The following is a 40,378-nucleotide window of genomic DNA, read 5'->3' as shown; positions in this document are numbered from 1 at the left end:
GTCGTGCAGGACGTCCTCGGCCCCCATCGTCCCGGCCCGGATCCGGTCCCGGGCCATCGCCGCATCCCCCGGCAGGTCCGGCTTCAGGTCATGGACCGAAACGATCATGCCGTAGTGCTCGGCCACCGCGTCCCGCCCGAACGGCAGCGTCGGATTGGTGGAAGAACCGATCACATTCGGCACACCCGCCATCTTCAACACGTTCGGCACGTGACCGCCGCCGCAGCCCTCGATGTGGAAGGCATGGATCGTCCGCCCTGTGCAGGGCCACCTGCACGTCGTACTCCTCCGCCACCCGCAGCGCCGTGTCCAGCGCCCGCGTGTGCGCACCCATGTCCTCGTGCACCTTGAAACCGGAAGCACCACCCTCGGCGAGCGCCTCGACCAGCGGCGCCGCGTCCGAAGACGAACCCCGGGCCAGGAACCCGATGTTCACCGGCCACGCGTCGAAGGCGTTGAACCCGTGCTTCAGCGCCCACGGGGAGTTGACCCCCACACCCCAGCTCGGGCCGATCTCCTGGCCGATGATCGTGGTCACGCCGCTGGCGAGGGAAGCTTCCATGATCCGCGGGGAGAGCAGGTGCACGTGGGTGTCCACGGCGCCCGCGGTGGCGATCAGGCCCTCGCCCGAGATCATGGTCGTACCGGTGCCGACGACCACGTCGACCCCGATACCGATCGACACCTTCCGGATGCCCAGGACCGCATCGATCACCAGCACATTGCTGATCACGACGTCACAGGTCTCCCGGACCGCCGCCGCCTTCAGGTGCAGACCGTCACGCGCCGTCTTACCGAAACCCGCCAGGAACTCGTCGCCCGGCTTCTGCGCGTCGGACTCCACCCGCACGACCAGTCCCGAATCCCCGAGGCGCACCCGGTCCCCGGCCCTCGGACCGTGCACCGCCGCATACTCGTGCGGGTCGATATGCCGGCTGCCGGGGGCACAGTGGTCGCTGTGCCGGGTCGGCCTGCTCATGCCGGGGCTCCTTCCGAGGTGCCCGCGCCGAGGTAGCCGCAGGCTGCGGCCTTGCGGAGGGCTTCCTCCTGCATGCCGGGGGCATCGAGCGGGCCGTCGACCAGCCCGGCGAAGCCGATCGCGATGCGGTCGCCGCCGATCGGGACGAGGCCCACCTCGACGGTGGCACCGGAGTCGAAGCGGGTGGAGGACCCCGCGGGGACGGCCAGGCGCATCCCGTACGCGGCGACGCGGTCGAAGTCCAGGCGCGGGTTGGCCTCGAAGAAGTGGAAGTGCGAGGTCACGCTGATCGGGACCGTCGCGGTGTTGTGCACGGCGAGGACCAGGACGGGCGCGAGGGCCTCGACGGTGTCCGCGGCCGGCAGCACGGCGCCCGGCGCTCCCTCGTCACGGGGGTGCGCCCCGAAGGGCTCGCTGACGGCCGCGAGCCGGGTGCCGTCCTCGAACACCGCCTCGACCATCACCTCGGTCACGATGTCGGCGACGCCCGGCAGGACATCGTGCGGGCCGAGGACGGTACGGCCCCGTTCGAGGGCGTCCGCGAGGCGGAGGCCGTCGCGCGCCGCCTCGCAGACGGTGTCGGCGATCACGGCGGTCGCCTCCGGGACGTTGAGCTGCAGGCCCCGCGCGTGGCGGGTGCGGGCGAGCTGGGCGGCGGTGAACAGCAGGAGCCGGTCCCGTTCGGTGGGAGTCAGGGGCATGGCGCCCACCGGTATCCCACCCGGGCAGCCCGGCCTGTGCCGGGGTCTGCGGATTGGTTCGTGATCATCAGTTCCTCCGGAGGGCGGGCGAGGCGGGCCACGGGGGCCGGAACCCCGCCGCCCAGGTGCGCTGTGCGCAAAGGGGGGACGGGGGTGTCGCAACGAAGGACATGGCCGGATACGGCCGGTGCGGCGGTACAGGGAGGCGGGAGGCCTGCGGGGAGGGCCGGAGCGGGCCCTGAAGGCCGGCGGCGGCTCTGATCCCCACTCTGGCATTGACTGAAAATTCAGTCAATAGATGAGGCGGCGAAAGGTCCCGGCCACCGGGAAGAGTCCGGACGACGTCAGGGGACGGGCGCGCGTGGGCCCCGGCCGCCCCGCATCACGGGGGTCGGACGGGTGAGTCAGCTCTGCCGGAGCCCGGCCAGTTCTGCGTCGATGGCACCGCGCATGAGCTCGCGCGCGTGTCCGATCTTGGTGCCGCCGCTGAGCCAGCGCATGCTGAGGCCCTCCAGGAGGGCGGTGAGCCGTTCGGCGGCGGCGGCGAGCGACGAGGCCGGCGCCATCGGCTGGACCTGGCCCAGCAGGGCCGCGACCTCCTGGACCCACACCAGGGTGGCTCGGGCGAGGTCTTCGCGCAGCACCTCGTCGAACACGGCGCTGGCCCGCAGTTCACCCCAGGCCGAGCTGTTCTCCCGCACCTCCGCCGTGTCCTGGAGCTCCAGCAGGAGCGTTTCCTCCAGCTCCTCCCGAGGGGAGAGCGGCGGATCGTCCGGAGAGCGGTCGGTGGTGTAGCGCTCGGCGCGGTCGTTGATGAACTCGAGGGTCTGACGCAGGACCCCCGTACGGTCCTTGAAGTGGTAGTAGATCAGGGCGGTGGAGACGCCGGCTTCGGCCGCGAGCTCCTCCACGCGCAGCCCGCGGACCCCGCGCCGGGCGATCACCCGTGCGGCCGCTTCGAGGATCTGAGTGCTGCGAGACGCCATGCCCCGCACTTTACCGGCGCGTTCCGCGGCTTCCGGCCGCCGGGGCCCGGTGGACATCAGGCCGTCGGTGGTACGGCCGGGTGCGACTGGGTGGCGCAGTGGATGCCGCCGCCCCCGGCGGCGATGTTGTCGATGCCGATCCGGACCACCTGCCGGTCGGGGTAGGCGGCCTGCAGGACGTCGTGGGCCAGCGCGTCGGCACGGCCGTCGCCGAACTGCGGCACGAGAACCGCGCCGTTCGCCGTGTAGTAGTTGGTGTAGCTGGACAGGAACTCCGCTCCCCCGCCGCGGATGAGGCGGCGGTCGGGGCCCGTGAGTTCCGTGACGGCGAGCCTGCGGCCGCGGGCGTCGGTGGCGCTTTCCAGGATCCGCCTGGTCTCCTCGTAGACGGCGGTCCACTTGCGGTCCGCGCCGGCTCCGGGCTTGTCGAGGATGATCCGTCCCGGGGCGGTGAAGCGGGCCAGGCAGTCGATGTGGCAGTCGGTGATGTCCTGGCCGGCCAGACCCGGCACCCAGATGACCTTGTCGATGCCGAGCCCGGATTTCAGGGTCTGCTCCACCTGCTCCTGGCTCATGCCCGGATTGCGGTTGGCGTTCACCAGCGAGCTGACCGTGGCCAGCAGGGTCCCCTCGCCGTCGGTCTCCAGCGAGCCGCCCTCGCCGACGAACCCCGCCGGGATCCGGCGCACCCCGTACTCGTCGAGGAGGATCCCGGCCGCGGCAGCGTCGTTCGCGAACGGCTGCGCGTACGGCGTGCCGGTCTTGCCCCAGCCGTTGAAGCGGGTGTCCACCCCGGCGACGGCGCCCGGGCCCACGACGAAGGTGGGGCCGAAGTCCCGGATCCACAGGTCGTCGACGGGGATCTCGATGACGTCGACGGCGTGGCGGGCACCGCGCCCGCAGCGGTGGCGGGCATCGGCGGCCTGACCGGGGCGGGCCAGCATCACGACCGGCTCGAAGCGGGATATCTCGTACGCGACGTCGGCGATGTCGCCGCGTACCGCGTCGAGCTTGTCGCCCCACACCGAGGAGAGGGCGGGCCAGGCCATGTAGGTACGGACATGGCGGTCGGTCTCCGCCGGCATCCGCAGGACCGGGGAACCGTCGGCGGGGGCCGGGGCGGGGGCGGGGGCCGCGTTCACCGCGGAGGGGAGGACGGGGCCGAGGGCGACGAGCGGGAGCGCCGCCGCTCCGAGCCGGAGCAGTCGGCGGCGGGTGGCGCGGGGGGTGTCCATGGGATCTCCCTGAGGGGAAGGGGGCCGGATGACTCGGCATCCTTGCGCTAACTGAAAATTCAGTCAAGCCTTCGGATGCGGCCGGGAACACCGACGGCCCCCGCCCCAGGGCGAGGGGCCTCAGCTCCGGTGGTACAGATCCACGACGATCGTGACGGAGCCGTCGGCTGCCGCGCCGACGAGCCGGACGATCGCGATCTCGCTCCGGTCGGGACTGCGGACGCAGAACGGACGGCGCTTTTCGAGCGCCCCGAAGGGCAGGGCGGCGGCCGGACGCGTCTCGATGCCCCGCACGCAGCCCTCCGGGTCCAGCCCGTCGGAGTCGGACACGAAGGCGTCCGACTCCTCGGACGGCAGGAACTCCCGCCCGTCGGCCGCCAGGTACCAGGCGGCCGCCTCCGCGGGCACCACCTTCCCTGCCCTCAGGTCGAACTCGTAGCCGGAGCCGGGCGCGGTGAGCTCGGTCTGCACGTATCCGGGCCGGTACCCGTGGGCGGCCGTGGGCGGGGCCGGCCGGGGAGCGGGACCCTCGTCGCCGCCCGCCGTCCGCCCCGCGGGATCGTCCAGGTAGTACACGCCCGCGGCGCAGGCCAGCAGGGTGACGGCGACCGCCAGGACCGTCCGTGGCAGGCGTCGCCGCCGGCCGCGGTCAAGGGCCCGGCGCCCGGGAGCGGGCCCCGGTGCCGGGGCGGCGGGCTGCGGGGCTGCCGGGTACGAGGTCGTGGGCACCCGGTGCGGGGCGGCGGGAACGGGCGCCGGGAACGGGACCGCGGGCGCCGGGTGCGGAGCCGCGGGGGCCGGGGGCGGGGCCGCGGGGGCTGCTCCGGTCGCCTGGAGGTGTACCGGGGCGGGCGGGCCCTCCTCCCCCGGGACCTGGACCCCGACCTCGTCCCGGACAGGGCGGGGCAGCCAGCCGTCGGTGAACTCCGGCCGCGGACCCACGGCGGGGTGCGCGTGCACGAAGGCGATCAGCTGTGCGGTCGAGGGACGCTCCCCGGGATGTTTGGCCAGGCACCACGAGAGCAGGTCGTGCAGGTCAGGGGGTACGCGGCTGAGGTCGGGGTGCTCGTGCACCACCCGGTACAGGGCGCTGGACTCGGGCCCGTCCCCGAAGGGCGGGACCCCGCCCGCCACGTACCCGGCCAGCGCGCCGAGCGCGAAGACGTCGGTGGCCGGTGTCACCTGGTGGCCCAGCGCCTGCTCCGGTGCCATGAAGGCCGCGGTGCCGATCCGCAGCCCCGTACCGGTGAGGGCGGCGGCGTCCGCCGCGCGCGCGATGCCGAAGTCGATCACGCGAGGACCGTCGCCCGCGACCAGCACGTTGGCGGGCTTGAGGTCACGGTGGACGACGCCCGCCCGGTGGATGGCGTCGAGCGCCTCGGCGATGCCCGCGACGAGCAGCAGGACCGTGCGGGTCGGCAGCGGCCCGTGCCGTCGCACCACCTCGTGCAGCGAGGGACCGGGCACGTAGGCGGTGGCGAGCCACGGCGTGCGGTCGTCGACCCCGGAGTCGACCACCTGCGCGGTGAACAGCCCGTGGATCCGGCGGGCACTGGCCACCTCCTGGGCGAACCGCTCGCGGAACTCGGGATCCGCGGCGAACTCCCTGCGGACGGCCTTCAGCGCGATGGGGCGGCCACCGGGGGTGTGGGCCAGGTAGACCACTCCCATGCCGCCGGAGCCGAGCCGGGCGTGGAGGCGGTAGCCGCCGATCTCGTGGGGGTCGTCGGCGGTCAGCGCCGTGGGGCTGGACGGTACGCCGGGAAGTCGGTCGGACATGCGGTGGCTCTTTCGACGATGCGGCAACGGCCTGAACGCATCGTGCCGCTAACTAAATTTTCAGTCAATGTGTGACAATGCGAGACGCACACGACCGGGAAGGGAGCACACAGTGACCGACCGCAGAAGAGCGATCCTCACGAGCGCCGCGCGGGTCATCGCGCGTCAGGGAGTCCGGGGGCTCCGGGTGGCCGACCTGGCGGCCGAGGCCGGCGTGTCCACCGCCCTGATCTACTACCACTTCAAGGACCGGCCCGGCATCCTGCGGCACGCCCTGGCCTTCATCGGGGACCGGGCGGACCGCTACACCGCCACCGGGGACGGCGCGGCCGCCGCCCGCCCCTCCGACCCGCGGGAACTCCTGGAGCGGACCCTGCTGCTGGAGTTCCAGGACCTGCCCGAGGTCCGCGAGAACAGCACCGCCTGGGGCGAGCTGCGGGCCCACTCGGTCTTCGATCCGGAACTGCGCGACGAGCTCGCCGCGGCGGGCGCGGCCTGGGTGGCGGAGGTCGCGGGCCACCTCGCCGAGGTGTGCCCCGCCGCGCCGCCCGGCGCCGTCACGGCCGCCGCGGAGCGGCTGACGGCCCTGCTGGAGGGGCTCAGCGTCCGCTGGCTCAGCGGCCTGCTCCCCCTCGGACACGCCCACAGGCTGCTGCGCGAGGCGATCGGAGTCGAAATGGAGCGACTGGGTTGCCTCTCCTCTCCGAATTGACTGAATTTCCAGTCAGTGCCACAGTGGCGACACGAGGCCGCATCACTCTCCGTGCAGAGCGGCCGTTCGCGGTGCGGAGCGCGCACCCTTGTTACGTGGGGCCTGGTTTGCCCGCCTACGTCACATCTCGCGCCTGCCCTGGCCGGATGCACCTTCCGCCAGCCCACGATCGGAGTTCCCCGTGTCCTTCCTGCCCCCCACCCGTCGGACCGTCCTTCGTGCCCTCGCCGGTATCGGCGCCGTCTTCGCCGGCTCCTCGGCCTGCGGCCCCTCCGGGTCCGGAGCCCAGGCAGGCGCCACCCCCGGCTCCTCGCCGTCCGCCGCGGCCGACGGCAAGCGCCGCCTCGGCGCCGAGTGGGAGAGCCACACCCGCACCTTCATGGCCTGGCCCGCGCTGACCTCCGTCTGGGCGGAGGACCTGCGCTACGTACGCGAGGACATCGCGCGGATCGCCCGCGCCGTCGGGGAGTACGAGGCGGTCGTCATGATGGCCCGGCCCGATCAGGTGGACGCGGCCCAGCGGGCCTGCGGCAACCAGGTCGAGGTGATCCCGCTGGCCGTCGACGACCTCTGGGCGCGCGACACCGTTCCCGTCTTCGTCGAGGAGGGCGGCAAGGTCGTCGGCGTCGACTTCAACTTCAACGGCTGGGGCAACAAGCAGGAACACAAGAACGACGGTGCGGTCGGCCGCACCGTGCTCCAGAGGTACGGGATCCCCCGGGTCCAGGCGCCCCTCGTCGCCGAGGGCGGCTCCTTCGAGACCGACGGCGAGGGCACCCTGCTGATCACGGAGAGCTCGATCGTCAACGACAACCGCAACCGGGGCAAGAGCCGGGACGCCATCGAGGCGGAGCTCAAGCAGACCCTCGGCGTCGAGAAGGTCGTCTGGCTGGCCGGCGTGCGCGGCGAGGACATCACCGACGCCCACGTGGACAGCCTCGTACGGTTCACCGCCCCCGGCGTCGTCCTCCTGGACCGGGCGCACCCCTCCACCCCGGCCGACTCCTGGTCGCGCTCCGCCGACCAGGCGAAGTCCGTCCTGTCGAAGACGACGGACGCCCGCGGAAGGCGCTTCGAGGTCATCGACCTGCCGCAGCCCGACCTGGACCGGATCACGGGCGAGGGCGACGACTTCGTATCGACGTACGCCAACTTCTACGTGGCCAACGACGCCGTCTTCATGCCCAGGTTCGGGGACGGCAAGGCCGACGACCGGGCACGGGGCATCCTGCGGGAGCACTTCCCCAAGCGGGACGTCGTACCGGTCCAGATCGACACGATCGCCTCCGGCGGCGGCGGCATCCACTGCTCGACCCACGACCAGCCCGGCAAGCCCGCGGCCTGACCGCACACCCCTCGACCACGATGCGGCCCGGACCGGCGCGTACGGACCCGCCCCGCGGCGCACGCCCCGCGCCGCGCACGGACCGCCCCGCCCCACGCCCGTGCCGCGCACGGACCGCGCCTCCTCACCGGCCCGGTCCGGTGGGGAGGCGGGGCGCGCCCGCCTCCCCACCGGAGCCGCTCGCGCTGCTCCCGGCTGCTACCGGCGGCGGCGCCAGAACAGCCAGGAGCGGCGGCTCCGCTGCGGCGCCTCGGCGGCGGCCTGGCCCTGCACCGCCTCCTGCACGGGCCGCGCGACGGCCGCTGCGGGCCGCTCCTGCGCGCGGGGCTTGAAGACGACCGGCAGACCGGTCAGACGGCGCGACATCCACGTGCCGACGACCTGCAACTGCTCGTCCTCGACGGCCAGGGTCAGGTCCGGCACGCGCTCCAGGAGCAGGTCGATGCCGGTCTCCGCAATGGCCCGGCCGAGGTCCTGGCCGGGGCATTCGTGGGACCCGGCACCGAAGGCCAGGTGCGAGCGGTTGCCGTGCACGGCCGTGGTGCTGTCGGGGCGGATCGCCGGGTCGACGTTCCCGGCCGCCAGGCCGAGCATCACCATGTCGCCCGCCGCGATCCGGGTGCCACCGATGTCCGTCTCGTCCTTGGCCCAGCGGGTCGGCACCACGGCGAGCGGGGGGTGGTCCCACAGCACCTGCTCCAGCGCGTCCGGCAGCGTCATCTGGCCGCCCGAGAGGTTCCCGCGGAAGCGCGAGTCGGTCAGGACCAGCCGCAGCGTGTTCGCGATCAGATTCGCCGTCGGCTCCAGCGCGCCGACCAGGAGCAGCCGCAGGTGCTGGCAGACCTCCTCCTCGCTCAGGCCCTGGGGATGGGCCACCAGCCAGCTGGCCACGTCCTCACGGGGGTTCTGCTTGCGGCTCCTCACCAGCTCCTGCACGGTGCGGACCACCAGGTCGTTGCCGGCCAGCGCGGCCGCACCGCCGCTGATCATGTCGGAGACGGCCTGTCCCATGGCCAGGGCGTCGGCCTGGGGTATGCCGAGCTGCTGGCAGATCACGAGGGCCGGCAGCTTCCGCGAGAAGTCGGCGACGAGGTCCGCGCGGCCCTTCCCCGCGAAGTCGTCGATCAGCTGGGTGGCGTAGCGGACGATGTACCGGCGCATCCGGTGCTTGTCGACGCGTCCCAGACTGTCCGTCACCGCCTCGCGAAGCCGGGCGTGCTCCGCGCCGTCCGTCAGCGCCACCAGCGACTGCCAGGCCGTGATGGGCCGCAGGGGCGAGTCCGGGGCGAGGGTGCCGTTCTGGATGGCGTGCCAGTTGCGGGAGTCGGAGGAGAAGTTCCGCGAACGCATCACCTCCAGGTTCTCCCGGTGGCCGAGCACGAGCCAGGCGGGTACGTCCCCGTACAGCCCCACGGGGGCCACTACTCCGTGTTCCGCCCGCAGTTGCTCGTAGAGGGCGTACGGCTGCGACTCCGCCTCGGCTCCGTAGAGCGGGCGCGCGTGCATCGGGCAGCCTCGGGCGGCGGCGTCCGAGGTACGGGTCGGGTCGAGGGATGGGGTGGTCACGTGGCCTCCGGGCAGGAACGGGGGGACTCTTAAGGCTTGGGGCGAGCCCGCACTGAGAGTGACGAAGAGTCAGCACCGCGCAGCTTACAGTCGTCCGGTGTCCCGCCCGCGTCCAGGCCCCGTCAACTGGTGCGGACACCAGCCGTACTTGGCTGATATCGATCTTGCCTGGTGAGACGGGCGGCCGGGTCCCGGGGCCGCCGCTCCCTCCCGGGCGGAGGCGGGGGATCCTGTTCTGCGCAACCCCCGCCGAAAGGACCCCCAGGCATGTCGTCAGCAGCTGAAGTGCGCTCACTCAAGTCCGTTCCCCGGGTGCCAGGAGCCGTACCCCTCCTCGGCCACGCCCTGTCCCTGTGGCGGGACCCGCTCGGGTTCCTCTCCTCCCTGCGCGAGCACGGGGACCTCGTGCGGGTCGACCTGGGCACCATGCCGATGTACGTGGTGACCACGCCCGGCCTCGTGCACGAGGTCACCGTCGAACAGGCCGGCCGGTTCGAGAAGGGGCGCTTCTTCGACCGGCTCCGGCCCCTGGCGGGCAACGGCCTGGCGAACTCCGGCGGGGAGCTCCACCGGCGCCACCGCCGCATGATCCAGCCCATGTTCTCCCGCGAGCGCATCGCCGGGTACTCCGAGATCATGAGCAGCAGCGCCCGGGAGCTCGTCGATTCCTGGAAGCCCGGCGATGTCATCGACCTCGAACCGGCCATGGCCGGGTACGCCGTCGAGACCCTGTCACGGACGCTGTTCTCCACCGAGATCGGCCGCCCGGCCGTCGACGCGGTCCGCCGGCACCTGCCCGTGCTGCTGACCAACCTGCTGGTGCGCGCCGCGTCCCCCAAGCTCCTCGACCGGCTGCCGATACGCGCCAACCGGGACTTCGACCGTGCGGCCGCCAGCCTGCGTACGGTCATCGACGAGGTCGTCAGCGCTTCCCGCGCGGCGGGACACACGGACCGCGACGACCTGCTGTCGCTGCTCCTGGCCGCCCAGGACCCCGACAGCGGCACCACGTTGTCGGACGAGGCCGTCCGGGACGAGCTGTCCACGATCCTCTTCGCCGGTGCGGAGACGACGGCGGCCACCCTCGCGTGGACCTTCCACGAGCTCGCCGGACGCCCGGACGTGGAGGCGGAACTCGTCGCCGAGGTCCGCCGGGTGGTCGGTGACGGTCCCGTCACCGCGCTGCACGTCCCGCAGCTGACGGGCATACGCCGCGTCATCGACGAGGTGATCCGGCTCCACGGCGTCACGCTGCTGATGCGGCGGACCACCGAGCCGGTGGTGCTGGCAGGGGTGACCCTGCCCCGCGGTACGGAGGTGGCGTTCAGCCTGTACGCGCTGCACCGCGATCCCGCGCTGTACGAGGACGCGGACGTGTTCGACCCCGACCGCTGGCTTCCCGAACGGCAGGCCGCCGGGCCGGGCCGCCGCGCCTACGTTCCGTTCGGAGCGGGATCGCGCAAGTGCATCGGGGACGCGTTCGTCTGGACGGAGGCGACCATCGCCATCGCGACCGTCCTGGACCGCTGGAAGCTCGTCCCGGTCGCCGGTCACGCCCCGCGGGAGGTCGCCTCCGCCGTGGCGCACGCGGACTCGATCCCCATGACCGTGGTCGCCCGTACGTGACGCTCCGGCGTCCCCGGCCGGTCAGCCCCTCGTGCCGGTGAGGCCGAGGGGCCGGGCCGGGTTGCTCGGGCGGCGCGGCGGTACGACATTCCACCACCACGCGACCACGTCGATCCCCAGCGGCTCGGCGCTGTCGTCGGTGGCCGTTCCGGCGACGGTGGTGGGGAGCTCCGCCGGGTCGTCCGGGGTCGTGTAACGGACGGACTGCAGGCCCCAGTCCAGCGAGCCGCGCACGAAACTGCGCAGGCCGGCCGTGTACTGCCGCATCTGCGGGCTGCCCACGGCCCGCAGATGGTCGGTGAGGTGCATGAACGCGGTCAGGACGCGGTCGCGTTGGGCGATGGCCAGGGCCATCGCCTCGCGCTGGCTGTGGCCGTCGCTCTCCAGGACCCGGAGCACGTTGAGGTAATAGCCCTCCCCCGCCCGCTCCTTGTGGTCGGAGAGGAGGTCGTTGTCCCAGGTGATGACGAACGAGGCCATCTCCTCGGCGGCCCGGACGGACTTGTCGTCGGCCTCGTCGGCCGGGAGTTCGTATCCGTGGGCCATCTGCAGCAGGGGGAAGATGACCGTGGTCGCGCCGTCGTACAGCCTCATCAGGGTGTAGTCCGACAGGCTCGGGACCGTGCCCGCACGGCGGTGGGAGGCCTCCCACACGACCGAGAGGGCGTACTCGCGCAGGCAGGCGACCCACCGGGCCGCCTGGGTGTCCGTCCCGTAGACGTCGACCCGCGCACGCAGGTCGCGCAGACCACCGGCCAGCGGGTCGTCGAGCAGCAGGGGCGCCTCGGGGTTCTGCGCGACGCGCAGGAGGCGGTGCAACGTTCCTGCAAGGTCCCCGGGGCGCTGCCCGAGAACGCCTTCTTCGCAGTAGCCGTCGTCCACGCCGAACAGCCACATCACGAAGTCGGCGACGATCCGCACGACCTCCTCACGGCCGTGGGGCAGGATCCGGGCAGCGAAGACGCCGATCTGATGCCGCACCAGGCGCTGCCTGAGGTCGGCCGAGCCTATCTCGAAGGCCTCGACCCAGCCGGCGGTCTGGGTGTCGATCTCGGCGTGCCGGGGATGGATGGCGGGCGGTATCGGGGAGAACAGTGGGGGGACTGCAAGCACGAGTAGGGGCTCCTTTGTCGCGGGTGACAAAGGCCTGCACGACTTGGCACCCGTTCCTGCACCTCGACTCGTGATCATCCGGCATGTCCAGGAACCGGTCCAGTGGGAGGATCCGACCATATGCACTATGCCGTCTCATGGTTCCGCCCGATCTCGCCAGGCCGGGGCGTCACGCGGTGCCGGACACCGGCTCCAGGGCCCGCTTGAGGTTGCGCAGAGTGGTACGGATGTTCCTGCGCTGGAAGTCGGCGAAGGAGTGTCCGCCCGTCGCGACCCGGTCGAAGGCGTGGGCCGCGAAGTCCGGCCAACCGCGCCGGTCGTCGGTCCACGTCTCCGTCACGCGGGTGCCCTCGGGAACCGGCTCGAAGCGGTACTCCCAGGTGGCGATGGGGCCGGGCAGCCGGGGGCGCCGGACCCCGATGGCGTGGACCCGGAAGCGGAAGAGCGCGTCGGCCTCGACCGCCGTCACGGTGCAGCGGGTGGTCCAGCGGAAGGCCCCGCGCTTGTTCCGTCCGTCGAACACCGTCCCCACGCGAATGTCCCCGGGCTTCCCGGGCTCTCCGGGCTTCCCGGGCTTCCCGGGCTCTCCGTGGACGGTGGCGCCGAGGTTCTCCGGGCTCCACTCCCCCATCCGCGCCGGATCGGAGACGTGCCGGAAGACGTCGGCGGGACGGGCGTGGACGACGATGCTGTCGGACACCGTGAACGTACGAGGCATGGCGCTCCTCTTCTCGGACGCCGACGCTACCTTCCGGCCCGCCCCGTGACTACCCCCCGGTAACTTCCGGCCCGAGGGGATGCCCGCGGCGGGACGTCAGCGGCCGTTCGCGTCACCGCCCTCGCGACGCCTGCGGTTGCGTCGGCCGAGGGCCCCCGCCAGACCGATCAGGCCGCCTGTGAGCGCTCCGGCCACGAGGACGCGCAGCAGGTCTTCCATCGGGTACTCCCCTCTGAGCCAGGCCACCCCGTACCGGGGGCCTGATCGACTACGGACGGGGAGACTATCGACGCGCGCAGGGCCTGGCTTGGACGAATTTGACCTCGCCCCTCACAGGGCGACGGCCCCCTCCGCCACCCGGGCGGCGGCCAGCCGACCGGGTGTGGTCCCGCCCAGGGCACGGAACTCCCGGTTGAGGTGGGCCTGGTCGTAGAAACCGCAGCGCTCCGTCACCTCGGTGAGGTTCGCGCCCTCGCGGGAGAGCAGCCGCACGGCCCGGTGGAAGCGCAGCACCCGGGCGGACGCCTTCGGGGTCAGGCCGACCTGTTCGGTGAACCGGCGCACCAAATGGCCCTGGCTCCAGCCCACTTCTCCCGCGAGCCGGCCGACCGGGATCGCCCCGCCGGCGCGGGACAGCAGCCGCCAGGCATGGCCGACCTCCGGCGCGGGACGCGGGCCCCGCTCCAGCCGGGCGCCCAACGCGGAGTCCAGCAGGTCGAAGCGGGCGCCCCAGTCGGCGGTGGCCGCCAGCCGCTCCACCAGCCATCCGGCCTCGGGCCCGAGGACGTCGCGGAGCTCGACCACGCTGTTGGTCAGCTCGCTCATCGGCACGGCGAACAGCCGGTAGGCGCCCAGCGGGGTCAGCTCCAGCCGGATCGCCACCTGGCCGCCGGGGTGGTCACACACGCGGGGCCCGTCCTCCAGACCCGCGGCCAGCGAGCCCGTCACCTGGCCACCCCGGCCTGCCGCCCCCAGCCGGCGGACCTGGGCGAACGGCTCCCCCAGGCTGATCACCACGACCGCCCGGCCCGTGGGGACCAGCCTCACCCGGTAGGGCGAGGCCGTCGCCTCCCAGTAGCCGGCGTAGCTGTGCACGAACGGGCGCAGCTGGGGGGACCACGGCCGGGTCACCCGCCACCGGTCACCCACCCGGGTCATCTCGACCCCCCGACCGACCCCGCCTGCACCAACACCCGGGCTCGCACTTGCACTTGCACTCGCACTCGCGACCAACTGCACGCCCCTCCCCTCCCCCTGCGACGGGCGCCCGGCACGGACGCGCTCGGAATGCTAGTGCTGTGCCGGGCGCGGCGCCGCCCACAGAAGACGGTCCTGTCGCGGCCGGCGTCGCGGTGCACGGCGTTGCAGGAATCAGCCATGCTCCTGACTGGGAGGGACGCCGACCAGCAGGTCCTTGCGTGCAATCGTTCCGGCCCCCGCCCCCGCAAGAGTGATCTTGGCCAAGGGGCCGTGGCGCCTGGTCTCCGGGCGGGGCGGATACCGGTGCAGTGCCGTCAGGCGCAGTTCAACATCAGCCATCCCGACCAGCCGAAAGTTCATTCCCACTTCCGCTTCACCGGTGAGTTCTTGCGCGACGCACACCAGCTCGTCAGGTGATGGAATTCGTAGTCCACCGACTCGATCCCACTGGGTCCCGCCTCAGGCGTTCTCAGGGCTCCCGCCCGGACGCCCCGTACGAGGGCTGTTCCTGGAGGGTGCGGACTCGGCGGGGCAACCGGTCGTCCCCGTGCGTGCGGAAGCAGTGCTCCTGATGCTCGTCCTTGCACGGGAAGCCGGGGCGTCACCTCCGCGCCGGGAGCGTCGCTCCTCGCTCGGGGTCATCCCCGCGTGCGCGGGAAGCAGACTCCCCGCACGTGGCCCGCAAGGCCGAATTGACAGACCTGCTGGGATGCAGCCGCAAGGACTGCCGTGCACGCCGGCCGGTCGGGCATCGAAGGTGTCGCCTCCTCCATACGACTAGAGGAGGCGACACCTGCTCGGAAAGTTGCTCCAGGTGATGGACGACGCCCTGCCGCTCCGGGAGCGATGAGCGGCATCCTGGGACAGCCCTTAGTTGAACGGCTCCAGTGTCATGAAGGCCTCCTGCGGGTTGCCGTCGTGCACCAGGGACTCGTGCGCGCCCACGTCGTCGAAGGCGAAGCCGTACGCCTTACCGTCGGCCATCTGTGCGTGGATGATGCGGGAGTAGTGGTTGGTGACGGCGTCGCGGTAGAAGTTCGCGCCGTACGCGTCGGGTTGGCTGGGGTTGGTCAGGAGCGTCGACCGGTTGAAGCCCGCGCACAGGGTGCGGGAGATCGGGCCGCGGACCTGGTCGTTGGGTGCGTCCAGGAGCTTGTAGCAGCCGAAGACGCTGTCGGAGTCGGGCTTCCGGAAGCTGGTGACCACCGCTCCCGAGCCGTTGGTGAAGTGCATGACGTCGCCCGAGACCCGGCCGTAGTACTTGGTGCCCGGCTGGTTCGCGAACGGCGTCACGGTGAGCGTGGAGGAGCTGTACTTGCTCCAGACCCGGTTGATGTAGTCGTTCATGACGCCCGCCGGTATGCCCCCGGCCTCGATGCCGTGACCGGGTGAGAGCGCGCGCAGCGGCGTACCGTCGGGGCGGTTCTGGATCAGTCCGCCCCAGCCGGCCGAACGCAGCTGGGCGAAGACCGCGGCGTAGCCGCCCGGCTTGAGGCGGCCGGTGTTCCTGACGGTGCCGTCGGCCGCCTTGACGCCCACCGCGTAGGGAGCCGAGAACATGTCGACCTGGGTGCTGTTGATCCACAGGCCGGCGTCGTTGAGGGTGTACTCGGACCAGTTGAACTGGATGTTGCGGTTGGGGTCCGAGGGGTTCTGCACGGCGGGCTGCACCAGGCCGCCCGTGCTGAGCTTGAAGACGATCTTCTGGCCGACGGAGAAGTAGACGCGCCCGGAGAACTTGGGCATCCGGATCGTCTTGGTCTGCCCGTCCGCCGGACCCGCGATCGATGCGTCGGGGGCGGGGGTGGGGGGATTGCCTCCGACGGGCCAGGGGTGGAACGTGCCGTTGGCGTCGGCCCAGCCCTGCTGGCCCGTCGCGAGCAGGGTGCCCAGGTTGTAGACGTAGACCGGCTCGCTGCGGCCGGAGGTGTTCTTGATCGTCAGCGGGATCGTCGCCGGTACGGCTTCTGGTACGGCCTCTGCGGATTCGGACGGTCCGAAGACCATCAGGCCGGCGGCGACGGCCAGGGCCGAGACCCCGGATGCAAGTGCTTTGACTAAGCGGATCATGCCGTTCCTTCGTGTGGGGGGATCTGACTATTGACGACTGAGAGCGCTCTCAGCCTCCGGCTGCGTTCATGTTCTGTCAATGGACATGACACGGCCCGCCCCCGGTGCGACGGAGACCGAAACGAATCAAGGAGAGGAAACCCCTGTCTGACTCCGCCTGCGGATGGCAGTCTCTAGTCCTCGGAAACGTCGTCCTGGGGGGGATCACGCGTGATGGAGCCGGGTACGGGCATGGGCCTGCGGGGCCGCAGCGGCATCCTGTCGCTGGTCGACTCATGCCTGAAGGAGGACCCGGCGGCCGAGCGCCCCCTGACCATGCTCCTCGGCCCGGCGGGCAGCGGGGCCAGCGAGGCGCACAGCGCGCTCATGGAACGCTTCGGGCCCGACTACCCCTTCGCCTTCGTCAACTTCGGCGGCGCCCAGTCCCTGCTGCCGCGCTACGCCCTCGGCCTCCTGGCCCGGCAGCTCGAACGCAAACTGCCCCGCTACGGACGCTCCCACTTCCCGCTGCTCAGCCTCGGCCTGCTCGCATCCGACCAGGAGCTGCGCATGCGCAGCCTCGCCGAGGGCCGGCGCGCGGTGCAGCGCCAGCTCGACCGGTTCCAGGAGGAGAACGAGGCCCGGCACGGCGACTACCTGGCCGCCTTCTTCGAAGTGGGCATGGGCGCGGTCGGCATGCCCGAAGGAGCCTCCACCGCCGCGCTGACCCTCTTCCAGGACGCCCTGCGGCGCGGCCGCCGCACCATGCCGGGCCTGCTCGGCGGCAGACTCGGCAACCGGCTCACCGCCGGCGCCCACTGGTACGGGCGCCATCCCATGATCCGCAACGCGGACCCCATGGAAGCCCTCGTGGAACTCAACCTCTGGCGTCACGAGGGCGACGAGAACGAACAGGAGCGGCTCGACCTCGTCCTCTTCTCCGCCTTCCTGGAGGACCTCCGGCGCAACACCGCCCGCAACTTCATGCCCCGTTCCTACCTGCTGCTCCTCGACAACTCCCACACCGAGTACGGCCGCCGCTTCCTCGACCTGCTGCTGCGCTCCCGGCACGACCAGACGGTCGTGGCCGGCCACGCCAGCGACCCGCTGACCGTCGTCGCCAGTTCCAACCGCTGGCTGCCCCGCTGGGGTCCCGCCACCGGGGACTCCTGGCCCTGGCAGCTGCGCGGCCCCGACCGGGCCTCCCTGTCCGACTGGAACGCCAACCGGCCGACCCGCGACAGCGAGGACACCTGGTGGTACCCGTTACGCCTGCGCGACCTCAATCTGGACGAGGTGCGGATCCGGATCGAGCTCCAGCTCGGCGGGAACAGCGACCTGGCGCCGCTGACCCGCCTCACCCCCTTCGTGCACCGGCTCACCGGCGGACTGCCGCGCGCCGTCCACCAGGTCCTCGACGTACTGCGGCAGGCCGGGACGCCCCCGGACTCGGGACCCCAGCAGGACCGCTGGCTGCGCACCCTGCCCGACCGGCCGCTGCGCACCGGGGAGGCCACCGCCACCCTCGCCGACACCGCCCTCGGCCACCTCCTGCGCGACTTCGACCCGACCCAGCGCGCCGCCCTCGCCGAATGCGCCGCCGCCCGGGACTTCTCCGTCGGCACGCGGCTGCTGAGCCCCGACGACTCCCTGTTCGGCGAGATCCGCTCCCGCTGGCTGCTGACCGGACCCGTCACCGTCGTCCCCGTACTGCACCCGTGGCTGCGCAGGCTGCTCCTGTGGCGGCTGGCCGCACGGCCCGAAGGGTGGGACGCCGCGCACGAACTCCTCGCGGAGTACTACCGCGGCGAGGGCAAGCCGGTGCAGGAGATGTACCACCAGCTCGCCCTCGGGCGGACCGAGGAGGTCACCGCCCACCTGACGCGGCGCTTCACCGCCGTGCCCGCCGCGCAGTGGATCTCCGAGTTCGACGCGATCACGGCCGCGCCCAACCGCCTGCCCGCCGACGGCGGACCGCTGGAACTCCTCGCCGGGCTCGTCCCGCGCCGCCCGGGGCGCGTGGTGGACACCGAGTCCGTGATCCACACCCTGGTGACCACCCGCTGGGTGTGGAGCGATCCGCTCGCCGACCCCGCCATGCGGCTGGGCGACATCATCGCCGACGGCTGCACCCAGCTGTCCCAACTGCGGAGGAACGACATCGTGGCCCTGTTCAACGAGGCGGAGCGCTACCGCCATTGGCGCGATCCCCAGACCGCCGGCTGGGAGGGCTGAGCGCGTGCCCAGACTCGAATGGCCCCTGCACGTCGTACGCCGGGTGGCCCTCGCCACCGCGGCCGCCGTCGCCCTGGTCGCGGCCCTCTGGCTGGGCGTCGGGTGGCTGCAGGAACGCCAGGCCAGATGCGCCGACGGGGTCGTCGAACTGGGCGCGGCCGACGAGTGCGTCGGAGTGACCGACGGCTCCTACGCCTTCGCGCCGGACCTCGACGCGGTCAGCAGCAAGATCGAGGAGGAGAACCGCCGGGTCCTCGCCAACGCGGACGAGGAACCGTACGTGAGCGTCGCCTACTTCACCTCCTTCACCAACACCACCGCGGACAGCAACTCCGCCGAGGGCGTCCGGCACGAACTCCAGGGCGCCTACCTGGCCCAGTACCGGCACAACCAGGGCGACCTCGCCGCCACCCCCAAGATCCGGCTGCTGATCGCCAACCCGGGCAGCCGGTCCGGGCAGTGGAAGCACACCGTCGACGAGCTGATCGCCCGCAAGGACTCCCCGGACCGGCTCGTCGCGGTGGCCGGCCTCGGCCCCAGCACCCAGGAGAACCTCGCGGCCATCAAGCGCCTGTCCGCACACGGCATCGCCATGGTCGGTGCCACCATGACCGCCACGAACATCCAGGGCATCAACGGCTTCGTCCGGGTCGCCCCCACCAACGAGGACGAGGCGTACGCGGGCGCCGGATACCTCAAACGGCGCGGCGTCGCCACCGCCGTCGTCATCCAGGACGTGGCGGAGGGCAACCTCTACGCCTCCACCCTCGGCACGGCCTTCACCAAGGCCTTCCAGGAAGGCGACAAGCACCGGCTCGTCGCCGAGCGCATGACCTACGACTCCTCCGTCAGCAGCGCCTGGCAGAACGAACTGCGCTACATGCCCGGCCAGTTGTGCCAGCAGCGTCCGCAGCTCGTGTACTTCGCAGGCCGCGGCCAGCACCTCACCAACTTCCTCGACGCGCTCGCCAACCGCAGCTGCACCGACCAGCAGTTCACCGTGTTCGCCGGGGACGACACCACCAACCTGAGCGCCCAGCAGCTCGCCCACGCCGCCGAGACGGGCATCGAGATGCTCTACACCGGCCTCTCCCACCCCGACATGTACCGCTCGGCGCCGCAGGCGGTGTCCGCCCCGTCCGCGAAGAACTTCCAGCCGGGCGGACTGCTGGACCAGTGGTTCCCTCACGACCCCCGTGAGGACGGCGGCGCCCTGATGGGCCACGACGCGGTCCTCACCGCGGCACACGGCATCCAGATGGCGGCCCGCTGGCAGGGGCAGGTCGTCGGCGACGCGGTGGCCCGGATGTTCCACCAGATGGACGGCACCCAGCAGGTGGCCGGGGCCAGCGGGTTCATCTCCTTCCAGAACAACGGCAATCCGCGCAACAAGGCCGTCCCGATCCTGCGCCTCAACGGCAAGGGCCAGGTCGAGTTCGTCGAGGTGTCCGCGGCGGAGGGCAAGCCGCCGCAGGAACAGTGAGGCCCCGGCCCGGGGCGGCGCAACCGGTGTGTGCCGCCCGCGCTCCGCGGGCAGGGTAGCGGTGGCTCCCGGGCAAGGGAGCCGTCCGTGCACAGCCCCGACGGGAGTGGCCCATGGCAGCGAGGATCCTCATCGTGACCGGAGACGCGGCGGAGTCACTGGAGGTCCTGTACCCCTACCAGCGCCTGCGGGAGGAGGGGTACGAGGTGCACATCGCGGCCCCGGCGGTGAAGAAGCTCCGCTTCGTGGTCCACGACTTCGAGGACGGCTTCGACACCTACACCGAGAAGCCCGGCTACACCTGGCCCGCCGACGTGGCCTTCGCCGATGTGGACCCGCAGGAGTACGTGGCCCTGGTGGTGCCCGGCGGGCGGGCGCCGGAGTACCTGCGCAACGACCCCGAGGTGCGGCGGATCCTGGCCGCCTTCGCCGACTCGGACAAGCCGATCGCGCAGATCTGCCACGGGCCGCTGATCACGGCTGCGGCCGGTGGCCTGACCGGCCGCCGGGTGACCGCGTACCCGGCGCTGGAGCTGGACATGAAGGCGGCCGGGGCTCAGTTCGAGGACTCCGAGACCGTCGTCGACGGCACGCTCGTCTCGGCTCGGGCCTGGCCCGACCACTCGCGGTGGATGCGGGAGTTCCTGACCGTGCTGCGCGGCAAGGCCCCGGTGTCCTGACGGCGCGGCCCCCGGCCGGCAGCCGCGTGCCCGGCCCCGGAAGCCTGGGCGGCCTCCGGGACCGGGCACGTCCGCCGGCGTCGCGTCGGCGGCCCGGTCAGCTCAGGGTGAGCAGCGGGCCGTCGGCGTCCAGCAGGGTGCGCAGGGCGGGGATGTGGTGCCAGTCCAGGCCCAGGGTGCGGGCCGCGAACCGGTAGGTGGCGTGTGCGGCCTCCGGGGCCCGCTCGCGGATCAGGGCCATGGCCTCCTCGGCGGTGTGCCGCGGTCCGGGTGACGCGACGGGGAGCCCGGGCGGGTCCGCGGGTGCGCGGCGCTCGCGTTCCAGCTCGTGGATGCCCGTCAGTCGGGCCGACAGGTCGGCGGCCTCGTCCAAGGTGTCCGGGCGGGCGTCGAGGAGGTGCCGGGCCACCGTGTTGAGGGCCAGTGCCTCGTCCAGCCCCAGTGCGTAGACGCGGGCGGAGGCATCGGTGAGCGGGATGAGCCGGTCCGCCGTGCGGACCGTGCCGCGTGCGCCGTGCACGGCGGCGGCGAAGAGCGCCGACGCCTCGGAGGGGTGCCAGGCCAGGGCCGTGGCGGCGGTGTCCGCGTCCCGGGCGGTCGGGGTGTGGTGACGGGCGTCGGCGAGCCGGTCCAGGAGCACGTGCTGGGGGATCTCCCCGTCGGTGCCCGGGCCGGCGACGTACACCGTGGCGTCGACGTCCGCCAGGGTGCAGGCGGCGACCGCCAGCGCGTCCACCAGGGGGCTGCACAGGGTGTCCTCGTCTCCGTGCGCGAGGATGTCGCCGCCCATGTCGACGATCCGGACGTGGCGCGCGCCGACGGCGTCGGCCAGTCGGCGGATCTGGGCGGCCATGGCCGCGAGGCCCTGGCAGGGGTCCAGGAGCAGCAGCCGGGCGGGGAGGTCTGCGGCCAGCCGAGGCAGGGTGGACCCGGCGGGCGGGACGGGCCGTGATTCCGGGGTCAGCAGGAGCGTGCCCCCGTACGCCCGGTCCTCGGGAGCCGGGCCGGTGAAGTGGGCTGCACCGAGGGGGCCGGGCGTCGGGTCGACCTCCGGGCGCTCCCAGGCGTAGGTCGCGACGAGGGTGCGGGCTCCGGGCGTACCGGGGGTGCGGGGTCCGGGCGTACCGGGGGTGCGGGCCGTGGCCCCGGCGAGGGCCGCGGCGGTGATCGTCGTACCGACCGGGTCCCCGCCGCCGCCTGCCGCGAGGTACAGGTCCACGGCCTCGTGCGGGTCCGTGGTGCGGTCCGTCACGCGCTCTCCCGGTTCGTGATGCCGGTGATGCGGACCGGGGTGCCCATGTTCTTGCGGGCGCGCGCGTTGGCGTGGTGGAGGCCCTCGTAGTACTCGCGGTCGAGGCCCTTGACGTGGTCGGAGTAGAACATCCAGGAGAGGATGTCGCGGTACTTGAAGCCCTTGGGGGTGAGCTGGACGCGGCGCGGCCCGACCCGGTGGATCAGGCCGTTGGCCTCGGCGGCGTCGAGCACCGCGTCCACCTCGCCCGCGATGGCGTCGAGGCCGAAGCGGTCCAGCTCGCGCAGGTCGAGGTCGAAGGTGTCCAGGACCAGCCGCTTGCGGACGATCTCCTCCGGCGTGAGCACGAATCCCGTGGTGGGCGTCAGCCGGTGCTCCCGGGCCTTGGTGATGTAGTCGGAGACCTCGGACAGGGACGGCTTGACGCTGCCGGTCATGTAGTCCAGGACGGAGGTGTAGGAGCGGGCGCCGACGCCGAGGCCGAGCAGGGGCACGCCGTGGAAGGTGAGCACCTTCTGCACGTAGCCGCCGCGGCCGGGCTTCTTGTAGCGGACGGAGCCTTCCTGGACGTAGCCGTGCTCGGTGAAGACCTGCCGGGCGTAGTCGTAGCGCTCGTACAGCTCCGGCTTCCACATGTACTGGTAGGCGCCGGTCCGGGAGAACCACGCGTCGGGGCGGACCGTGAGGAAGTAGGTGGAGATGGTGGTGGGGCCGAGCCGGGCCAGTTCGTCGACGGAGCGGCGCCAGGTCTGCGTCGTCTGCCCGGCGAATCCCATGATCAGGTCGGTGGAGAGGTCGGGCAGTCCGCGTTCCTGGACGATGGCGATGGCCTGCCGGATGACGTCCTCGCCGGCCTGCCCGCGGCCGGCCTCGCGGATCTCCTTGGGTTCGAGCGACTGGATGCCGATGTTGGCGCGGGTCAGGCCCAGGTCGAGGAGTCTGCTGAAGCCCTCGGGGTCGGCGACGATCGAGTCGGGGGTGGCCTCGACGGCCACTTCCTCGACCGTGGAGCGCCAGTTGGGGTAGACCTCGCCGAGGGTGCGGAATATCTGCTCGAAGTGACGCGTCGACAGCAGGGCAGGGGTGCCGCCGCCGATGTAGACGGTGCGCAGCCGGCGGGCCTGGATGATCTCCGCGTGGTCGCGGATCTGGGTGCAGAGGGCGTCGGTGTACGCGTCGTAGAGGTCCTCGTCGGTGGAGATGACGGTGTAGAGGTTGCAGAAGCCGCATTTGTAGCGACAGAAGGGCACGTGGAGGTAGAGGTTGAGTTCGGGGACCTGGTAGGCCTCCAGGTCCTCGGCCCAGATGTCGTGGGTGTTCCAGGCGCCTTCCGCCAGGGGGCGGTAGGTGGAGCGCGGCGGATAGGAGTACTGGTAGGGCGGGATCACGCCCTGGTCTATGCATTCGGCGAGCTCGTGGCGCAGGTCGTGGCGCAGGTCGTTCACGATCGATCTCCCGTTCGGGGGCCGTACCGATGTCGTCACCGTCCCGGGCATTCGAGCACGCAACATTTTGTTGATGCCATGGGCTGTCCACACCAACTGGCCGCCAGATCAGCGCCCTTTGTCTGGATCTTTGACCAAATCACCGGCCCCACCAGGGGGTTGTTTTAGGAGGACAGCCCGATGGACGGTGCGGCGGGCGGCCCGTTCTAGTTGGGCCTCGTGAACATCAGCGAAGTACCGTGTACCGGCGTCCTCGTCGTGGAGCCGATGGGGAACGCCGGACAGTTCCTCGTGGCGGCCGCCGAACGGATGGGGCTGTCCCTGTACGCCGCGACGCACCGGACGGTCCACGCGTCCTACCCGCCCGGCCTGGCACGGGCGTTGGCCGGAGTCTGCTTCACGGACCTGACCGACCCCGCCCGTGCGGTCGACGACATGGAGGCCTTCTGCCGCGAGCACGGCATCGGGGCGGTCGCGGCCTGCTGGGAGCTGCTCACCCCGCTGGCCGCCGAGCTGGCCGCACGGCTGGGCGTACCCGGCAACGACCCGCTGCGGGCCCGGGCGGCACGCAACAAGATCGCGATGGCACAGGCCTTCCGGGCCGCCGGGGTCCCGGCTCCGCGCGGGAGGGTGGCCGCGGACGCAGAGGAGGCGTGGCGGCTGGCCGGGGCGGGGCAGCTCGGATGGCCGCTGGTGGTCAAACCGGCGGAGCAGGGCGGTTCCTGGGGTGTGAGCGTGATCGGGGGCCCCGGGGAGCTCGCCGCCGCGGTCGCGGCCGCCACCCGGTACACGGTGGCCACGCCGCACGGTCTGCCCCTGGACTCCCGGGTCCTGCTGCAGAGTTACGTACCCGGCGAGGAGTACTCGGCGGAGACGGTGGTGTGCGACGGCGTCGCCTACGCCCTGCCGGTGGTCCGCAAGGACACCACGCACGGCCGCTACCGGGTGGAGACCGGGCACAGCTGCCCCGCCGGGCTGTCCCCGGAACTGACCCTGGCGGTGCAGCACACCGCCGCCCGAGCCGCCCTGGCCGTGGGTGTCCGCAACGGGATCGCGCACACCGAGCTGAAGGTCCCGCCCGGTACGGGCCGTCCGGTGGTCATCGAGACCGGGGCACGGCTGCCCGGGGACAACATCTGCGAGGTCGTCGAGGCGGCGACCGGGCTCCGCGAGGCCGAGGCCTACCTGATGGCGGTGACCGGACGGCCGCCGCAGGTCGTACCCACCCGTGACGGGGCGGCGGCGATCCGCTTCCTGCTGCCCGGGCACGCCGGGGTCCTGGAAGGGGTCTTCGTGCCCGAAGTCCCCGGTACGCACAGCGAGATCCACCTCCGGCCCGGGGACACCGTCCCGGAGCCGTCCGACTCGTCGGGCCGCGTCGGCCACGTCGTGGCCCGCGCCGCGTCCCCTGCCGAGGCCCGCCGACTGGCCGACCTGGCCGCCAGTGGCACCCGTCTGAAAGTGAACCGACCTGTGACCGAGCAGATGCAGAAGCTGGCGTTCCTGCGGTCCGTCGCCATCCAGCGCGCCGATCCCTACGTGCAGCAGGCCGTCCGCGCCCTGGCGGAACAGGGCGTGGAGAGCATGCTCTTCCACACCCACGGCGAGGCGGGCGACGAGGACTTCCCGGGCGGCCGGCGGCGCGTGGACCCGGACGTCACCCCGGCCGAACTGGCGGCCCTGGTGACGGACTGGGGTGCGACCGCCGCCGTGTCCATCTCGCTGCCCTGCGAGAACGCGGTACGGGACGCCACCGTGAAGGAACTCCTCGACGCGCAGGGCATCCCCACCGTGGTGTCCCCGCTCGGGACGACGCTGGCGCTGGTCGACAAATGGGAGACCAAGCAACTGCTGCTCCGTGCCGGGCTCGACGTGCCGCGCGGTTTCCGGGCCGATTCGGACCTGCTGGCCGGGCGCGGGCTCGGCGTTCCGGCGTACCCGGCCGCCGTACGCGCCGAGGCCCGGCGGATCGGCTACCCGTTGCTGTCGAAGCCGATCTGGGACTCCACCAGCATGGGCATCCGCGCCCTGCCGGACCCTGCGGCGCTCGACGCCTATCTGGCGGACCCTCCGGCCGTGTCGGCGGTCGTCGAGGCATGCGTCAGCGGGGACCTGTGCTCCGTGGACGTCGTGGGCGGGCCCGGTGGCTACCGGGTGCTGCCGCTGTGCTGGACCGGCCGGGCGGGCACCGAACCCGCCTTCACCTTCGCCGACTTGCGCTGGTGCGGGCCGCGGCCGGAGGCCGACGCCGCCTTCGAGCCGGTCGCCCGCAAGCTGGTCGCCCTGTGCGAGGAGCTCGGCGTGCTCGGTTCGGTCAACGTCGACATGATCTACACGGGTTCCCGTTACGTGGTGCTGGAGGTGAACCCGCGGATCGGTGGCGCCACGACCCTGTCCTGCGCGGCCTCCGGCACCAACACCTTCGCAGCCCTCGCGGACCTGGCCCTGGGGCGTACCGCTCCGGCCGCGGCGGCCGGCCGCACGCGCTGGGCGATCGAGTTCCTCTCGCCCGAGCGGCTGCCCGACGCGGCGCGCACGGAGCTGCGGGAGCGGCTCGACGTGGTCACCGCGCACGAGCTGGTCATCGACGACACCGGTCACGGCGACATCGTGGTCCTCACCCTCGCCGAAGGGGAGGAACAGCCGACCGTGAAGGCCCTGACGGAGCTGCACGCGGCCCACGGCTTCCCCCGGGAGGAGATCCTGGCGAAGATCCGGAACCTGCTGACGCCGTGACCTCCTCCCCCTCCCCCACCGACTCCGCCGCTCCCGCCGCCGCGCCGGGCAGGGTACGGCGCGCCCTCGGCCTGCCGTCCCTGCGCGGCCACGGCCGGTTCGTCACCGGCAACCTGGTCGACTCCCTCGGCAGCGGCATGCTGCTCCCGCTGGGCCTGCTCTACTTCACCACCGCCCGCGACCTGTCCGTCTCGGCGGTGGGGGCGGCCGTCACGATCGGGCAGCTCGCCGCGCTCCCCGTGGTGTTCCTCACCGGCCGGTCCATGGACCGGCAGGGTCCGCGGCGGGTCACGGTGGCCGCCAACCTGGTGAGCGCCGTCGGGTTCCTGTCCTTCCTCGTGGCCCACAGCCCGTGGCAGATCGCCTGCTCCTACCTGCTGGTCCAGTCCGGCGTCAACGCGTACTACACCGCACAGCGGACCCTGATCACGCGGGCCACCGCCACCGAGGAGGCGCGGGCCTGGTTCGCGTTCACCGGCAGCCTGCGCAACATCGGGCTCGGCGCGGGCGCCGGTCTGGCCGCCGGGACGCTCGGGCTGTTCGGAACGGACGCTCTGGGCGGGCTGGTGGCCACGGCGGCGCCGCTCTACCTGCTCGGGGCGCTCTGCTTCGCCAGGGTGCCGCTCGGGCCTGCCGCCCCGAACCCGAAGGAGGGCAACCGCGCCCGCGGCCGCAGGCCGGGCGCCGGGGCCGAAGCCTCCCGCGCCCCTGCCCGCACCCGCACCCGAGCCCGCCGGTCCGGCAGCGACGGCATCGGCCCCTACCTGCTGCTGGTGGCCTGCAACGTGCCCTTCGTGCTGGCCCAGTCCATGCTGTCGGTGCTGATCGCCCTGTACGCCACCGTGGTCCTGGGACTGGCGGCCTGGACGGCGAGCCTGCTGCTCGTCCTGAACACGGTGATGGTGTCCCTGCTCACCAGCCCGCTCACCGCGCACGTCGCACCCGCCCAGCGGCGGCACACGGTCGCCCTGGGGTACGCGCTCCTCGCCCTCTCCATGCCGGTGTTCGCGGCGCCGGCCCTGGACGGACCGGACGTCCCGGCCTGGCCCGCGCTCCTGGTGGCGATGGTCCTGTTCAGCCTCGCGGAGATCTTCTACTCCCCCGCGATGAACGAACTGTCCGTGACCCTCACGCCCAGTGCGGCGCGGGGCAGCCGGCAGAGCCTCTACCAGCTGTCCTGGGCCCTCGGCAGCATCACCGCCCCCGCCCTGTTCACCCTGCTGCTCGACGCGGGGGCGCTGTGGCCGTGGATCGTGCAGTGCGCGGCCTGCCTGCTCGCGCTGGCGGCCGTACCGGCGCTCAGGACGCCCACGCCTCCCGATCCCGGCCGCACCCCGGCCGCGGACCCGCCCGCAGTCCCGCCCGCACCGCCCGCACCGCCCGCAGCCCCGACCGACTCCCCACGGACGGCACAGTGAAGACCGACATCATCACCGGCATCGCCCAGGTCCCCGCCGCCGACTGGGACCGCCTCGCCCGGCCCGCCGGCCTCTACCTCTCCCACCTCTGGCTCGCCGGGGAGGAGGCCGATCCCACCGCCACGGCCGCCTACGCCCTGGTCCGCGACGACGACGGCACCCTGCTCGCCGCCGCGCCGCTCTACCTGGTCCACACGGAACCCAACTCCTTCTACGACCCCCCGGAGCCGGCCCCCGGCGCCGCCCTGCCGCGAGTGGTGGCGGGCGCCCGGCGCGGCTACCACAGCACCCCGCTGACGGACCCGTCCCTGCCCGCCGGCCTCCGCGCCGCGTGCCTGGCCCTGCTGCGGGACGCGGCCCGGTCGTACGCGGCGGAACACGGCACCACCCACTGGTGGCCGTACCTGACGGAACCGGCCGCCGCCCTGCTCGCACCGCTGTACGCCGCCGTGCCCCGGCCGGTGGAGGAGGACGCGCTGATCCCCCTGCCCGGCACGGGATTCGACGACTACCTCGCCTCGCTGCCCAGGAAGCGGCAGCTCGCCGTGCGCCGCGAGCGCCTGGAGTTCCGCTCCGCCGGGCTGCGCGTACGGCAGCTGCCGCTGGGCGACTGCTTCCGCGAGGCGGGACGGCTGCTGGCCGCCCTCCAGCAGTCCCACGGGCACGCGGCGGACAGCGAGCGCGTGATGACCGGCCTGCTGGAACGCCAGGCCGGGGCCATGGGCGACCGGGCCCGGGTGGCGGCCGTCCACGACGGCCGCCGGATGGTCGCGTTCGGGCTGTACTACCACTTCGGCGGCACGACCTGGCTGCGGGCCGTGGGCACCGACCCCTCGTGCCCGGCGCCGTTCGCGTACTTCAACGTCTGCTACTACCTGCCGATCGAGGACGGCTACCGGGAGGGCACCTCGGCCTTGCACGCGGGTATGAGGGCGATCCGCGCGAAGCGCCTGCGCGGCGCCCGCGTGAGCGGCCTGTACGCCCTCCCCGACAGCTGACGGTGCGGGTCAGGTCCCCGTGAGGTGCTCGGGCCGCACCGGCGTCCGGTTCAGCTCCAGGCCGGTCGCGTTCCGGATCGCCGCGACGACGGCCGGGGTGGACGACAGGGTCGGGGCCTCACCGATGCCGCGCACCCCGTACGGCGCGTTCGGGTCGGCAAGTTCGAGGTAGTCGACCGGGATCGTCGGCGTGTCGAGGATGGTCGGGATCAGGTAGTCCGTGAAGGAGGGGTTCTTCACCTTCGCGCTCTTCGGGTCGACGATGATCTCCTCCATCACCGCGACGCCCAGCCCCTGGACGGTGCTGCCCTGGATCTGGCCGACGACGGACAGCGGGTTGAGCGCCTTGCCGACGTCCTGGGCGCAGGCCAGTTCGATGACCTTGACCAGGCCGAGCTCGGTGTCGACCTCCACCACCGCCCGGTGCGCGGCGAAGGAGTACTGCACGTGGCCGTTGCCCTGGCCGGTCACCAGGTCGAAGGGCTCGGTGGGGTGGCGCCACTGGGCCTCGATCTCCACGACCTCGTCCTCCAGGACGTCCACGAGGGTGGCGAGGACCTCGCCGTCGTGGGTGACGACCTTGCCGCTCTCCAGGAGGAGCCGGCCGCCGGTCCACGCCGGGTGGTGCGCGCCGAACTTGCGGCGGCCGATCTCCAGGACCTGCTCGCGGACGAGCGAGCAGGAGTTCTTGACCGAACCGCCGGTCATGTACGTCTGGCGCCCGGCCGAGGTGGAACCGGCCGAACCCACTTGGGTGTCGGCGGGGTGGATGGTGACCTGCTGTACGCCGAGCTCGGTGCGGGCGATCTGCGCGTGGATGGTGATGCCTCCCTGGCCGACCTCCGCCCTGGCCGTGTGGACCAGTGCGACGGGCTCGCCGTTGATGACCTCCATGCGCACCTTGGCGGTGGAGTAGTCGTCGAAGCCCTCGGAGAAGCCGACGTTCTTGATGCCGACCGCGTAGCCGATGCCGCGGACGACGCCTTCGCCGTGCGTGGTGTTGGAGAGCCCGCCCGGCAGTGCGCGTACGTCGGCCTCGCCGTCGGCGGACTCCCACTGGCGCTCCGGCGGCAGCGGGCGTTCCTTGACCAGGCGCAGCAGTTCGGCGACCGGGGCCGGGGAGTCGACCGGCTGGCCGGTGGGCATGACCGTGCCCTGCTCCATGGCGTTCAGCCGGCGGAACTCGACGGGGTCCATGTCCAGCTTCGCCGCGAGCTTGTCCATCTGGGCCTCGTAGGCGAAGCAGGCCTGGACGGCGCCGAAGCCGCGCATCGCGCCGCAGGGCGGGTTGTTGGTGTAGAGGCCGATCGCCTCGATCGTCATCCCGGCCCGGACCCGGCACGCCTTCGCCGCCCGACTCCACCTGAACGTCAACTCGTTGCGCCACCGCATGACCCGGATCGAGCAGCTCACCGGCCGGGACCTGGCCGAACTGGAAACCAGAATGGACTTCCTCGCCGCACTGAGGGCGGGCCGGCGATGACGGCCTCCCCCGGGTTCGGCGCCGCGCTGGGGCGTCTGCTGGCCCACAGGGGGACCGGCGTGCAGGAGCTGGCCGGCCGCGCCGGGGTGAGTGCGGACGAGGTCCGGGCCGTGCTCGCACGACGACCCCCGGGCGAAGCGCTGATCCGGGCGCTCGCGGATGCGCTGGACCTCCACGCCGTCGATCTGTTCGTCCTCGCGGGGGTGGAAGTCCCGGACGACACGGCGCCGCTGGACGCCGAGGCCGCAGCCTGGGTCCCGCACATCGTGCGGGATGCGGTCCACCTCCCGCCGACGGGACGCAGTGAACTCCTGCGGCTCATACGTTCGCTGCCACGGGAGGAGCGCAGCTCACGCTTCACCCCGAAGGACCGCACACCCCTCGCCGAGGGTCCCGGCGGCCGGCTGATCCGCATGTTCCGGTACCGCAACCTGAACAGGACCGGCCTGGCCCACGCCCTGGCGGTGGTGACGCCCACATATCTGTCGGCGTCCACCTACGGCGTGATCGGCGCGGGTGAGCAGGAGTTGACGCCCCGTCCGGTCACGGACTTCGCCGCCCTCCTGGGGATCGGAGCCGGCGACCTGGCCGCGCTGACCGGCGTCCGGCTGCCCGAGCGGCCGGGACCCGCGGCCTCCGAGGCCGTGGACGCCGCGGCGCTGCTGTGGGCGGGCCGGGGCCTGTCCGCGGCCCAGGCGCGCACGGTCGCCGAGGTGGCCCGTTCCCTGCGCGGGGACCCCTCCGTCGAGTACCGCATCAACCTGCCGGGGTGGCCCGCTGAGACAACCGATGGCACCCCTGCGGCGTCTTGAGGTTCTGGCGGGCCGGTTCCCGCCCGGTCCCTCGCGCGGCGCGCTCCCGGAGGGAACGTCCCGTCCCTGGTGTTCCCGCACGTCGAGAGGTACTCCGCCATGCCCACGACCGGCTCCGGCTCCGCCTTCAGCGTCCTCTCGGAGGACTTCGCCGCCTCCCCCTACCGCCACTTCGCACGGCTGCGGGAGCAGGCGCCGGTGCACTACGAACCGGCGGTCGACAGCTACTTCCTCTCCCGCTACGAGGACGTGAAACGGGTGCTCACCGACCACGAAGCCTTCAGCACCGAGACCCTCCAGGTGCGCGCCGAGCCGGTGATGCGCGGTCCGGTCCTCGCCCAGATGACGGGGGCCGAGCACACCGCCAAGCGCAAGCTGTTCGTCCGCGGCTTCACCGGGCAGGCCCTGCGGGACCAGGTGCGGGCCGTCCACGCCAACACCGCCGACCTCGTCGCGCCCTTCCTGCCCCGCGGACGGATGGACCTCGTCGAGGACTTCGGCAGGCCCTTCGCCGTCCAGGTGACCCTCGACGTCCTCGGCCTGGACAGGAAGGACTGGCGGCAAGTGGCCGCCTGGCACAGCGGGGTCGCCGAGTTCGTCACCAGCATCGTCCTCACCCCCGAGCGGCGCCGGCACTGCCTGGACTGCGCCGCGCAGTTGGAGTCCTACCTCCTCCCCGTCATCGGGCAACGGCGCCGCCACCCGGGCGAGGACCTGATCTCGAAGCTGTGCACGGCCGAGTTCGACGGCGTCGCCATGAGCGACCGCGAGGTCACCGCGCTGATCCTCAACGTCCTCATCGCCGCGACCGAGCCCGCGGACAAGACGCTCGCCCTCCTCTTCAAGCACCTGATCGACCACCCCGAGCAGATGGCCCGCGTCCGCCGGGACCCTTCCCTGCTGCCCGCCGCGATCGCCGAGACCCTGCGCTACACCCCGCCCGTCCAGCTCATCCCCCGACTGGCCGAGCGGGAAGCCGAGTTCGCCGGTACCACCGTGCCCGCGGGGGCCACCGTCTTCTGCATGATCGGCGCGGCCAACCGCGATCCCGCCGCCTTCACCGCCCCGGACACCTTCGACATCCATCGCCCCGACCTGGGCACCGCCCGCTCCTTCGGCGCCGCCGCCCAGCACCTCGCCTTCGGCAGCGGACTCCACCAGTGCGTCGGCGCCGCCTTCGCCCGCGCCGAGATCGAGACCGTCGCCGCGATGCTCCTGCCCCTGCTGGACCAGGTCCGCTACAGCCCCGGCTTCCGGTACCGGGAGACCGGCCTCTACACCCGCGGCCCCGCCTCCCTGTCCCTGGACTTCACGCCCGTCCGCGCGGGCGGAACCGGCCACGGCTGACGCCGCCGGCGGTCCTGCGCCCCTCCCCGGGGCATCGGATCCGCCGAAGAAACACGGGCCCGACCGGCACCGCACCCGCCCCGTACCCGTCTCCATGAGGCGGGCACCGGTGGGCTGTGCTTCCGGGGCACGGACTGTCCGACGCAGGATCGAGGAGGAACGGGAGCCGTCATGGTGTCCGTGGGAGAGAGACTCAACAGCGCGCGCGTACGGGCCTTCATCGGCCGGGGCGTGCAACTGACGCGGTTCGAGGAGGCCTTGACTGGTGATCCGCAGGCTCCGTTCGCGTTCTACGTGTACGGGCCGGGCGGCATCGGGAAGTCGACCCTGCTGCGCCGACTGGCGGACGACGCCCGTACGGCGGGCCGGCCGGTCGTCGAACTCGACGGCCGCTTCGTCAGCAGGGATCCGGCCGATTTCGAGCGCGCCGCCGGTCCCTTCCCGGACGTTCCCGGCACGGTCCTGATCGTGGACTCCTTCGAGCACTGCCAGTGGCTGGAGAGCTGGCTGTGGCACCACTTCCTGCCCCGCGCCGCGGACGGCGCCCTGGTCGTCCTGGCCGGCCGGCTCGCACCGCAGCCGCAGTGGACGGCCGACCCCGCCTGGGCCGGGCTCCTGCACGTGAGCGAACTGGAACCGTTCTCCGAGGAGCAGGCGCGCAGTCTGCTGAGCGCGGCGCGGCTGCGGCCCGAACTGCGCAACCGGGTGCTCCGGTTCGCCGGGGGCAACCCCCTGGCCCTGTCGCTCGCGGCAGCCGCGGGATCGGCGGGCTGCGGCGAGGAGGGCGTCTGGGCCCCCTCCGCGGACGTCCTGCGCACCCTGCTGGCGGGATTGATCGGCGAGGTGCCCACGGCCGCCCACCGCCGCGCCCTGGAGGTGGCGGCGCAGGCGTACACGACCTCCGAGGAGCTGCTCTGCGCGGTGCTGCCCGAGGAGGACGCCCACCTCCTGTTCTCCTGGCTGAGGGACCTCCCTTTCATGGAGTCCACGCACCGTGGACTGCACCCCCACGACGCCGCCCGCGAGACCCTGGCCGCCGACCTGCGCTGGCGGGCACCCACCGCCTTCGCCGCAATGCGCCGGCGCCTGGCGGAGGAGTACCTGCGCGTCCTGCGCGAGGCACCCGAGGAGCGGGTGTGGACCGTCACGGACGAGCTCTTCTATCTCTTCCGCGAGGGTGAGAACCTGGCACGGGTGCGCTCCTGGTCCCGCGAGGACGAGGTCCACGACCGCCCCCTGCACCCGGACGACCTCGCCGTCGTCCTGCGCATGGCGGCGCAGACCGAGGGGACGGCCTCCGCGGAACTGGTCCGCTACTGGGCGCAGCGCCAGCCGCAGGCCTTCAGCGTCTACCGCCTCGTGAGTACGGGCCGCGTCGTGGCGTTCACCGCCCGGCTCGCCCTGCCGGCCCCTCCCGACCCCGAGGACCTGGCCGCCGATCCGGTCGTCGCCGCGGCGTGGGAGTACTCCGCCGCCACCGCCGCGGTGAGTCCCGGCGAACACATCGGCATCAGCCGCTTCTCGATCTACCCGGAGCGCTACCAGGTCCCCTCGCGCGTCATCGACCTGAGCAGTTCCCGCGCCCAGGCGGAATCCGCGCGTGCCCGCGGCCGCGCCTACGGCTTCGCCGTCTTCCGGGACGCCGAGACGTGGGCCGAACGCGTCAAGGGCAGCCTCGTCGACACCGGGGCGCGGCCGCGCGTCGGTGAGCACACCTACGGGCTGTTCGGCGTCGACTGGCGCCGGGAACCCGTGGAGAGCTGGCTGCGTCGCTTCATATCGGCCACCGGCGGGCCCGCCCCGTCGGGGCCGTCGCCCGTGTCGCCCGTCTCGCGCGCCTCCTTCGACCAGGCCGTGCGGGAGGCGCTGACGCACTGGCGCGATGCGGGTGCCTTCGCCTCCGGTGCGCTGATGCGCTCCCGCCTGGCGGCAGACCTGCCCGAGCCCGTCGGCGAATTGCGCGCCCTGCTGCGCCAGGCGGTGGACGACCTCGCCGGTGACCCGCGCGGCGTGCGGGCCCGCGAGGCCCTGACGGCGGGCTACTTCTCCGGCGCGCCCACGCAGGAGGCCGCGGCCCGACGTCTCGGCCTTCCGTACGGCACCTACCGGCGCCATCTGCGCCAGGGCCTCGACCTGCTGTGCGCGGCCCTGTGGCAGCAGGAACTGCACGGCCCGCCGGGGACTCCGTAGCCCCAGCCCTGCCGTGCGGCGCGCCGAGTTCCGGGCCCGGGGGTCCGGGGGCCGGCCAGGCAAGGCGGCGGGCCCGGCCGGTGGACGGGGGCGGACAGGACTGGACAGGACTGGACAGTCCCGGCCCGTCTCCGGCCTGGAGAGTGGACACCGTCCCGCACGAGTCTGTGCGCCATGAACCTCCCCCACACACGGACGGGCCCGGCACCGCCCGCACCCGAGCCGCCTCTTGCGGCCCCTGCCGGGCGGCGGACCAGGCCGGGAGCCGCGCTCGCGGCGCTCGCCGCAGCGCAGTTCACGGTCATGCTCGCCACGTCGATCGTGAACGTGGCGCTCCCGCAGATCGGCGCCGGGGTGGGCCTGTCCGACGGAGGCACCACCTGGGTGGTCAACGCCTACGGCCTGGCGTTCGGGGCGCTGCTCCTGGCCGGCGGCCGGGCGGCCGATCTCCTCGGGCGCCGCCGGGTCCTGCTCCTCGGTCTCGGGGTGTTCGCCGCGGCCTCGCTGACAGCGGGCCTGGCGGCTTCCGCGAGCGTGCTGATCGCGGCGCGGGCCGCTCAGGGCCTCGGCGCCGCGGCCATCGCCCCGGCCGCGCTCGCCCTGGCGATGGACCTGTACCCGCCCGGGCCCGGGCGGGGCAGGGTGCTGGGGGTGTGGGGTGCGGTCTCCGGAGCGGGAGGGGCGGGCGGCGTCCTGCTGGGCGGCGTCCTGACGCAGGCGTGGGGCTGGCCCTGGATCTTCCATTCCGTGGCGTCCGGGACGGCACTGGTCCTGACCGCCGTGGTGGTGCTCGTGCCACGGACGGCCGTCCGGATCACCGGGCGGTTCGACCTGCTGGGCACCTCCGTCGTCACCGTCGCCCTGACCTGCCTGGTCTGGGGCCTGACCACCGCACGCGGCGCCGGCTGGACGGACGGACGGGTCCTGGGCTCGCTCGTCGGAGCCGCCGCGCTGCTCGCGGCCTTCGCCGCCATCGAGCTCCGGCGGCCGGACCCGCTGCTGCCGCCGCGCCTGTTCACCACCGGCCGGGTCGCCGCGGGCAACCTGCTGATGGCGCTGCTGGGGTCCGTGTGGATCGCCCTGTTCTTCTTCCTGCCCCTCTACCAGCAACAGGTCCTCGGCGCCGATCCCCTGGTCACCGGAGCCGGTCAACTCCCGCTCGCCGCGGCCAACATGCTCGGGGCGGCCGTGGCGTCCCGCATCTCCCGGCGCATCGGCGCCACCACGACCTTGACCACGGCCCTGTTCACCGAGGCCGTGGGCCTGCTGTGGCTGTCGCGCGTCAGTGCCCACGGCAGCTACGCCACGGACGTCCTCGGCCCCAGCGTCCTGGTCGGCCTGGGGCTGAGCATCGCCTTCGTCCAGCTCACCGCGCTCGCCGTGGACGAGGTCCCGCCGCAGGACGCGGGGCTGGCCGGCGGCCTGGTGAACACCACCCGTCAGGTCGGAGGTGCGATCGGCCTCGCCGCGCTCGCGACCCTGGCCGGTTCCGTCACCTCGCACGCCGCCGTCCACCAGCCGCACCTGGAGGCGCTCACGGCCGGCTACCGCGCCGCCTTCACCGTCTCGGCCGCGGTCCTGGCCGCCACCGCCCTCCTGGCACTCTCCCTCGCCCGCCGCACCGACCCGCGCACCGCGCCCCCCTTGACCCGCCTGACGCATCCGCACATCCACCGGAAGAGGTTCCTGCCGTGACTGCCGACAAGCCTTACCTGAACGGTCACTTCACGCCCGTCGCCGACGAGATCACCGCCACCGGCCTCACCGTCGAGGGCACGCTGCCCCCGGAGCTGACCGGGCGCCTGCTCCGCAACGGCCACAACCCCAAGCCCGGGGTCACCCCGACGCACTGGTTCAAGGGCAGCGGCATGGTCCACGGGATCCGGCTGCGCGAAGGCCGGGCGGAGTGGTACCGCAACCGCTGGGTGCACACACCCGCGCTGGACGGCGCCCCGTACATGACGGAGGAGGGCCCCGACCTGACGGCCAGCACCGCGGGCACCCACGTCATCGAGCACGCCGGACGCCTGTTCGCCCTGTGCGAGGCGAACCTCCCCTTCGAGCTCACCCCGGAACTGGAGACGGTCGGAGCCCACGACTTCCGCGGCAAGCTGCGCACGGCGATGACCGCGCACCCCAAGGAGGACCCGCAGACGGGGGAACTGCACTTCTTCGGTTCCTCGCCGTTCCCGCCGTTCCTGACGTACTACGTCGCCGACGCCAAGGGTGAGATCGTCGACAGCGCCGAGGTCCCGGGAGCGACCGCCTCCCTCAAGCACGACTTCGCCCTCACCCGCCGCCACGTGGTCTTCGTCGAGGGCAACGTCACCTTCGACCCGGCCGAGCACTCCGGCATCCCCTACGGCTGGAGCGACCAGCAGCTGTCGCGCATCGGCATCATGCCGCGCGGCGCCGACGGCGCCCGCCGCACCCGCTGGTTCTCCATCGAGCCGGGCAACATGCTGCACGTCGCCAACGCCTACGAGGACGGTCAGGGCCGCATCGTCCTGGAAGGCCCCACCGTGGACCGCGAGGGGTTCCGGCTGTCCTGGAACTGGTGGACCGGCTCCCCCGGGCGGGGTACCGAGCCGGTGTCCCGTTCCTACACGCGCCGCTGGGTGGTCGACATGGTCTCCGGCGCCGTCGACGAGCAGATCATCGACGACCTCGCGGTGGAGTTCCCCACCCTCAACGAGGAGTACCTGGGCAGCGAGAACCGCTACCAGTACGCCATTTCCTTCCCCGACGAGAAGGGCTTCGGCGGCTACGGCGTCGTCAAGTACGACCGCACCACCGGCGCCCGCCGCATCCACCGAGTAGGCGACGCCCGCATGCCCGGTGAAGCGCTCTTCGTCCCCGCGGCCGGGGCCCGGGGCGAGGACGACGGCTACCTCCTGACCCTCGTCTCCGACCTCAAGCAGGACTCCTCCCAGCTGCTGGTCCTCGACGCCTGCGGCCTCGACCGCATCGCCACCGTCCACCTGCCCCACCGCGTGAGCGCCGGACTCCACGGCTCCTGGATCCCCGACAGCGCCCTGGAGGGCACCGCGGACTGACCTCGGTCACCGGAGTCAGCAGCCTCCCGAGACAGGGGCGGGGGCGCCGATGGTGAGGGTGGCCGGGGCCGCGCAGCAGCCGCCACCGGTCTCCTCGGCGGCCTCGGGCTGGTCGAACATGGCCAGGAAGGTCGGGGCGCGGCCGTAGGACTTCATGCCGACGAGGTAGACGTCCTTCTCCGGGTGGGAGAGCTCGCCCACGCCGTGCGGGTAGACGGTGCCGCACGAGTGCTGATTGGGGTCGATCAGCGGGGCCAGCTCGACCGGCGCCTGCAGGCGCTCGTCGAGGCCGAGGCGGAGTTCGTCGAGGAAGGTCAGGTCGGGGCGGAAGCCGGTGAGGACGATGACCTCGTCGACGGGGTCCAGACGGCGGCCGTCCTCCCCGACGAGGACGAGGCGGCCGTCGCCGGCGCGCTCGACGGCGTCGGTGCGGAAGCCGGTGACGGCGTCCGCGTATCCGCGGTCGACGGCGGCCTTCGCGGCGAGGCCGAGGGCGCCGCGGGCGGGGAGCTGGTCGGCTTCGCCGCCGCCGAAGGTGGAGCCGGAGATCCCGCGGCGCAGGATCCACACCGCGCGCGTTCCCACGCCGTCCTCCTCGTTCCCGGCGAGGTCGGCGAGGTACGCCAGGGCCGTGAAGGCCGACGCGCCCGAGCCGATCACGGCGGTGCGCTTGCCTGCGTACCGGGCCCGGACGGCCGGGTCCTTCAGGTCGGGGACGCGGTAGGAGATCCGGTCCCGGGCCGCCTTCTCGCCGAGGGCGGGCAGACCGCTTCCCCCGGCCGGGCCGGGCGTGGACCAGGTACCGGAGGCATCGATGACGGCCCGCGCGAGGACCCGCTGCTCGCGCCCTTCGCCGGTCTCGTAGTGGACGACGAAGGGCTGGGCGTCGCGGCCGGCGTCGACGATGCGGTCCCGGCCGGTGCGGGAGACGCCGGTGACCGTCGCCTGGTAGCGGACCCGCTCGCCGAGGACATCGGCGAGGGGCTGGAGGTAGCGCTCCGCCCAGTCCCCGCCGGACGGGTACGCGGCCGGGTCGGGCCTGACCCAGCCGGTGGGGGCGAGGAGCTTTTCGGCAGCCGGGTCGACGACCTCTCCCCAGGTGGAGAACAGCCGGACGTGCGACCACTCCCGGACTGCTGATCCGGCGGCGGGGCCGGCTTCCAGGACGAGGGGGTCGATGCCGCGGTCGACGAGGTGGGCGGCGGCCGCGAGTCCGGCGGGTCCGGCCCCGATGACGACGACGGGCAGGTCGGTGATGGCAGGCGCGTCCACGGTCGACTCCTTTTTGTTTCGACATCTGTCGATGCCTTGTGCCGCCAGCATGGCACTTGCTTCGACGAACGTCAACATAGACATCCATCAAATCAAACCCGCCTATTGGTTCGACATGTGTCAACATAGATGCATGTCGAATGCCAAGGCCCTGCCGCTCCTGGAAGCCGATCAGGCCGTCGCACCCTGCTGCCCGCCGCTGAACGAGCGCCCCATGTCGGCGGACGAGGCCGAGGTGGCGGCGAAGATGTTCAAAGCCCTCGGCGACCCGGTGCGCCTGCGCCTCTTCTCCGCCGTCGCCTCCCACGAGGGCGGCGAGGCATGCGTGTGCGACATCTCCGACGTCGGCGTCTCCCAGCCGACCGTCTCCCACCACCTGAAGAAGCTGAAGGAGGCCGGGCTCCTGTCCTCCGAGCGCCGCGGCACCTGGGTGTACTACCGCGTGGAGCCGTCCGTCGTGGCAGCGATGGGCGCCCTTCTGACCGGCACCGCCCATGGCAACTGAACCGGCCCTCCTGCCGATGACGGCTGCGCACGCCTCGCAGGTCCTGGCGATCTTCCAGGCAGGCATCGACGAAGGCGACGCGACCTTCGAGACCACCGCCCCGGCATGGGAGGCGTTCGACGCCTCCAAGCTCGCGGAACACCGCTTCGCCGCCGTCGGCGAGGACGGCCGGGTCCTCGGCTGGATCGCGGCGAGCGCGGTCTCGGACCGCTGCGCCTACGCGGGCGTGGTGGAGCACTCCGTGTACGTCCACCCCGAAGCGCGCGGCCGCGGCGTCGCAGCAGCGCTCCTGAACGCGCTGATCGCCTCCACCGAAGCCGCCGGGATCTGGACCGTCCAGTCCGGGATCTTCCCCGAGAACACCGCCAGCCTCGCCCTTCACGAGCGAGCGGGCTTCCGGGTCATCGGCACCCGCGAGCGGATCGGCCGCCACCACGGCGTCTGGCGGGACGTCGTACTCCTGGAGCGCCGCAGCCCCGCGATCTCGTGAGGCGCGGGTTGTTCGCCGTCCTTGAGCAGGTTGAGGACGCGCGGGGTGTTCCGTGGAATGGGCACTGCCCATGGGGTGCCGACGGCGAAGGCCGGCGGAACAGGCCAATCCCTGGCGGATTGAGGTGGTTCCGTGAGCAACACTCCGGCCCGGCTCTAGTTTGATCGCGCTCAGACACCCTGTCGGCGAAGGGACCGGCCGAGGAGGCTTCTCTGAATTGGCCATCGCTGCCCGGGAATCCTGGAAACCACGACGCGGTATTGCGAAATCCAACGCTGACCCCGATCTGAGGGATCTGATTCGACGCTTCGTCGCTCCCGGTTGGCGGCATCTTCGGCCGGGTGGGAACGACGCCGGTAGATGCACGACGAGCTAGGGAGCGGCGGACCGGTCCTGTGCCGTGCCGCCACGCATGAAGATGACGGCCACCAGGGCCAGTCCGAGGGCCGCGCCGATCAGTTGCATGCCGATGAACCCCGGCACCGAGGCCGGGGCGATGCCCGCGAAGGTGTCGGTGAAGGCGCGCCCGATGGTGACGGCCGGGTTGGCGAACGAGGTGGAGGACGTGAACCAGTAGGCGGCGCCGATGTACGAGGCCACGGCTACGGGGGCGAAGCGGAGGCGGTCGGTGCGGGCCAGGCCGAAGATCAGCAGGATCAGCCCGGCGGTGGCGACGACCTCGCCGAGGAGGAGGTTGCCCGCCGAGCGGTCGTGCTGCGACCACTTCACCAGGGGCTCGCCGAACATCGCGTCCGCGAGGACCGCGCCCGCGACTGCCCCGGCGATCTGCGAGGGGACGTAGACGGCCAGCTCGCGCGCCGTGACGCCGGCGCCTGCGCCTGCGCGGCGAGCGGTCCACCACTCGGCGACGGTGACGGCCGGGTTGAAGTGGGCACCGGAGACCGGGCCGAGGAGGGCGATCAGGACCCCGAGGCCGAAGACGGTGGCGAGGGAATTGGCCAGGAGC

General features: G+C 72.6%; 30 protein-coding genes and 3 pseudogenes (1 of these 33 running past the window's edge). 17 read left to right on the top strand and 16 right to left on the bottom strand.

From position 1 onward, the window contains the following. The 5 genes and pseudogenes from IO30_RS40810 to IO30_RS44830 all read right to left on the bottom strand — a co-directional run. A pseudogene (locus tag IO30_RS40810) lies at positions 1–979 on the bottom strand (amidohydrolase family protein); the annotation flags it as partial. Then, the gene (ureA, locus tag IO30_RS0125545) at positions 976–1,680 is read right to left on the bottom strand and encodes an urease subunit gamma (RefSeq protein WP_031146544.1); all 705 of its coding nucleotides are present in this window, start codon (positions 1,678–1,680) and stop codon (positions 976–978) included. The pseudogene IO30_RS40810 and the gene ureA, both read right to left, overlap by 4 nt. Positions 1,681–2,084: 404 nt before the next feature. Further along, on the bottom strand, positions 2,085–2,666 hold the full coding sequence (locus IO30_RS0125540; RefSeq protein WP_031146542.1) for a TetR/AcrR family transcriptional regulator: 582 nt from the start codon (positions 2,664–2,666) through the stop codon (positions 2,085–2,087). A gap of 56 nt (positions 2,667–2,722) precedes the next feature. Beyond that, positions 2,723–3,901, bottom strand: coding sequence for an agmatine deiminase family protein (locus tag IO30_RS0125535; protein WP_031146540.1), 1,179 nt, complete (start codon positions 3,899–3,901; stop codon positions 2,723–2,725). A gap of 120 nt (positions 3,902–4,021) precedes the next feature. Beyond that, positions 4,022–5,680, bottom strand: coding sequence for a serine/threonine-protein kinase (locus tag IO30_RS44830; RefSeq protein ID WP_051902589.1), 1,659 nt, complete (start codon positions 5,678–5,680; stop codon positions 4,022–4,024). Positions 5,681–5,792: 112 nt separating this feature from the next. Here IO30_RS44830 and IO30_RS0125525 point away from each other — a divergent pair, with 112 nt between their 5' ends. Both IO30_RS0125525 and IO30_RS0125520 read left to right on the top strand, forming a co-directional pair. Next, positions 5,793–6,392, top strand: coding sequence for a TetR/AcrR family transcriptional regulator (locus tag IO30_RS0125525; protein WP_031146536.1), 600 nt, complete (start codon positions 5,793–5,795; stop codon positions 6,390–6,392). Positions 6,393–6,573: 181 nt separating this feature from the next. Continuing rightward, entirely contained in the window at positions 6,574–7,737 is a 1,164-nt protein-coding gene (locus tag IO30_RS0125520; RefSeq protein WP_031146535.1) for an agmatine deiminase family protein, read from the top strand. A 198-nt stretch (positions 7,738–7,935) separates the two neighbouring features. Here IO30_RS0125520 and IO30_RS0125515 read toward each other — a convergent pair whose 3' ends face one another. Next, positions 7,936–9,303, bottom strand: coding sequence for a cytochrome P450 (locus IO30_RS0125515; RefSeq protein ID WP_199921078.1), 1,368 nt, complete (start codon positions 9,301–9,303; stop codon positions 7,936–7,938). 267 nt (positions 9,304–9,570) lie between these two features. Between IO30_RS0125515 and IO30_RS0125510 the strand changes: the two genes are divergently transcribed. Beyond that, entirely contained in the window at positions 9,571–10,929 is a 1,359-nt protein-coding gene (locus IO30_RS0125510; RefSeq protein WP_031146532.1) for a cytochrome P450, read from the top strand. A gap of 21 nt (positions 10,930–10,950) precedes the next feature. Here IO30_RS0125510 and IO30_RS0125505 read toward each other — a convergent pair whose 3' ends face one another. The 5 genes from IO30_RS0125505 to IO30_RS0125480 all read right to left on the bottom strand — a co-directional run bounded on the left by IO30_RS0125505 (position 10,951) and on the right by IO30_RS0125480 (position 16,030). After that, complete coding sequence (locus IO30_RS0125505; protein WP_037895098.1) at positions 10,951–12,042, bottom strand: selina-4(15),7(11)-diene synthase; 1,092 nt, start codon at positions 12,040–12,042, stop codon at positions 10,951–10,953. A gap of 169 nt (positions 12,043–12,211) precedes the next feature. Beyond that, positions 12,212–12,760: an SRPBCC family protein gene (locus tag IO30_RS0125500; RefSeq protein ID WP_031146529.1), complete on the bottom strand. Its 549-nt coding sequence runs from the start codon at positions 12,758–12,760 to the stop codon at positions 12,212–12,214. A gap of 96 nt (positions 12,761–12,856) precedes the next feature. Further along, complete coding sequence (locus IO30_RS47685; protein ID WP_267886473.1) at positions 12,857–12,979, bottom strand: hypothetical protein; 123 nt, start codon at positions 12,977–12,979, stop codon at positions 12,857–12,859. 111 nt (positions 12,980–13,090) lie between these two features. Beyond that, the gene (locus IO30_RS0125490; RefSeq protein WP_031146527.1) at positions 13,091–13,918 is read right to left on the bottom strand and encodes a helix-turn-helix transcriptional regulator; all 828 of its coding nucleotides are present in this window, start codon (positions 13,916–13,918) and stop codon (positions 13,091–13,093) included. Positions 13,919–14,830: 912 nt separating this feature from the next. Continuing rightward, complete coding sequence (locus tag IO30_RS0125480) at positions 14,831–16,030, bottom strand: glycoside hydrolase family 64 protein (protein WP_031146524.1); 1,200 nt, start codon at positions 16,028–16,030, stop codon at positions 14,831–14,833. Between the two features lie 213 nt (positions 16,031–16,243). Here IO30_RS0125480 and IO30_RS0125475 point away from each other — a divergent pair, with 213 nt between their 5' ends. From IO30_RS0125475 to IO30_RS0125465, 3 genes are all read left to right on the top strand, one after another. After that, positions 16,244–18,244 carry a hypothetical protein gene (locus IO30_RS0125475; protein ID WP_031146523.1) on the top strand — a complete coding sequence of 667 codons (2,001 nt, stop codon included), beginning with the start codon at positions 16,244–16,246 and terminating at the stop codon, positions 18,242–18,244. 4 nt (positions 18,245–18,248) lie between these two features. Beyond that, positions 18,249–19,727 carry an ABC transporter substrate-binding protein gene (locus IO30_RS0125470; protein ID WP_031146521.1) on the top strand — a complete coding sequence of 493 codons (1,479 nt, stop codon included), beginning with the start codon at positions 18,249–18,251 and terminating at the stop codon, positions 19,725–19,727. Between the two features lie 113 nt (positions 19,728–19,840). Next, the gene (locus IO30_RS0125465) at positions 19,841–20,407 is read left to right on the top strand and encodes a DJ-1/PfpI family protein (protein WP_031146519.1); all 567 of its coding nucleotides are present in this window, start codon (positions 19,841–19,843) and stop codon (positions 20,405–20,407) included. A 97-nt stretch (positions 20,408–20,504) separates the two neighbouring features. On the opposite strand, the gene IO30_RS0125460 is transcribed toward IO30_RS0125465, so the two are convergent. Beyond that, a complete protein-coding gene (locus tag IO30_RS0125460) occupies positions 20,505–21,659 on the bottom strand; it encodes a DUF1152 domain-containing protein (protein ID WP_051902587.1) in 1,155 nt (384 codons plus the stop codon). Beyond that, positions 21,656–23,104 (bottom strand): coproporphyrinogen-III oxidase family protein, encoded by a 1,449-nt coding sequence (locus IO30_RS0125455; protein ID WP_234321784.1) that lies wholly within the window; start codon positions 23,102–23,104, stop codon positions 21,656–21,658. The genes IO30_RS0125460 and IO30_RS0125455 overlap by 4 nt, the downstream gene beginning before the upstream one ends. Positions 23,105–23,323: 219 nt before the next feature. On the opposite strand from IO30_RS0125455, the gene IO30_RS43765 reads away from it, so the two are divergent. The 3 genes from IO30_RS43765 to IO30_RS0125435 are packed head-to-tail and all read left to right on the top strand — an operon-like array spanning position 23,324 to position 28,256. Continuing rightward, on the top strand, positions 23,324–25,840 hold the full coding sequence (locus tag IO30_RS43765) for an ATP-grasp domain-containing protein (protein WP_157853370.1): 2,517 nt from the start codon (positions 23,324–23,326) through the stop codon (positions 25,838–25,840). Then, positions 25,837–27,258, top strand: coding sequence for an MFS transporter (locus IO30_RS0125440; protein WP_031146515.1), 1,422 nt, complete (start codon positions 25,837–25,839; stop codon positions 27,256–27,258). Before IO30_RS43765 ends, IO30_RS0125440 begins: the two co-directional genes overlap by 4 nt. Beyond that, positions 27,255–28,256 (top strand): peptidogalycan biosysnthesis protein, encoded by a 1,002-nt coding sequence (locus IO30_RS0125435; RefSeq protein WP_031146513.1) that lies wholly within the window; start codon positions 27,255–27,257, stop codon positions 28,254–28,256. The genes IO30_RS0125440 and IO30_RS0125435 overlap by 4 nt, the downstream gene beginning before the upstream one ends. 9 nt (positions 28,257–28,265) lie before the next feature. Here IO30_RS0125435 and IO30_RS0125430 read toward each other — a convergent pair. Beyond that, positions 28,266–29,573, bottom strand: a pseudogene (locus tag IO30_RS0125430) (xanthine dehydrogenase family protein molybdopterin-binding subunit); the annotation flags it as partial. A 31-nt stretch (positions 29,574–29,604) separates the two neighbouring features. Between IO30_RS0125430 and IO30_RS43760 the strand changes: the two are divergent. From IO30_RS43760 to IO30_RS0125400, 6 genes and pseudogenes are all read left to right on the top strand, one after another. After that, positions 29,605–29,739 (top strand): annotated as a pseudogene (locus IO30_RS43760) (helix-turn-helix domain-containing protein); the annotation flags it as partial. Then, complete coding sequence (locus IO30_RS0125420; RefSeq protein ID WP_051902584.1) at positions 29,736–30,551, top strand: hypothetical protein; 816 nt, start codon at positions 29,736–29,738, stop codon at positions 30,549–30,551. The pseudogene IO30_RS43760 and the gene IO30_RS0125420, both read left to right, overlap by 4 nt. 99 nt (positions 30,552–30,650) lie before the next feature. After that, positions 30,651–31,898, top strand: coding sequence for a cytochrome P450, cyclodipeptide synthase-associated (locus tag IO30_RS0125415; RefSeq protein WP_031146507.1), 1,248 nt, complete (start codon positions 30,651–30,653; stop codon positions 31,896–31,898). 180 nt (positions 31,899–32,078) lie between these two features. Continuing rightward, complete coding sequence (locus tag IO30_RS0125410) at positions 32,079–34,088, top strand: DnaA/Hda family protein (RefSeq protein WP_202205072.1); 2,010 nt, start codon at positions 32,079–32,081, stop codon at positions 34,086–34,088. 174 nt (positions 34,089–34,262) lie between these two features. Then, entirely contained in the window at positions 34,263–35,783 is a 1,521-nt protein-coding gene (locus IO30_RS0125405) for an MFS transporter (protein ID WP_078904818.1), read from the top strand. Next, entirely contained in the window at positions 35,780–37,144 is a 1,365-nt protein-coding gene (locus IO30_RS0125400; protein WP_031146501.1) for a carotenoid oxygenase family protein, read from the top strand. The genes IO30_RS0125405 and IO30_RS0125400 overlap by 4 nt, the downstream gene beginning before the upstream one ends. A gap of 15 nt (positions 37,145–37,159) precedes the next feature. Here IO30_RS0125400 and IO30_RS0125395 read toward each other — a convergent pair whose 3' ends face one another. Next, entirely contained in the window at positions 37,160–38,416 is a 1,257-nt protein-coding gene (locus IO30_RS0125395; RefSeq protein ID WP_031146499.1) for an NAD(P)-binding domain-containing protein, read from the bottom strand. A gap of 133 nt (positions 38,417–38,549) precedes the next feature. Between IO30_RS0125395 and IO30_RS0125390 the strand changes: the two genes are divergently transcribed. Then, complete coding sequence (locus IO30_RS0125390) at positions 38,550–38,921, top strand: ArsR/SmtB family transcription factor (RefSeq protein WP_031146497.1); 372 nt, start codon at positions 38,550–38,552, stop codon at positions 38,919–38,921. Further along, entirely contained in the window at positions 38,911–39,411 is a 501-nt protein-coding gene (locus tag IO30_RS0125385; RefSeq protein ID WP_031146495.1) for a GNAT family N-acetyltransferase, read from the top strand. Before IO30_RS0125390 ends, IO30_RS0125385 begins: the two co-directional genes overlap by 11 nt. A gap of 372 nt (positions 39,412–39,783) precedes the next feature. Here IO30_RS0125385 and IO30_RS0125380 read toward each other — a convergent pair whose 3' ends face one another. Next, positions 39,784–40,378, bottom strand: partial view of an aquaporin gene (locus IO30_RS0125380; protein WP_031146492.1) — the 3' portion only. It continues 197 nt past the right edge of the window; 595 of the gene's 792 nt are visible here — the last part of the coding sequence; its start codon lies beyond the right edge, outside the window — the gene reads right to left on this strand; the stop codon is at positions 39,784–39,786.

It is taken from the genome of Streptomyces xanthophaeus, from assembly GCF_000725805.1.
Classification (GTDB): domain Bacteria; phylum Actinomycetota; class Actinomycetes; order Streptomycetales; family Streptomycetaceae; genus Streptomyces; species Streptomyces xanthophaeus.
Note: the sequence above shows the minus strand (reverse complement) of the source record. Positions and strands in the feature narration are given on the sequence as shown.

Excerpts from the sequence above, each read along its gene's own strand:
- ureA (WP_031146544.1), bottom strand. The coding sequence starts at position 1,680 with ATGCCCCTGACTCCCACCGAACGGGACCGGCTCCTGCTGTTCACCGCC.
- IO30_RS0125540 (WP_031146542.1), bottom strand. The coding sequence starts at position 2,666 with ATGGCGTCTCGCAGCACTCAGATCCTCGAAGCGGCCGCACGGGTGATC.
- IO30_RS0125535 (WP_031146540.1), bottom strand. The coding sequence starts at position 3,901 with ATGGACACCCCCCGCGCCACCCGCCGCCGACTGCTCCGGCTCGGAGCG.
- IO30_RS44830 (WP_051902589.1), bottom strand. The coding sequence starts at position 5,680 with ATGTCCGACCGACTTCCCGGCGTACCGTCCAGCCCCACGGCGCTGACC.
- IO30_RS0125510 (WP_031146532.1), top strand. The coding sequence starts at position 9,571 with ATGTCGTCAGCAGCTGAAGTGCGCTCACTCAAGTCCGTTCCCCGGGTG.
- IO30_RS0125500 (WP_031146529.1), bottom strand. The coding sequence starts at position 12,760 with ATGCCTCGTACGTTCACGGTGTCCGACAGCATCGTCGTCCACGCCCGT.
- IO30_RS47685 (WP_267886473.1), bottom strand. The coding sequence starts at position 12,979 with ATGGAAGACCTGCTGCGCGTCCTCGTGGCCGGAGCGCTCACAGGCGGC.
- IO30_RS0125490 (WP_031146527.1), bottom strand. The coding sequence starts at position 13,918 with ATGACCCGGGTGGGTGACCGGTGGCGGGTGACCCGGCCGTGGTCCCCC.
- IO30_RS0125480 (WP_031146524.1), bottom strand. The coding sequence starts at position 16,030 with ATGATCCGCTTAGTCAAAGCACTTGCATCCGGGGTCTCGGCCCTGGCC.
- IO30_RS0125475 (WP_031146523.1), top strand. The coding sequence starts at position 16,244 with ATGGAGCCGGGTACGGGCATGGGCCTGCGGGGCCGCAGCGGCATCCTG.
- IO30_RS0125465 (WP_031146519.1), top strand. The coding sequence starts at position 19,841 with ATGGCAGCGAGGATCCTCATCGTGACCGGAGACGCGGCGGAGTCACTG.
- IO30_RS0125420 (WP_051902584.1), top strand. The coding sequence starts at position 29,736 with ATGACGGCCTCCCCCGGGTTCGGCGCCGCGCTGGGGCGTCTGCTGGCC.
- IO30_RS0125415 (WP_031146507.1), top strand. The coding sequence starts at position 30,651 with ATGCCCACGACCGGCTCCGGCTCCGCCTTCAGCGTCCTCTCGGAGGAC.
- IO30_RS0125405 (WP_078904818.1), top strand. The coding sequence starts at position 34,263 with ATGAACCTCCCCCACACACGGACGGGCCCGGCACCGCCCGCACCCGAG.
- IO30_RS0125390 (WP_031146497.1), top strand. The coding sequence starts at position 38,550 with ATGTCGAATGCCAAGGCCCTGCCGCTCCTGGAAGCCGATCAGGCCGTC.
- IO30_RS0125385 (WP_031146495.1), top strand. The coding sequence starts at position 38,911 with ATGGCAACTGAACCGGCCCTCCTGCCGATGACGGCTGCGCACGCCTCG.